The organism is Streptomyces sp. NPDC059080 (genome assembly GCF_042739975.1).
Taxonomy (GTDB): Bacteria; Actinomycetota; Actinomycetes; order Streptomycetales; family Streptomycetaceae; genus Streptomyces; species Streptomyces benahoarensis.
In genome coordinates this window covers 106144-161278 of sequence record NZ_JBHYGX010000012.1, presented here as the reverse complement: position 1 = coordinate 161278, position 55135 = coordinate 106144, and the positions used below count along the sequence as shown (strand labels likewise).

The 55135-nt window shown below is 73.2% G+C and carries 54 protein-coding genes and 1 pseudogene (1 of these 55 cut by a window edge); 34 read left to right on the top strand and 21 right to left on the bottom strand.

The features are described from left to right. Positions 1–1333, top strand: partial view of a DUF4157 domain-containing protein gene (locus ACFWWQ_RS13220; protein ID WP_384594809.1) — the 3' portion only. It extends 344 nt beyond the left edge of the window; the window shows 1333 of its 1677 coding nt (coding positions 345–1677); its start codon lies off the left edge, out of view; the stop codon is at positions 1331–1333. 965 nt (positions 1334–2298) lie between these two features. Here the strand turns inward: ACFWWQ_RS13220 and ACFWWQ_RS13215 are convergent. The 3 genes and pseudogenes from ACFWWQ_RS13215 to ACFWWQ_RS13205 form a co-directional block, all read right to left on the bottom strand. Next, a pseudogene (locus ACFWWQ_RS13215) lies at positions 2299–2427 on the bottom strand (flavin reductase family protein); the annotation flags it as partial. Between the two features lie 188 nt (positions 2428–2615). Next, on the bottom strand, positions 2616–3614 hold the full coding sequence (locus ACFWWQ_RS13210; RefSeq protein ID WP_384594806.1) for a recombinase family protein: 999 nt from the start codon (positions 3612–3614) through the stop codon (positions 2616–2618). Continuing rightward, positions 3590–4183 carry a recombinase family protein gene (locus ACFWWQ_RS13205; RefSeq protein ID WP_384594803.1) on the bottom strand — a complete coding sequence of 198 codons (594 nt, stop codon included), beginning with the start codon at positions 4181–4183 and terminating at the stop codon, positions 3590–3592. Before ACFWWQ_RS13205 ends, ACFWWQ_RS13210 begins: the two co-directional genes overlap by 25 nt. Positions 4184–4432: 249 nt before the next feature. Here ACFWWQ_RS13205 and purB point away from each other — a divergent pair, with 249 nt between their 5' ends. The 3 genes from purB (at position 4433) to ACFWWQ_RS13190 (ending at position 7722) form a co-directional block, all read left to right on the top strand. Beyond that, positions 4433–5866 (top strand): adenylosuccinate lyase, encoded by a 1434-nt coding sequence (gene purB / locus ACFWWQ_RS13200; protein ID WP_384594841.1) that lies wholly within the window; start codon positions 4433–4435, stop codon positions 5864–5866. Between the two features lie 23 nt (positions 5867–5889). Next, positions 5890–6453 carry a G/U mismatch-specific DNA glycosylase gene (mug, locus tag ACFWWQ_RS13195; protein ID WP_384594800.1) on the top strand — a complete coding sequence of 188 codons (564 nt, stop codon included), beginning with the start codon at positions 5890–5892 and terminating at the stop codon, positions 6451–6453. Between the two features lie 111 nt (positions 6454–6564). Continuing rightward, entirely contained in the window at positions 6565–7722 is a 1158-nt protein-coding gene (locus ACFWWQ_RS13190) for an ROK family transcriptional regulator (RefSeq protein ID WP_384594797.1), read from the top strand. A 300-nt stretch (positions 7723–8022) separates the two neighbouring features. Here the strand turns inward: ACFWWQ_RS13190 and ACFWWQ_RS13185 are convergent, their stop codons facing one another. Further along, positions 8023–8769 carry a GntR family transcriptional regulator gene (locus ACFWWQ_RS13185; RefSeq protein ID WP_384594794.1) on the bottom strand — a complete coding sequence of 249 codons (747 nt, stop codon included), beginning with the start codon at positions 8767–8769 and terminating at the stop codon, positions 8023–8025. 502 nt (positions 8770–9271) lie between these two features. Here ACFWWQ_RS13185 and ACFWWQ_RS13180 point away from each other — a divergent pair. Both ACFWWQ_RS13180 and ACFWWQ_RS13175 read left to right on the top strand, forming a co-directional pair. Continuing rightward, a complete protein-coding gene (locus ACFWWQ_RS13180; RefSeq protein WP_384594791.1) occupies positions 9272–10885 on the top strand; it encodes an alkaline phosphatase D family protein in 1614 nt (537 codons plus the stop codon). Positions 10886–11005: 120 nt separating this feature from the next. After that, complete coding sequence (locus ACFWWQ_RS13175; protein WP_384594788.1) at positions 11006–12403, top strand: GNAT family N-acetyltransferase; 1398 nt, start codon at positions 11006–11008, stop codon at positions 12401–12403. Between the two features lie 78 nt (positions 12404–12481). On the opposite strand, the gene ACFWWQ_RS13170 is transcribed toward ACFWWQ_RS13175, so the two are convergent. Then, positions 12482–13057, bottom strand: a complete 576-nt coding sequence (locus ACFWWQ_RS13170) for a TetR/AcrR family transcriptional regulator (RefSeq protein ID WP_384594785.1) — start codon at positions 13055–13057, stop codon at positions 12482–12484. Between the two features lie 352 nt (positions 13058–13409). Between ACFWWQ_RS13170 and ACFWWQ_RS13165 the strand changes: the two genes are divergently transcribed. Genes ACFWWQ_RS13165 through ACFWWQ_RS13155 form a run of 3 tightly spaced genes read left to right on the top strand, consistent with a single transcriptional unit; the run spans position 13410 to position 17148 of the window. Further along, a complete protein-coding gene (locus ACFWWQ_RS13165) occupies positions 13410–14015 on the top strand; it encodes a 2Fe-2S iron-sulfur cluster-binding protein (RefSeq protein WP_384594782.1) in 606 nt (201 codons plus the stop codon). Continuing rightward, positions 14012–15004, top strand: a complete 993-nt coding sequence (locus tag ACFWWQ_RS13160) for an FAD binding domain-containing protein (RefSeq protein WP_384594779.1) — start codon at positions 14012–14014, stop codon at positions 15002–15004. Before ACFWWQ_RS13165 ends, ACFWWQ_RS13160 begins: the two co-directional genes overlap by 4 nt. Then, complete coding sequence (locus tag ACFWWQ_RS13155; protein ID WP_384594776.1) at positions 15001–17148, top strand: xanthine dehydrogenase family protein molybdopterin-binding subunit; 2148 nt, start codon at positions 15001–15003, stop codon at positions 17146–17148. The genes ACFWWQ_RS13160 and ACFWWQ_RS13155 overlap by 4 nt, the downstream gene beginning before the upstream one ends. A gap of 188 nt (positions 17149–17336) precedes the next feature. Here the strand turns inward: ACFWWQ_RS13155 and ACFWWQ_RS13150 are convergent, their stop codons facing one another. The 10 genes from ACFWWQ_RS13150 to ACFWWQ_RS13105 all read right to left on the bottom strand — a co-directional run bounded on the left by ACFWWQ_RS13150 (position 17337) and on the right by ACFWWQ_RS13105 (position 26668). Further along, a complete protein-coding gene (locus tag ACFWWQ_RS13150; RefSeq protein WP_384594773.1) occupies positions 17337–17930 on the bottom strand; it encodes a DinB family protein in 594 nt (197 codons plus the stop codon). A gap of 72 nt (positions 17931–18002) precedes the next feature. Then, a complete protein-coding gene (locus ACFWWQ_RS13145; protein ID WP_384594770.1) occupies positions 18003–18413 on the bottom strand; it encodes a VOC family protein in 411 nt (136 codons plus the stop codon). Between the two features lie 170 nt (positions 18414–18583). After that, positions 18584–19396, bottom strand: coding sequence for a carbon-nitrogen hydrolase family protein (locus ACFWWQ_RS13140; protein WP_384594767.1), 813 nt, complete (start codon positions 19394–19396; stop codon positions 18584–18586). Positions 19397–19706: 310 nt separating this feature from the next. Continuing rightward, positions 19707–20636, bottom strand: coding sequence for a LysR substrate-binding domain-containing protein (locus tag ACFWWQ_RS13135; protein WP_384594763.1), 930 nt, complete (start codon positions 20634–20636; stop codon positions 19707–19709). Between the two features lie 22 nt (positions 20637–20658). Continuing rightward, positions 20659–21900, bottom strand: a complete 1242-nt coding sequence (locus ACFWWQ_RS13130) for a glycine C-acetyltransferase (protein WP_384594760.1) — start codon at positions 21898–21900, stop codon at positions 20659–20661. Positions 21901–22058: 158 nt separating this feature from the next. Further along, the gene (gene tdh, locus ACFWWQ_RS13125) at positions 22059–23087 is read right to left on the bottom strand and encodes an L-threonine 3-dehydrogenase (RefSeq protein WP_384594757.1); all 1029 of its coding nucleotides are present in this window, start codon (positions 23085–23087) and stop codon (positions 22059–22061) included. Positions 23088–23250: 163 nt separating this feature from the next. Further along, on the bottom strand, positions 23251–23490 hold the full coding sequence (locus ACFWWQ_RS13120; RefSeq protein WP_384594754.1) for a hypothetical protein: 240 nt from the start codon (positions 23488–23490) through the stop codon (positions 23251–23253). A gap of 115 nt (positions 23491–23605) precedes the next feature. Next, on the bottom strand, positions 23606–25048 hold the full coding sequence (locus tag ACFWWQ_RS13115; RefSeq protein ID WP_384594751.1) for a hypothetical protein: 1443 nt from the start codon (positions 25046–25048) through the stop codon (positions 23606–23608). A 329-nt stretch (positions 25049–25377) separates the two neighbouring features. Then, positions 25378–26079 carry a ribonuclease H gene (locus ACFWWQ_RS13110; protein WP_384594748.1) on the bottom strand — a complete coding sequence of 234 codons (702 nt, stop codon included), beginning with the start codon at positions 26077–26079 and terminating at the stop codon, positions 25378–25380. A gap of 232 nt (positions 26080–26311) precedes the next feature. Then, positions 26312–26668, bottom strand: a complete 357-nt coding sequence (locus ACFWWQ_RS13105) for an MmcQ/YjbR family DNA-binding protein (protein ID WP_384594745.1) — start codon at positions 26666–26668, stop codon at positions 26312–26314. A 163-nt stretch (positions 26669–26831) separates the two neighbouring features. Here ACFWWQ_RS13105 and ACFWWQ_RS13100 point away from each other — a divergent pair, with 163 nt between their 5' ends. The 5 genes from ACFWWQ_RS13100 (at position 26832) to ACFWWQ_RS13080 (ending at position 32679) form a co-directional block, all read left to right on the top strand. Then, complete coding sequence (locus tag ACFWWQ_RS13100) at positions 26832–28229, top strand: pyridoxal phosphate-dependent decarboxylase family protein (protein ID WP_384594742.1); 1398 nt, start codon at positions 26832–26834, stop codon at positions 28227–28229. Positions 28230–28522: 293 nt separating this feature from the next. Beyond that, positions 28523–29074: a MarR family winged helix-turn-helix transcriptional regulator gene (locus ACFWWQ_RS13095; RefSeq protein WP_384594739.1), complete on the top strand. Its 552-nt coding sequence runs from the start codon at positions 28523–28525 to the stop codon at positions 29072–29074. Next, positions 29071–31635: an MFS transporter gene (locus tag ACFWWQ_RS13090; RefSeq protein ID WP_384594736.1), complete on the top strand. Its 2565-nt coding sequence runs from the start codon at positions 29071–29073 to the stop codon at positions 31633–31635. Before ACFWWQ_RS13095 ends, ACFWWQ_RS13090 begins: the two co-directional genes overlap by 4 nt. A gap of 317 nt (positions 31636–31952) precedes the next feature. After that, positions 31953–32156: a cold-shock protein gene (locus ACFWWQ_RS13085; protein ID WP_384594733.1), complete on the top strand. Its 204-nt coding sequence runs from the start codon at positions 31953–31955 to the stop codon at positions 32154–32156. Between the two features lie 133 nt (positions 32157–32289). After that, positions 32290–32679: a hypothetical protein gene (locus ACFWWQ_RS13080; RefSeq protein WP_384594730.1), complete on the top strand. Its 390-nt coding sequence runs from the start codon at positions 32290–32292 to the stop codon at positions 32677–32679. A 32-nt stretch (positions 32680–32711) separates the two neighbouring features. On the opposite strand, the gene ACFWWQ_RS13075 is transcribed toward ACFWWQ_RS13080, so the two are convergent. After that, positions 32712–33170 (bottom strand): hypothetical protein, encoded by a 459-nt coding sequence (locus ACFWWQ_RS13075; RefSeq protein WP_384594727.1) that lies wholly within the window; start codon positions 33168–33170, stop codon positions 32712–32714. A 173-nt stretch (positions 33171–33343) separates the two neighbouring features. On the opposite strand from ACFWWQ_RS13075, the gene ACFWWQ_RS13070 reads away from it, so the two are divergent. From ACFWWQ_RS13070 to ACFWWQ_RS13060, 3 genes are all read left to right on the top strand, one after another. Continuing rightward, positions 33344–33634 carry a hypothetical protein gene (locus ACFWWQ_RS13070; protein WP_384594724.1) on the top strand — a complete coding sequence of 97 codons (291 nt, stop codon included), beginning with the start codon at positions 33344–33346 and terminating at the stop codon, positions 33632–33634. 189 nt (positions 33635–33823) lie between these two features. After that, the gene (locus ACFWWQ_RS13065) at positions 33824–34201 is read left to right on the top strand and encodes a VOC family protein (protein ID WP_384594721.1); all 378 of its coding nucleotides are present in this window, start codon (positions 33824–33826) and stop codon (positions 34199–34201) included. A 187-nt stretch (positions 34202–34388) separates the two neighbouring features. Next, the gene (locus ACFWWQ_RS13060; RefSeq protein ID WP_384594718.1) at positions 34389–34925 is read left to right on the top strand and encodes a GMC oxidoreductase; all 537 of its coding nucleotides are present in this window, start codon (positions 34389–34391) and stop codon (positions 34923–34925) included. A gap of 158 nt (positions 34926–35083) precedes the next feature. Here the strand turns inward: ACFWWQ_RS13060 and paaK are convergent, their stop codons facing one another. Together paaK and paaI are read right to left on the bottom strand one after the other, a co-directional pair. After that, complete coding sequence (gene paaK / locus ACFWWQ_RS13055) at positions 35084–36436, bottom strand: phenylacetate--CoA ligase PaaK (protein ID WP_384594715.1); 1353 nt, start codon at positions 36434–36436, stop codon at positions 35084–35086. Beyond that, positions 36433–36888 carry a hydroxyphenylacetyl-CoA thioesterase PaaI gene (paaI, locus tag ACFWWQ_RS13050; protein ID WP_384594712.1) on the bottom strand — a complete coding sequence of 152 codons (456 nt, stop codon included), beginning with the start codon at positions 36886–36888 and terminating at the stop codon, positions 36433–36435. Before paaI ends, paaK begins: the two co-directional genes overlap by 4 nt. Positions 36889–37111: 223 nt before the next feature. Here paaI and ACFWWQ_RS13045 point away from each other — a divergent pair, with 223 nt between their 5' ends. The 9 genes from ACFWWQ_RS13045 (at position 37112) to ACFWWQ_RS13005 (ending at position 45015) form a co-directional block, all read left to right on the top strand. Next, positions 37112–38335: a thiolase family protein gene (locus ACFWWQ_RS13045; RefSeq protein WP_384594709.1), complete on the top strand. Its 1224-nt coding sequence runs from the start codon at positions 37112–37114 to the stop codon at positions 38333–38335. Positions 38336–38444: 109 nt separating this feature from the next. Beyond that, positions 38445–39317: a 3-hydroxyacyl-CoA dehydrogenase family protein gene (locus tag ACFWWQ_RS13040; RefSeq protein WP_384594706.1), complete on the top strand. Its 873-nt coding sequence runs from the start codon at positions 38445–38447 to the stop codon at positions 39315–39317. 212 nt (positions 39318–39529) lie between these two features. Further along, positions 39530–40534, top strand: a complete 1005-nt coding sequence (gene paaA / locus ACFWWQ_RS13035) for a 1,2-phenylacetyl-CoA epoxidase subunit PaaA (protein ID WP_384594703.1) — start codon at positions 39530–39532, stop codon at positions 40532–40534. Further along, positions 40531–40833 carry a 1,2-phenylacetyl-CoA epoxidase subunit PaaB gene (gene paaB, locus ACFWWQ_RS13030; RefSeq protein WP_143944113.1) on the top strand — a complete coding sequence of 101 codons (303 nt, stop codon included), beginning with the start codon at positions 40531–40533 and terminating at the stop codon, positions 40831–40833. The genes paaA and paaB overlap by 4 nt, the downstream gene beginning before the upstream one ends. Before the next feature lie 19 nt (positions 40834–40852). Further along, positions 40853–41719, top strand: coding sequence for a 1,2-phenylacetyl-CoA epoxidase subunit PaaC (gene paaC / locus ACFWWQ_RS13025; RefSeq protein ID WP_384594699.1), 867 nt, complete (start codon positions 40853–40855; stop codon positions 41717–41719). A gap of 2 nt (positions 41720–41721) precedes the next feature. Beyond that, on the top strand, positions 41722–42240 hold the full coding sequence (gene paaD, locus ACFWWQ_RS13020; protein ID WP_384594838.1) for a 1,2-phenylacetyl-CoA epoxidase subunit PaaD: 519 nt from the start codon (positions 41722–41724) through the stop codon (positions 42238–42240). Beyond that, the gene (gene paaE, locus ACFWWQ_RS13015) at positions 42240–43373 is read left to right on the top strand and encodes a 1,2-phenylacetyl-CoA epoxidase subunit PaaE (protein WP_384594696.1); all 1134 of its coding nucleotides are present in this window, start codon (positions 42240–42242) and stop codon (positions 43371–43373) included. Before paaD ends, paaE begins: the two co-directional genes overlap by 1 nt. 312 nt (positions 43374–43685) lie before the next feature. Further along, positions 43686–44657, top strand: coding sequence for a universal stress protein (locus ACFWWQ_RS13010; RefSeq protein WP_384594693.1), 972 nt, complete (start codon positions 43686–43688; stop codon positions 44655–44657). 58 nt (positions 44658–44715) lie between these two features. Continuing rightward, positions 44716–45015: a DUF1876 domain-containing protein gene (locus tag ACFWWQ_RS13005; RefSeq protein WP_143944110.1), complete on the top strand. Its 300-nt coding sequence runs from the start codon at positions 44716–44718 to the stop codon at positions 45013–45015. A 225-nt stretch (positions 45016–45240) separates the two neighbouring features. Here the strand turns inward: ACFWWQ_RS13005 and ACFWWQ_RS13000 are convergent, their stop codons facing one another. After that, complete coding sequence (locus ACFWWQ_RS13000) at positions 45241–45954, bottom strand: class F sortase (RefSeq protein ID WP_384594690.1); 714 nt, start codon at positions 45952–45954, stop codon at positions 45241–45243. Positions 45955–46164: 210 nt separating this feature from the next. After that, positions 46165–46293: a hypothetical protein gene (locus ACFWWQ_RS12995; RefSeq protein ID WP_285229399.1), complete on the bottom strand. Its 129-nt coding sequence runs from the start codon at positions 46291–46293 to the stop codon at positions 46165–46167. Here ACFWWQ_RS12995 and ACFWWQ_RS12990 point away from each other — a divergent pair. After that, a complete protein-coding gene (locus tag ACFWWQ_RS12990; RefSeq protein WP_384594687.1) occupies positions 46288–47739 on the top strand; it encodes a hypothetical protein in 1452 nt (483 codons plus the stop codon). The genes ACFWWQ_RS12995 and ACFWWQ_RS12990 overlap by 6 nt on opposite strands. A gap of 135 nt (positions 47740–47874) precedes the next feature. On the opposite strand, the gene ACFWWQ_RS12985 is transcribed toward ACFWWQ_RS12990, so the two are convergent. After that, positions 47875–49509 carry an FAD-dependent oxidoreductase gene (locus ACFWWQ_RS12985; RefSeq protein WP_384594684.1) on the bottom strand — a complete coding sequence of 545 codons (1635 nt, stop codon included), beginning with the start codon at positions 49507–49509 and terminating at the stop codon, positions 47875–47877. A gap of 239 nt (positions 49510–49748) precedes the next feature. Here ACFWWQ_RS12985 and ACFWWQ_RS12980 point away from each other — a divergent pair, with 239 nt between their 5' ends. From ACFWWQ_RS12980 to ACFWWQ_RS12950, 7 genes are all read left to right on the top strand, one after another. Next, on the top strand, positions 49749–50867 hold the full coding sequence (locus tag ACFWWQ_RS12980) for a SchA/CurD-like domain-containing protein (RefSeq protein ID WP_384594681.1): 1119 nt from the start codon (positions 49749–49751) through the stop codon (positions 50865–50867). A gap of 78 nt (positions 50868–50945) precedes the next feature. Further along, positions 50946–51389 carry a cupin domain-containing protein gene (locus ACFWWQ_RS12975; RefSeq protein ID WP_384594678.1) on the top strand — a complete coding sequence of 148 codons (444 nt, stop codon included), beginning with the start codon at positions 50946–50948 and terminating at the stop codon, positions 51387–51389. Next, complete coding sequence (locus ACFWWQ_RS12970) at positions 51386–52654, top strand: beta-ketoacyl-[acyl-carrier-protein] synthase family protein (RefSeq protein ID WP_384594675.1); 1269 nt, start codon at positions 51386–51388, stop codon at positions 52652–52654. The genes ACFWWQ_RS12975 and ACFWWQ_RS12970 overlap by 4 nt, the downstream gene beginning before the upstream one ends. Further along, positions 52651–53898 carry a beta-ketoacyl synthase N-terminal-like domain-containing protein gene (locus tag ACFWWQ_RS12965; RefSeq protein ID WP_384594673.1) on the top strand — a complete coding sequence of 416 codons (1248 nt, stop codon included), beginning with the start codon at positions 52651–52653 and terminating at the stop codon, positions 53896–53898. The genes ACFWWQ_RS12970 and ACFWWQ_RS12965 overlap by 4 nt, the downstream gene beginning before the upstream one ends. Before the next feature lie 14 nt (positions 53899–53912). Beyond that, on the top strand, positions 53913–54170 hold the full coding sequence (locus ACFWWQ_RS12960; protein ID WP_384594670.1) for a phosphopantetheine-binding protein: 258 nt from the start codon (positions 53913–53915) through the stop codon (positions 54168–54170). A 1-nt stretch (position 54171) separates the two neighbouring features. Then, positions 54172–54651, top strand: coding sequence for an SRPBCC family protein (locus ACFWWQ_RS12955; protein WP_384594667.1), 480 nt, complete (start codon positions 54172–54174; stop codon positions 54649–54651). 60 nt (positions 54652–54711) lie between these two features. Continuing rightward, positions 54712–55044: a TcmI family type II polyketide cyclase gene (locus ACFWWQ_RS12950; protein ID WP_384594664.1), complete on the top strand. Its 333-nt coding sequence runs from the start codon at positions 54712–54714 to the stop codon at positions 55042–55044. The last annotated feature ends 91 nt before the right edge of the window (positions 55045–55135 follow it).

Below are 55135 nucleotides of genomic sequence, written 5' to 3'. Positions count from 1 at the left end.
CCACGAACTCACCCACGTCATCCAGCAGCGCCAGGGCCCCGTCGCGGGCACCGACAACGGAACCGGGCTGCGGGTGTCCGACCCCTCGGACCGCTTCGAGCGCGCGGCGGAGGCCAACGCGGCGCGGGCGCTGGCGACACCACCGCCGCAGTCCGGGCACACGGACCACCCGGAACGTCCCGGTGAGCACCGGGCGGACACCGTGGTCCAGCGGGCTCCGCACAAGAGCCTCCGGCAACTCGATCACCGGCCGGTCCCCGCCGCCCCGCAGGGCAAGATGCTGGACGAACTGCTCACGGAGCTCAAGAACCACGGTGCTGCGTTCGGCCACTGGATCGATGACTACGACGACAGCTTCGACGAGATCAGGCGGGTCCTGCCGGGTTTCCAGGCCACGTCCGACGAAGAACGCACCGCTTACCTCGAACTGTCCACGGCATACACCATGGCAACCACTGGTGTGTCCGACCGGAAGAACCCCGTCCAGGCCATCATCGACTACCTTCTGGACGGTGGCACCGCAGCACCCGGACTCGGCGGTTTCGGCACCCTGCGCGTCAACGACGCAGAGCTGGAAGGCAGACCGAGCTTCGCCAGGGACCTGCAGAAGGCCCTGCCGCTGAAGCCGACGCAGCACCGGCGGCACATCACCGCCTGGCACAACATCCGCGGCCTTCTCAACCGCGCGTACGCCACGGAAGGTGACGACCTGATCACCTACCTGACCGGAAAACTCGGCGCCGGGGTGCACGAGGGGATGAGCGACGAGGCAGAGGGTTTCCTCACGCGGATGCCCCCCGCCCAGTTGGGGAACGAGAACCGCATTCCCCGTGACCACGCGCAGGTGCTCATGAAAGCGGCGTACCTGATGAACAGTTCCGCCGAAAACCTGTGGGCGGGCGGCGGAGCAGAGAACTCCGAGATCAACACGGTGAGCATCGCCCTCCAGAACGGTTGCCGGGAGATCGTGTCGACGCCCACACCAGAGGTGCTGACCGCCTGGTGGAACCGGCTCAGCAAATCCACGGCATCGACCCCCAAGGCCAAGAACGCAGTGGACGCGGTAGTCACGGCGATCGGCACGGCGTTGCAGCACATGACGGACACTCCGGCGGACCGGAAGATCATCGCGGAACAACTGAAGGACGATGTCACCGAGCACGTGATCAGGCACCTGGAGGTCGACGCGCCCGATGCGGCGAACCAGCGCACGACGACACCTCAGGCACTCGACGTGGCGAACAAGACGTTCGACCTGCTGTTCCTGAGCACCACGGCCCAGGTCACCCGCGACCAGGCCACAGCCGCCATCGACTTCCTCTGGACCCCCTGACACCCGGCTGGACCCCCTGTCGCCCGGCTGCAGTACGCAGCGCACGCCATCAGCGCCCCCTTCGGCGACCGCCGTCGCGAACTCGCCCATCTCGGCGAACGGCCTGCCAGCCTGCTTCCGTGATCTCGCGACCTGTGGAGGGATGGGCATTCGTGCCCTGATCATCGAAGGGCATGGGTGCCTTCCTCCTGATGAAAGTGAGCCACCCGGCAACTGACCTCGGCTGCACAGACGGCCCAGTCTCCAGCGGCGCGGCGAGGCTACCGGGCCGCGGCAGAACCCGAAGCGGAAACAGCAGCAGTCAGCCCTGCAGGCCGTGACACCTCACCAGCGGCACCGCGCGCACCCGGAGAGGAGCCGCCCGCCCCAGCACGCAGGACAGGTCCCACCTCCGTATAACAGGCCCGTCCGTACGCACACTGCCGTACCCATCACATGACGGAGCCCTGCCGGATCGCATCGGCAGGGCTCCGCCACCTAGCAAGCTCTCACGCAGATATCACGGACGGGGCTGCGTCCTATCGGATTCCCAGCTCCGACCAGGCACAAAGCCCCCACCCTGGACCTGCCGGACGCCTCTGGACACCCTTCGCCAGCATGTGCCATGTAGGACCGCTGAGAGCTCCGCCACTGGCGCCCCATTCCAAGATCCGGACCAGGTGCGGACCAACTTGGCTGCGCATCGGCGATTCCACCCGTTACTGCAGGTCAGGAGCAGGTAGCGCTGCGTACCACCAGCAGACGAAGAACCTGCTGGTACCCAAAGACACCAGTAACCGCCTGCCACTGCCCCAAAGGGCGTCTCACCAGACGGTGATGGACAGCGTCAACGAGGCGGAAGGCACATGAACGCCACGCAGGCCGCGCAGCACCGCCTACCCCCACTCCCCCGCCCCTTGCACCACCCCGCCGACCAGGACTAACGTCCGCCTCAACCGATACCGCTTCCCTCACAACTACGCAGATGCAAGGTTGAGCATCCCGTCGGCGGTGACCGTAGACACCCAGGCGATGGGCCGGGGCACAGCAGTAGCGGTCAGCAGCCGGTAGAAGTCGGTGCGGGGGACCTCAGCGGGGTCGAAGTCAACTCGCATAGTGATCGGTATCCATCAGCGGGACCGAGGGCCTGCGGGGCCCCAGGGCACGGGGCAGTCGCGGATTCGACGGAAGTGCCCGGAATCAGGGCCATCTGGTAGCAGTCACCTCTCACGCCTCCTGCGACGTGACGCAACCGGGAGCCGACCGCCGCAGCGCCGCCAGGTTGACACTCACCGCTCCGGCATCATGCTGCTGGCTCCCCGTTGTCTGCCGGAAGCGCCGTCCCCTCGTTGGCAGCCCACTCCACCGCCACACGGGATTCACCATTCCAGCGTGCTCCCTGGTACGGGGCCTTACGCACGGTCACGCGGTCGATGGCGAGGCGCAGGAGGCTGCGCCTCATGTCCAACTCTGCCGCTTCCCACGTTTCCCGCAACAGTTGGCCGTCGTCCACGATGCTCGTGTCGATGACAGCGCGCGGGGCCACGGCGTCCAAGTGCTTCTGTGCGGCATCCACGGCGTCGATCGCATCACGATGCAACGGAGTGAAATATCGGGCAGCCGGACCGTCGTACAACCCTGCCTGCCTGTCCACCATGAGACGCCCCAGGGACGATTCTGCAGCGTCGAGGGCTTCCCGTGCCCCCCCCCCCCCCCGCACCTCTTCGGTCTCCTCGGGGAGCGTCAGAGCCGCCCAGCGCTCTGCGATCTTGACCGCCAGGGCGTTGGCCGGTTCCAGCGCCGTGACGACGTTGAGCCAGCGGCCGACAACCTCCCTTTCGAGTGCGCCGGCGTACGCGGACGCCGGGGCCGGGCAGATGCCGCACGCCCGCTCCTTCTCGCACTTGTACGAGATCCCACGGAAGGTCATCGCGCGCTTGCACCCGTCACAGCGCAGCAGGTCCGTGAGGAGATGAGACGCCTTGCCAGGGCCCGGCGTTCCGTCACCGGCCAGCGGACGGACCTTGCCTGCCGCTACGCCCTGTGCCTGCCGCTGCCCGGCCTCATCCACCAGCTCAGTGCCCAGGCTGACGCGCTCCCCTGCCTCGTTCCGGTAGGCGACGAGCCGCCGCCCTTCCTTGATCACCTGCCATCCCGCATAGGCAGGGTGCGAGATGGTCCGGCTGATCGCTGCGTGCCGCCACGCACCTCCAGAAGGACCCGGAATGCCTCGCGCGTTCAGGTCACCGGAGATCGTCCGCGCAGATTCGCCAGCGCTCACCCGCCGGAAGATCTCCTGCACGACATGGCCCGGTCAGGGTCAGGCACGAGCCGACGGCGCTTGCCGACGATCTCTACGCGATAGCCGTACGGGGGCTGAGCCGTAACCCACTGCCCATCTTCCCGCTGCTGCTGCTTGGTCTCCCTCGTACGCGCGGAAAGCTGATCGCTGGATTCCTTGGCATCCATCGCCCGGTTCAAGATCCAGCGCTTGTCCCGCTCGTTCGCGGAGTCAAGGTTGTCGTACTCAAAGATCAGGCGGCCGGGCTCGGTGCCGTCTACCGGGTCGATCACGTCGAGGACAGCACGCGCACCCCGTCGGGAGAACCGGTCCACCATGTAGCACCACAGCGCCGAGGTTTCACGGTTCCGTAGCGCTGCCAGCGCCTTGTCGAAGTCGGGACGCTTGGCATCCGCCTTGTAGCCGGACGCCAGGTCCACCCACACATGGCGGACGGTGTAGCCGTTACGGTCGGCCCAGCGACGCCCGGATGCCTCCTGTGTGTCGGTGGACTGCTCTCGGCGATGGTCGTCCTCCCGCAAGTTCTTGCTCTTGCGCAGATAGAGGTCTATGAGAGGCTTCACGGCCATCAGGGGTGGTGCTCCTTGGTGCTCGGATTGCGCCGCCCCCTTGCCGTACGCGCCCTCTACCCTACGTGCAAGGTTCCTGGGCGGGTGTCGCACCGTCCGGGGACGGCCGCCCCGCCAAGCGGCCCGCGCTGCTGCCGTACGACGGCTGAACGCCCGGCGGCCACCGGCGGCGGCCCTGGAGGAACGTACAGCCGGGACCGGGGCGCTGGCCTGCGGAAAGCGACAGTAGACTCTGGTCATGTGACTGCTGTGACTGCGAAGCCCCGCATCCCCAATGTCCTGGCCGGCCGCTACGCCTCCACCGAGCTGGCCGTGCTGTGGTCCCCCGAGTACAAGGTCAAGCTGGAGCGGAAGCTGTGGCTCGCCGTTCTGCGCGCGCAGAAGGACCTGGGCGTGGAGGTCCCGGACGAGGCGTTGGCGGACTACGAGCGGGTCCTCGACACCGTCGACCTCGCCTCCATCGCGGAGCGCGAGAAGGTCACCCGGCACGACGTCAAGGCCCGGATCGAGGAGTTCAACGCCCTCGCCGGGCACGAGCAGGTCCACAAGGGGATGACCTCCCGCGACCTGACGGAGAACGTCGAGCAGCTGCAGGTGCGGCTGTCGCTGGAGCTGATGCGCGACCGCACGGTGGCCGTGCTGGCCCGTCTCGGGTCGCTCGCCGCCCAGCACGCCGAGCTGGTCATGGCCGGGCGCTCGCACAACGTCGCGGCGCAGGCCACCACCCTCGGCAAGCGGTGCGCGACCGCGGCGGACGAGCTGCTGGTGGCGTACGGGCGGCTGGAGGAGCTGCTGGCGCGCTACCCGCTGCGCGGCATCAAGGGTCCGGTCGGCACCGCACAGGACATGCTCGACCTGCTGGGCGGGGACACCGCGAAGCTCGCCGAGCTGGAGCAGCGGATCGCCGCCCACCTGGGCTTCGGCCGCGCCTTCACCTCCGTCGGCCAGGTCTACCCGCGCTCGCTCGACTACGACGTCGTGACCTCGCTGGTGCAGCTGGCCGCCGCGCCGTCCTCGCTCGCCAAGACGATCCGGCTGATGGCCGGTCACGAGCTGGTGACCGAGGGCTTCAAGCCCGGTCAGGTCGGCTCGTCGGCGATGCCGCACAAGATGAACACCCGCTCCTGCGAGCGCGTCAACGGCCTGATGGTGATCCTGCGCGGCTACGCCTCCATGACCGGTGAGCTGTCGGGCGACCAGTGGAACGAGGGCGATGTGTCCTGCTCCGTGGTCCGCCGGGTGGCGCTGCCCGACGCGTTCTTCGCGCTGGACGGTCTGCTGGAGACGTTCCTGACGGTGCTCGACGAGTTCGGTGCCTTCCCCGCCGTCGTCGCCCGTGAGCTGGACCGTTACCTGCCGTTCCTCGCCACCACCAAGGTGCTGATGGGCGCGGTGCGGGCCGGGGTGGGCCGCGAGGTGGCGCACGAGGCGATCAAGGAGAACGCGGTGGCGTCGGCGCTGGCCATGCGCGAGCAGGGCGTGGAGCGCAACGAACTCCTCGACAAGCTGGCCGCCGACTCCCGTATCCCGCTGGACCGTGCGCAGCTCGACGCGCTGATGGCCGACAAGCTGTCGTTCACCGGCGCCGCCGCCGACCAGGTCGCGTCGGTGGTGGAGCGGATCGGGAAGGTCGCCGGGGAGCACCCGGAGGCCGCGGCGTACACGCCCGGCGCGATCCTCTGACCGGGATCCGGAACCGTACCGCCGTGGGTTTCACCCCTGAGGAGCTGCAGGCCGCGCGCGGCCGTCATGTCCCCGACGTGACGGCGCCCGGCCTGCGGATCCTGTTCTGCGGTATCAACCCGTCCCTGATGACGGCGGTGACCGGGCACCACTTCGCCCGGCCCGGGAACCGCTTCTGGCCGGTGCTGCACGCGGCGGGTTTCACGCCGCGGCTGCTGGCCCCCGCCGAGCAGGGTGAGCTGCCCTCGTTCGGGGTGGGCATCACCAACGTCGTGGCGCGGGCGACCGCCCGGGCCGACGAGCTGACGGCGGAGGAGTTCCGCGAGGGCGGCCGCCTGCTGGCGGAGAAGGTGGCGCGGCTGCGCCCGCACTGGCTGGCCGTCGCGGGCGTCACCGCCTACCGCACCGCCTTCGGCGACCGCCACGCGGCCATCGGCCCGCAGGACCGCACCCTGGGCGCCACCCGCATCTGGGCGCTGCCCAACCCGAGCGGCCTCAACGCCCGGTGGACGGTGGCGGCGATGGCCGAGGAGTACGGACGGCTGCGCGAGGCGGCGTTCGGCGAGGAGGCCGTACCCACGGCCTGAGCCCGGCCGCGTACGACGTCCCGCGACAGTCTCCTCGGCGGGCCTTCGGGGCTCGCCGGGACCGCGCTCACCGGCTACGATCCGCCACACACCGAGGCGAGGAGACGGACGTTGGGGCGGCTCACCGGCGGGGACCCCTCCCTGCTGCGACGGATCAACTCGGCGGTGGTGCTGCACGCCCTGCGCGCCGCCGACTCCCCCACGCTCACCGATCTCGTGCAGGTGACGGGGTTGTCCCGGCCGACGGTCGAGGGCGTGGTCGAAGGGCTCATCGAGACCGGGCTGGTGGCCGAGGCGGCCGCCGAGGAGGGTGAGGCGCGCCGTCAGGGGCGGCCCGCGCGCCGGTTCCGGTTCCGGGCCGAGGCCGGGCATCTGCTGGGCATCGAGATCGGCCCGCACCGCGTCTCCGTCCTCCTGTCCGACCTCGGCGGACGCGTCATCGACTCCACGCAGCGGACGGTCGGCGAACGGGCCGGGGCCGACGAGCGGTTGGAGCGGGTGCGCACCGCCGTCGCCGAGCTGCTGCGCCGCGCCGGGGTACCGCGCCGCTCCCTGCGGGCCGTCGGTGTGGGCAGCCCCGGGATCGTGGAGGCGGACGGCACGGTACGGCTGGGCACCGCGCTGCCCGGCTGGACGGGACTGCGGCTCGGCGAACGGCTGCGCCGCTCGTTCCGCTGCCCGGTGCTGGTGGAGAACGACGCCAACGCGGCGGCCGTGGCCGAACACTGGAGCGGCGCGGCGACCGGCAGCGACGACATCGTCTTCGTCCTCGCGGGGCTGAGCCCGGGGGCCGGTGCGCTGATCGGCGGGCGGCTGCACCGGGGATTCGGCGGGGCGGCCGGGGAGCTCGGCGCGCTCCATCTGCTCGGGCGGGAGGCGACACCGGAGAAGCTGCTGTCGACGACCGGGAAGCCGCTGCATCCGCTCGACGAGACGCAGGTCGCCGAGGTGTTCGCGCTGGCCCACGAGGGCGACGCCCGGGCGCGCGAGGCGAGGGACCGGTTCCTGCAACGGCTGGTGCACCATGTGGCGGCGCTGGTGCTGGCGCTCGACCCGGAGCTGGTGGTGATCGGCGGCTGGGCGACCGGGCTCGCCGACGTCCTCGACCCGCTCCGCGACGAGCTGGCGCGTTACTGCCTGCGGCCCCCGCAGGTGGCACTGTCGGAGCTGGGCGAAACGGCGGTCGCCACCGGCGCACTGCGGCTGGCGCTCGATCATGTGGAGGGTGAACTCTTCGCCGTGGAAAGCACGGTGACGGGTCGTCGGTAGCGGCGCCCCCGCTGCACCGACCAGGAGTACGAGTGAGCCCCTGCCCGGCTGCGGGCAGGGGCGATGTCTCGTCCTGGCTCTCACGGCCTGTTACGTAGGGCCGCCACGTTCGATCATCTCGGCCTTTTCTTCGGCCTTTTCTTCGGCGTCCAGGACCCGGAATGTGGCGCGTGACCCCAGAATCAGGCGAATCCGGTACTGATCGCCCCCGTCACACGCCGACCCGTCGTGGCGGGTCCGCCCCCGGACACACCTCGGGCCCGTCCGCCGTGCGGTACGGGCCCGGGGGTGCGTCGTCGGTCAGCCGGCGAGCAGGGAGACCGCTTCGCTCTCGCCGAAGGTGAGGCGGCAGGTGTCGGCACGGTAGGTGGAGACCGCGACGGCGGCGGGGCGGCCACCGGAGACGTAGCGGGTGGTGACGACGAGGACGGGCGCGCCGGGCAGCCGGTCGAGCGCCTTGGCGTCCTCGGCGCTGGCCGATCCCAGTTCGACGGTGCGGTCCTGGCCCTCCAGCTCGTGGGCGGCCAGGGCATCCAGCACCGCGCGGGCCCGGGCCGGGGCGCTGACCGCGGCGATCTCCGCGCAGCCGGGGACCACCGCCGCCGGGATGTACAGCAGCTCGGCGGCTACGGGGCGCCCGGCGGTGACGCGGTTGCGGCGGACGACATGCACGGGCGCCCCCGCCTCGGCCTCCAGCAGGCGGGCGACGGGCGCCGGGACGGTGTCGGTGCTACCGGCGTCGGCGGGCTCCCAGTCGTCCCCGGCGGCGCCGGGCCAGGTGTGGCGGGCCGGGTCGACGGCGACGCCGACGCGCGGCGGGGCGACGGTGGTGCCCACGCCCCGGCGGCGCTGCAGTCGGCCCTCCAGCTCCAGCTGCTCCAGCGCCTGACGCAGCGTGGCGCGGGCGACGCCGAACCGGGCCGCGAGGTCACGTTCGTTGGGGAGGATCTCGCCGACGGAGAACTCCGAGTCCAGCGCCTCGCTGAGTACGGTCTTGAGGTGCCAGTACTTCGGCTCCGGCACCGTTTCGAGCTGCGTGGTCCCCACCCTGTCCTCCGCCTCGGCCGTTGCCCCGCAGGGCCGCTCTCCGCACCCGCTGTCCATGGGCGGACCGGTTATGAGCGCTTCTTTATTAAAGGTTGTTGCAGTATCGCCGACGATAGGCCGGGCCCCATCCTTGGTCAAGACCAATGGGCCAGGAGTGGAGGAATCGACGGGCGGGGCGCGATGACTCATCGCGCGGCCGGCGCGACGGCGTGCCGCGCGACGGGCTCCCGCCCCGCGCCGTACCGCCCGAACTCCCCGGCCCGGCGGCCGCATCCGCCGTACGAAGACCCCGGGCGGTCCGGATTCCGGTCGTCCCGGTCCGTGTAGCGGAGCCGTCAAGGTCGCCGCCGGTGGGTGGTCTTGGGTGCGGAGGCTTTGTCACCATGGCCCGGTGCGCGGTGGTGGCGGTCGGCCGGAGTTCACCGGGAGTTGGCCGACCGGGCACCGAGGCGCTGTACGAACGGGACGTCACCGAATGGGTGCGACTTCACGGAGGTATCTGATGGCACCGGGATCCGGCGGCGGATTCGGACGGCGGTCCCTGCTGCGCGGCGCCGCGGTGGGTTCCGCCGCGCTGGGCTCCGCCGCGCTGGCGCTGCCCATCTTGTCCTGCGCCGCGCCCGCGCAGGCCCGCAGCGGACGGCCCGTGGCCCGGTGGGGCACCCAGGTCGGCGAGGTGACGGCGACCTCGGGCCTGGTGTGGGTGCGCTCCGACCGCCCGGCCCGGATGATCGTCGAGACGGCGGCCACCGAGGCGTTCCGGAACGCCCGGACCTGGACCGGCCCGGTGGTCGGCGCCGGGACGGACTTCACCGGCGTCACCGCGGTGCACGGTCTGCCGCCGGGCGAGCAGATCCACTACCGGGTGCGGCTCGCCGACCCGGGCGATCCGCGGCGCTCCGGGGAGCCGGTGACCGGCACGTTCCGGACCGCTCCGGCGCACCGCCGCGACGGGGTGCGCTTCCTCTGGTCGGGCGATCTGGCCGGGCAGGGCTGGGGCATCAACCCCGACCGGGGCGGCTACCGCATCTACGCGGACATGCGCCGCCGCGATCCGGACTTCTTCCTGTGCAGCGGCGACAACATCTACGCCGACAACCCGATCGAGGCACAGGTCACGCTGCCCGACGGCCGGATCTGGCGGAACGTGACGACCGAGGAGAAGGCGAAGGTCGCCGAGACCACCGCCGAGTTCCGCGGCGCGTTCCGCTACAACCTCCAGGACCACAACCTGCGGGCGTTCAACGCCCAGGTGCCCACGATCACGCAGTGGGACGACCACGAGGTGCACAACAACTGGTACCCGGGACAGCTGCTGGACGACGACCGGTACACCGTCAAGGACGCCGATGTGCTGGCGGCGCGGTCGCTGCGGGCGTTCAGCGAGTACTTCCCGATCCGTACGCTGCGGCCCGGACACGAGGGGCGGGTGTACCGCGTGGTGCGGCACGGCCCGCTGCTGGACGTGTTCGTGCTGGACATGCGCCGCTACCGCGACGCCAACTCGCCGGGGCGGCAGACCGACGACCCGCAGGGCATCCTCGGCGCGGAGCAGCTGCGCTGGCTCAAGCGGGAGCTGTCGCGCTCGCGCGCGGTGTGGAAGGTCATCGCGTCGGACATGCCGCTGGGGCTGGTCGTGCCGGACGGCAAGGAGAACGTCGAGGCGGTGGCGCAGGGCGATCCGGGCGCGCCACTCGGCCGGGAGCTGCAACTGGCCGAACTGCTGCGGCACATCAAGCACCGGCGGATCACCGGCACGGTGTGGCTGACGACCGATGTGCACTACACCTCGGCGCAGCACTACGCGCCCGAGCGGGCGGCCTTCAAGGACTTCGAACCGTTCTGGGAGTTCGTGTCGGGGCCGCTGCACGCGGGCGGTTTCCCGGCGGTGAAGCTGGACGGCACGTTCGGCCCCCGGCAGGCTTTCGTGCAGGCGCCGGACCGCGCCAACACCTCGCCCGCGGAGTCGCCGCAGTACTTCGGCGAGATCGACATCGACGGCGGCAGCGGCGAGATGACCGTCCGGCTGCGGCGGGACAGTGGTCCGGGCGACGGACGGGAGGGCGATGACGTGCTCTTCAGCAAGGTGCTGCAACCGGGACGAGTAGGACAGTAAAGACCAATGCCGCGAATGCTCCCCTTGTCGCCCTTGCCTCCCTTGCCCCCCTTACCGGTTTTTACCCGTCGGACACAAGACGTTGGCGGCCAGGCAACACCGGGCGGCGAGGCTGGCGCCATGACCGACACCACCTCCGACACCTCCACCCGGCGGGGCCACCGGCGCCGGGACGCCGTCGCCCTGGCGGCGCCGTGCACCGCTGTCGCGGCCACGGCGACCGCCGCCGGGACCCTGCTCCACGGCCCGGCGGTGCCGCTGCTGCTCTGCGCCGTCGGGCTCGCCGCCACCTGGCCGGCCGTGGCCGGGCTGCGCTCCCGGCGGCCACGCCGCCACGATCCCGTGCCACCGCCGTCCGATACCGGCGCCGCGGCGCCGCTCGCCGCCCCGGGTGCCACGGCGCCCGCGGCGGAGACGGCGCTGTGGCGGATGCGCACCACCGTCCAGGACGCCCCGGGCAGCCTGGCCGCACTGTGCACGGCGCTGGCCGGGCACCGCGTGGACATCCTCAGCCTGCAGACCCATCCGCTCTCGGCGGGCACGGCCGATGAGTTCCTGCTCCGCGCCCCGGGGACGCTCACCCCGCAGGAGCTGACCGGCGCGGTGTCCGGTGCGGGCGGCACACACACCTGGCTGGAGCGGGCCGACGCACACGATCTGGTGGACGCGCCGGCCCGCATGCTGGGCCTGGCCACCCGTACGGCACTGGACTCCGCGGAACTGCCGCTGGCACTACGGCAGTTGCTGGGCCGGTGCACGATCCGTTCGGTACCGGCACGTCCGCTGCACGGGCGGCCCGCCGAGCCGCCGCCCGCCGAGGGCGTGCTGGAGGACCACCTCATGAAGTTCCGGGACGCCTCCGGGGGTTCCCTGATGGTCGAGAGGCCGCAGTTGCCGTTTACGCCCACCGAGTTCGCGCGGGTGCACGCACTGGTCGAGCTGGACCGCCGGCTGGGTCAGCGGATGCCGCCGCGCCGTGAGGTGCTGACGCTGCCCGAGGGCAACGATCTGACGATCCGCCGGGCCGGGCCGGACGACCTGGCGGCGGCCGTGGCGATGCACCGCCGCTGCTCACCGGCGACGCTGGCCCGGCGCTACCACGGTCCGGTCGGCGACGCGGACGCCTACCTGCGGCATCTGCTCGGCCCGCACCATGGCCGCACCCTCGCCGTGGAGACCGCGTCGGGCCGTCTGGTGGCGCTCGGGCATCTGCTGTGGGACGGCGACGAGACCGAGGTGGCGCTGCTGGTCGAGGACGCCTGGCAGCGCCGCGGCATCGGCGCGGACCTGCTGCGGCGTCTGGTGGCGATGGCCGGTGAGGCGGGCTGCGAAAGCGTCTACGCGATCACGCAGGCGTCCCACAGCGGGATGGTCGCGGCGATGCGGGGCCTGGGCCTGCCGCTCGACTACCAGATCGAGGAGGGCACCTTGGTGATCACCACCCGCCCGCAGGGCGAACCGGCCCTCCGCACCACCCGCCCGGCGACCACCTCCGGCGAGTCCCCGGGCCTGGGCTGACGGCCTCTTCCGGCAGGAGCCGGGCACGGCGGTCCCGCGGTGGCACCGGGACGCCACCATGCCTTCCCTGACGCGGGTTCAGGGTCCGGGCGCGCCCGTGCGCAGGCCGTCCATGACGAGGTCCAGCAGCCGGGCCGCGCGGGCCTGCCAGTCGCCGTGGGGGTCGAGCTGCCAGAGACCGGCGATGGCGAGGAGGAAGTCGTCGGGGGTGACGCCGGGGCGAATGGTCCCGGCGCGGGCGTTGGCGTCCAGGAGGAGCGCGACGGCGGCGGTGACCGGGGCGCGGCCGACTGCGGCGAGGCTGCCGGGGGCGCTGGCCTTGCGGATCGCCTCGGCGAGCCCCGCCTTCGCCATGGCGTGCCGGGCGAGGCGGTCCATCCATTCGCGGAGCGCCGCGTCGGGGGCGCGGGTCCGCAGGAGGTGGGCGGCGAGAGTGGCGACCCGGCCGACCTCATGGCGGTAGACCTCCAGCACCAGGCACTCCCGGTTGGGGAAGTTGCGGTAGAAGGTGGCCTGGCCGACACCGGCCCGCCGGGCGATGGCGCTGAGCGGGGTGCCGGCGTCGCGGGTGAGTTCGGTGAGTGCGGCGTCGAGGATGCGGTCGCGGTTGCGCCGGGCGTCCGAACGCAGAGCGGGTTCTCGCTTGTTGTCCACCCGTCCTCCTCCGGGAACGGCCGGCGGGACCTTGCTGCGCGCACAGCCGTCCGCTAGGTTTCCCCGATGTGGACAACTGTCCGCTCAGGTCCACCGTAGCGGCTGACGCGAGCGGTGTGGATGGGCAGGTCCGCCGGTGCGGCGGCCAGTTCCTGCCGCCCGGCGTCCCGGCCTCGTCCTTTCGCCCACGCCGACGCCCGTCCCAGCGGTGCACTCCCCTCCTGTGGGCCCGCCGTCCCGGCGCGGGAGCCCCGGCGGGCGGGAGAGCTTGACTTCCGGTCGACCACGCCGTCCTCCGGGCTTCCGGGCCCGGTCGCGGCCGCGCCTCACTCACGCGAAAGAAGGCTGACTCATGCCCCCATCGACGCCCTCGGAGTCGTCGGCGCCGTCCCCCACGTACAGCGACGTCTCCCTGCGCGTCAACGGGGAGACGTACGCCCTCCCCGTCGACCACCGCACCACGCTGCTCGACGCGCTGCGTGAGCGGCTCGACCTGACGGGCACCAAGAAGGGCTGTGACCACGGCCAGTGCGGTGCCTGCACGGTGCTGGTGGACGGGCGGCGGTCGCTGGCGTGTCTGCAGTTCGCGGTGGCCGCGCAGGGCCGGGAGGTCACCACCATCGAAGGGGTGGCCGACGGCGACCGGCTCCACCCCGTGCAGCAGGCGTTCCTCGATCTCGACGGCTACCAGTGCGGCTACTGCACGCCGGGCCAGATCTGTTCGGCGCTCGGGGTGATCGAGGAGCACGCGGCGGGCTGGCCCAGCGCGGTCACCGCCGACCTCCGCCCGGAGGCCGGTCCGGCGCCGCTGGACGCCGACGAGATCCGCGAGCGGATGAGCGGCAACCTCTGCCGCTGCGGCGCGTACGCGTCGATCGTCGAGGCGGTGGCCCGGGCCGCCGCGCCGGACGCGGGCGGTCCGCGTGCCGGTGCCTGCGGTACGGAGGTGACGGCGTGAGGGAGTTCGCCTACGAGCGGGCGGCCGATGTGGCCGGTGCGGTGACGCTGCTGGGGTCCGCCCCCGGGGCGCGGGCGCTGGGCGGCGGCACCAACCTCGTCGACCTGATGAAGGCCGGGGTGGAGCGGCCGCAGCTCCTCGTCGACGTACGGGAGTTGCCGCTCGACCGGATCGAGGGGGACGGGAACGGCGGGCTGCGGATCGGCGCGACCGTCACCAACAGCGAGCTGGCCGCCCATCCCGAGGTGCGGCGGCGGTATCCGGCGCTGGCGCAGGCGGTGCTGGCCGGAGCGTCGGGGCAGCTGCGCAACATGGCGACGGTCGGCGGGAACCTCCTCCAGCGCACCCGCTGCGGCTACTTCACCGACACCACCAAGGCGTGCAACCGGCGCTCCCCCGGCAGCGGCTGCCCGGCCGTCGCGGGCGAGCACCGCAACGGCGCGATCCTGGGCGCCTCGGAGCACTGCGTGGCCGTGCACCCGTCGGACATGGGGGTGGCGCTGGCCGCCTTCGACGCGGTGGTGGAGTACGAGACGGCTGAGGGTCCGGGCACGCTGCCGCTGGACGCGCTGTACCCGCCGGTGGGCGACGCCCCGCACCGGGAGACGGCGCTGCCGGAGGGTGCGCTGATCACCGGTCTGACGCTGCCGGACGCGCCGGTGGCGGCGCACTCGCGCTACCGCAAGGTGCGCGAACGGGCGTCGTACGCCTTCGCGATCGGCTCGCTGGCGGCGGCGCTCGACGTCCGCGACGGCGTGGTGCGCGACGTCCGGCTGGCGTTCGGCGCGGTCGCCTCCCGGCCGTGGCGGGCGCGGCAGGCCGAGGAGGCGCTGCGCGGCGGACCGGCCGACGCGGACGCGTTCGCCGCCGCGGCGGACGCGGAACTTGCGGCGGCGCGGGCGCTGCCCGGCAACGGATACAAGCTGACGTTGATGCGCAACCTCGTCGTGGCGGTCCTCGGCGAGCTGACCGAGGAGGCGGGCCGATGACGGTCGCGACGGGCACGGTGACGGGAAACCGCGCGGCAGGCGGCGCGGTGGGCACCGCGCACACCCGGTTGGAGGGCCGGGCGAAGGTCACCGGGGCCGCGCGGTACGCCGGGGAGGTGCCGTTCGCGGAACTGGCCCACGGACAGCTGGTGTTGTCGACCGTCGCGCGCGGCCGGATCACGGCGGTGGAGACGGACGCGGTACTGGCGATGCCCGGGGTCCTCAAGGTCCTGCACCACGGCAACGCGCCACGGCTGCAGGGCGATTACGTCGGCGGCCTCGGGAAGGCCGACCCGCTGCTCCAGGTCTTCCAGCACGAGCGGGTGCCGCATGTCGGGTGGCCGGTGGCGCTGGTCGTCGCCGAGACGCCGGAGCAGGCGCGGGAGGCCGCCGACGCGCTGGTCGTGCGGTACGCCACGGAGCCGCACGACGTGGCGTTCTCCGAGGCGCATCCGGCCGCGTACGGCACCGGCGCGGAGACGGGCGGCACGGCGGAGACCGAGAAGGCGCTCGATGCGTCCGAGGTCGTCGTGGACGCGCGGTACACCACGCCGGAGGAGCACCACCATCCGATGGAGCCGCATGCGGCGATGGCCCGCTGGGACGGCGGGCGGCTGGAGGTGGTGGACTCCAACCAGGGCAGCGCCTTCGTCGCGGACGAGCTGGCGAAGCTGTTCTCGCTCGACCCCGCGTCGGTGCGGGTGCGGTCGGAGCACGTCGGCGGGGCGTTCGGCGCGAAGGCGACGCGGCCGCATGTGGTGCTCGCCGCGATGGCCGCTACGGTGCTGCACCGGCCGGTACGGGTGGTGCTGACACGCCGCCAGCTGTTCTCGCTGGTGGGGTACCGCAGCCCGACGGTGCAGCGGGTGCGGCTGGGCGCGGACGCCGACGGGCGGCTGCGGGCCCTGGACCACCAGGCGTACTGCACCTCGTCGTCGTTCCGGGAGTTCATCGAGCGCAGCGCCGACTTCGGCCGGGTGATGTACGGGCCGGACGCCTACCGGTCGCAGAACCACGTGGTGCCGCTGGATGTGCCGACGCCCAGCTTCATGCGGGCGCCGGGCGAGGCGCCGGGGTCGTTCGCGCTGGAGTGCGCGATCGACGAGCTGGCCGAGAAGTGCGGTCTCGACCCGATCGCGCTGCGCTCTCGCAACGAACCCGAGGTGGGGGTGGTCTCCGGACTGCCGTTCAGCAGCCGCAATCTGCTGGCCTGCTTCGAGGAGGGCGCCCGGCGGTTCGGCTGGCCGGAGCGCGATCCGCGCCCCGGGGTGCGCCGCGAGGGGCGTTGGCTGCTGGGCAGCGGGACGGCCGCGGCGCGGTTCCCATCGGGGGCGGCGCCGTCGACGGCGGCGGTGACGGCGGAGGCGGACGGGACGTTCACGGTCCGGATCACCGCCGCGGACGTCGGGACGGGCGCGCGCACCGCGCTGGCCCTGATCGCGGCAGACGCCCTGGAGGTGGCGCCGGAGCGGATCCGGATCCGGATCGCGGACAGCGATTTCGGTCCGGCGATGGTGGCCGGCGGTTCGATGGGCACCCGTTCCTGGGCGTGGGCGATCGTCGAGGCGGTGCGGGCGCTGCGCGAGAAGCTGGCGCTGGGCGGCACCGTCCCGCCGCAGGGCCTCACCGCCCGGGCGGACACGGGTGCGTCGATCAGCGCGCTGTCCAAGAAGGAGCGGCACTCCTTCGGGGCGCAGTTCGCCGAGGTGGCGGTGGATGTCACCACCGGTGAGGTGCGGGTGCGGCGGATGCTGGGGATGTTCGCCGCCGGGCAGATCGTCAACCCGCTGACGGCACGCAGCCAGTTCCTCGGCGGGATGATCTGGGGCCTGTCGATGGCGCTGCACGAGGAGGCGGTACGGGACGGGGCGACCGGCGGGCACGTCGGCGCGGACCTCGCCGGATACCACATCGCCGCGCACGCCGACATCCCGCCGCTGGAGGCCGGTTGGGTCGATGATGTGGACGAGGACGACCCCGTCGGCATCAAGGGCATCGGGGAGATCGGCATCGTCGGCGCCGCGGCGGCCATCGCCAACGCGGTCTGGCACGCCACGGGCGTACGCCACCGCGACCTGCCGATCCGCCCGGACCGGGTGCTGGCGGCGGGGGCGGCGGAGCGGTCGGAGGGCGCGGGCGCCTGAGCCGTGACGTCCGAGCGTCGGGGCCCCGCGGGGGTGGCCCGGCCCCCCGCGGCCCCCCCGCCCGCGCGCCCCCGCCCCCGGGGGGGGGGGGGCGCCCCGGCGCCGCGGGGGGGGGGGGCGGGCGGGGCCCCCCCCCCCCCCCCCCCCCGGGGCCCCCCCCCCCCCCGCGCCCGGCCCCCGGGGCTTCCTCACCCCCGCCCGGCGGCCTCCCGGGCCACGCGCTCCAGCCTGTCCCGGTACTCCTCCCACCACGCCCCTTCTTCCGACGGCAGGTTGGTGTTGCCGTCGCGCATCCCGGCGGCGCCGTCGATCAGCTCGCGGACGATGTCCGCGTGACCGGCGTGCCGGTGGGTCTCGGCGGTCATGTGGAGCAGGACCTGGTGCAGCGTCACCTCGCGGCGCTCCTGCGGCCACCACGGCACCTGGCCGGTGGCGTCGAGCGGGAGCGCCGCGATGGTCGCGTCGGAGTGCTGCCACGCCCGCCGGTACAGCGCCACGATCTGCTCACGCTTCTCGTCCGCGGTGGCCCACATGCCGTCGTTCGGATCGGCGCCGTCCTCGATCCAGGGCATCGGCTCACCGGACGGACGGCCGAACGTCACGCCGAAATAACCGATTTCCCCGCTGGCGAGATGCTTGACCAGGCCCAGCAGATTGGTGCCGGTGGGCGTCAGGGGGCGGCGGATGTCGTACTCGTCCAGCCCGTCGAGCTTCCAGAGCAGGGCGTCGCGGGCGGCCTGCAGATAACGCAGGAGATCTGCCTTCGGCTTCGATGCGTCCATGCCGGGAAGTCTGCCACCCGGCACTGACAACGGCCCCGGAGCGCGCTCCCGGCCGCCCCGGCGCGGGTCCGTTCAGGAGGCCCGGCAGACGCAGAACGGCTGGCCGGACGGGTCCAGGAGGACGGTCCAACGGCCCTTTCCGGGCTGGTGGCCGGGCCGGGTGGCCCCGAGGGCGAGCAGGCGTTCCTCGGCGGCGGCGGGGTCCTCGAAGGCGAGGTCGAGGTGGAAGGGGAGTTCGTCCTGCGGCCAGGCGGGGGCGCGGAACGTGCGGGCGGTGTAGAAGACCAGGGTGCGGACGCCGTCGCCGATGAGGTGGGCGGCCGGGTTGCCGTCCTCGTCGTGGAAGGTGTGGCGGGTCTCCCAGCCGAGAGCGGCGGCGTAGAAGTCGGCGAGGGCCGCGCCGTCGGGGGCCCAGATTCCGGAGCCCATCAGGTTGCCGGTCGGGGTCGCCGGGGCGGAGGTGGCGGCGGTCGTCTGCGTCATGGGTGCGGTCCTTCGGGGCGGCACGGCGGCGCGGGAGACCTCGCACGGCGGCGGTGTCCCCGGCGCCCGGACACGTCGAGGATGCCTGCCCTTCAGGACGGTTTCTGTCCTGAAGGGCAGGGTACGGGCCCCGTTCCGACGGCTCGGGCCCGTACCCTGCCGGCCGGCCGCTACGCGATGCCGCCGTCCCGCAGACGCCGGTTGTCCAGGACCGCGACGGCGCGGCGGACCCGGATGGTCTCCGCCGCGTCGACCGTGGCGGTGACCGTGCCCGGTTCCGCACCGAGGCGGGCGCGGACGGTGCCGTCGGGGGCCACGAGCATGCTGTGCCCGATGCCGGTGGGCGCCTTGGTGGGGTGCTCGGAGTCGGCCGCCGGGTCCGGGGCGGACTGGCCGACGGCGGCGAGCCAGACGGTGGCGTCCAGCGCCCGGGCGCGGACGAGGAGTTCCCACTGGTCGCGTTTGCCGGGTCCGGCGCCCCAGGAGGCGGGGAGCACGCTGACGGTGGCCCCGGCGTCCGCATGCGCCCGGAACAGTTCGGGGAACCGCAGGTCGTAGCAGGTGGCGAGGCCGACGCGGACGTCGTCGACGTCGATGGTCACCACCCGGTCCCCGGCGGCGACGGTCTCGGACTCGCGGAAGCCGAACGCGTCGTAGAGGTGGATCTTGTCGTAGGAGTCGGCCACCCCGGGGCCGGTGGCCAGCAGGGTGTTGGCGACCCGGCCGCCGGGGGCGGGGGTGAACATCCCGGCGACGACGGTGATGCCGGCCGTCTGCGCGGCGCCGCGGACGCCGTCCGCCCACGGGCCGTCGAGCGGTTGGGCGACCGGACCGAGCGGGACGCCGAAGCGGCACATGGCCGCCTCGGGCAGGACGGCCAGCCGGGCGCCGTCGTCGGCGGCGCGGCGGACGTGCTCGGTGAGCAGGACGAGGTTCTGCCACGGGTTGTCCGTCGACGTCATCTGGCAGAGGGCGATACGCATGGGGCTCCGTTTCCTGGGCTCTGGTGCGGCACGTCCGGGGCGCGCGGGGCGCGGGGCGTGCCCGCAGCAGCATGGTGCCTCGCCGGGGCGGGGAACGGCAGCGGGGCCCTGGCCGAAAGGAGGCGACGGTCGCCGTCCGCCCGGGTCCGGCGCGGACCGCGACCGGCTCCGGCCCGGCCGCGCGCCCCGGAGCCACGCGAGCCCCCGGCGGCCCGCCACCTCACCGCCCCCTGTGGTGGCCGGGGCCGGCCGGAGACCGGCGCCTTGCCGAGCGAGGTGGCGTGCCAGGCGGTGCGGTCGCCGGGGACCGTCAGGCGGCCACCGGGTCGCCCGGCGGGACCGCCGCGGCCGCCGCGCTCAGCGCGTCGAGGACCGGCCGGAACAGCGGGTGGTCCTCGGCGCCGCGGCGGACGGCGGCGAAGACCCGGCGGGTCGCCGCGACACCGTCGACGGGCCGCACCGCGACCTGCGTGAGATCGGTGTCGCGCAGCGCCGAACGCGGCACCAGCGCCACCCCCGCCCCGGCACCGGCGAGCGTGACGACGGCCCGGAAGTCGTCGGACGAGTGCGCCAGCTCCGGGCGGAAACCCGCGTATTCGCAGGCCAGGACCATCACGTCATGGCAGGGGTTGCCCGGGTACGGGCCGATCCACGGGTCCTCGGCGAGCGCCGCCACCGGTACCGCCGCGGCGTGCGCGAGACGGTGGTCGCGCGGCAGCACCGCGTCGAACGGCTCGGCGTACAGCGGGACGCGCACCAGCCGCCGGTCCGCCGCGCTCGGCGCGCCGCGGTACTCGACGGCGACGGCGACATCGGCGCGCCCGTCGAGCACCATCGGCAGACTCTCGTCGCCCTCCGCGTCCCGCACCCGTACGACGATGCCCGGCGCGGCGGCGCGCAGCGTGGTGATGGCCGGGGCCACCACCACGCCGATGCCGGTGGCGAACGCGGCGACCGTGACCTCGCCCGCCGCGCCGCTGGTGTACGCCGCGACCTCCGCCTCGGCGCGCTCCAGCTCCGCGAGGACCGCCCCGGCGTGCCGCAGCAGGATCGCGCCGACCGGGGTGAGGCGTGCCCCCCGGTGGTCGCGGGCGAGGACCTTGTGGCCGGTCTCCTGCTCCAGCGCCGCGATCTGCTGGGAGACTGCGGAGGGCGTCAGGTACAGCGCCGCGGCTGCCGCGGTCACCGTGCGGTGGTCGGCCACCGCCTGGAGGGTGCGCAGCCGTCGTGCATCGATCACGGCACCGATTCTGCCAGGCGGGTCACTCCGCCGGAGCGGCCAGGGCCTCGCGGGCCTCGACGAAGGCGTCCACCGCGCGGTGCACGTCCGCGGTCGAGTGCGCGGCGGAGAGCTGGACGCGGATCCGGGCGGCGCCGTGCGGCACCACCGGGTACGAGAAACCGATGACGTAGACGCCGCGCTCCAGGAGGAGTTCGGCCATCCGGGCCGCCTCGGCCGCATCGCCGATCATGACGGGGGCGATGGGGTGGTCGCCCGGCAGCAGGTCGAAGCCCTCCTCGGTCATCCGGGAGCGGAACAGCGCGGTGTTCGCGGCGAGCTTCTCGCGCAGGTCACCGGCGGACTCCAGCAGGTCGAGGACCTTGAGGGAGGCGGCGGCGATGACCGGCGCCAGGCTGTTGGAGAACAGGTAGGGCCGGGAGCGCTGGCGCAGCAGGGCGACGATCTCGGCGCGGGCGGCGACATAGCCGCCGGAGGCGCCGCCGAGGGCCTTGCCGAGGGTCCCGGTGAGGATGTCGACGCGGTCCAGGACACCGTGCAGCTCCGGGGTGCCGCGGCCACCGTCGCCGACGAAGCCGACGGCGTGCGAGTCGTCGACCATCACCATCGCGTCGTAGCGGTCGGCGAGGTCGCAGATCTCCCGCAGCGGCGCGACATGGCCGTCCATGGAGAAGACGCCGTCGGTGACGACGAGGCGGCGGCGGGCGCCCGCGGCTTCCTTCAGCTGCGTCTCCAGTTCGGCGAGGTCGCGGTTGGCGTAGCGGAAGCGGCGGGCCTTCGACAGGCGGATGCCGTCGATGATGGAGGCGTGGTTGAGGGCGTCGGAGATGACCGCGTCCTCCGGGCCGAGGAGCGTTTCGAAGACGCCGCCGTTGGCGTCGAAGCAGGACGAGTAGAGGATCGTGTCCTCCTGGCCGAGGAACGCCGACAGTCGCGCCTCCAGCTCCTTGTGCACCTCCTGCGTCCCGCAGATGAAGCGGACGGAGGCCATGCCGTAGCCCCAGCGGTCCAGGGCGTCGCGGGCGGCGGCGATCACCTCGGGGTGGTCGGCGAGGCCGAGGTAGTTGTTGGCGCAGAAGTTGAGCACATCGCCGGGGCGGCCTTCCCCAAGCTCTCGGCTTCGCGCGAGCAGGGGAGACCCCACTGCGGTGACCTGCACGCTCGCGGACTGCGGGGTGGAGATGACGCGCTCGGGCTTGTGCAGTCCGGCGCTGCGGATCTCGTCGAGGTCGGCGCGCAGGCCGTCGCGTACGGAGTCGAACATGTCCAGTCCTTCGGGGTCGGGTACCGGGGCACGGAGGGGACGGTGGGGGCGGGGCCCGCCCGGCGGACGGCCGGGCCGCTCGGCGGGAGAACGGGAGGTCAGGCGGGAGAACCGGAGGTCAGACGGGAGAACCGGAGGTCAGGCGGGAGAACCGGAGGTCAGGCGGTCCAGTCGAGGATGACCTTGCCGCCGCGGCCGCTCGCCGCATCGGCGAACGCCGCCTCGTGGTCACGGTGGCCGTACCGGCCGGTGATCACGGGCGCGAGGTCGAGGCCGCCTTCGAGCAGCACCGACATCGCGTACCAGGTCTCGAACATCTCGCGGCCGTAGATGCCCTTGAGGGTGATCATCGAGGTGACGATGCGGGCCCAGTCGACGGGGAACTCGTCGGCGGGCAGACCGAGCATGGCGATGCGGCCGCCGTTGGTCATGTTGGCGATCATGTCGCGCAGCGCCTCGGGGCGGCCGGACATCTCCAGGCCGATGTCGAAGCCCTCGCGCAGCCCGACCTCCCGCTGGCCGTCGGCGACCGTCGCGCCCGCCACGTTCAGCGCGAGGCTGACGCCGATCTTCCGGGCCAGCTCCAGGCGTTCCTCGCTGACGTCGGTGATCACGACGTTGCGGGCACCGGCGTGCCGGGCGACGGCCGCCGCCATCAGCCCGATCGGCCCGGCGCCGGTGATCAACACGTCCTCGCCGACCAGCGGGAACGACAGCGCGGTGTGCACGGCGTTGCCGAACGGGTCGAAGATCGCGGCGACATCGAGGTCGACGGGCACCCGGTGCACCCACACGTTGGAGGCGGGCAGCGCGACGTACTCGGCGAACGCGCCGTCCCGTCCGACGCCGAGACCGACGGTGGCGCGGCACAGGTGGCGGCGCCCGGCCAGGCAGTTGCGGCACTTCCCGCACACCAGGTGGCCCTCGCCGCTGACCCGGTCACCGACGGCGATGTCGGCGACGTCCCGGCCGGTCTCCACGACCTCGCCGACGAACTCGTGGCCGACGATCAGCGGCGCGGCAACGGCCTGCTGCGCCCAGCCGTCCCAGTCGCGGATGTGCAGGTCGGTGCCGCAGATGCCGGTGCGCAACACCTTGATCAGCACATCGCCCGGCCCGACGGCCGGCTCCGGGACGTCCCGCAGCCGCAGCCCGGGCTCAGCCTTCTCCTTGACCAGCGCTTTCACCGAGGCGCCTCCTGTGCCGGTGACGGGCCCGGGCGCACCGTGAAGCGGCGGATCCGGGCAGGAAAAACCGGCACACGGCGGCGAACGCGGAGACCCGCGGCCGCTCGTGGCCGGACGCCTCACAATCTGCCGTCCGGTGGGCGCCGCGTCCATCGATCATTTCTTAAGCCGGGCAACAGAAGCGCTTCATCCGCCCCACCCGGCACACGGGTCCCGCGTCAGCGGGGCACTCCGGCGCGGCATCCTCGTCGGGCAGCGGACGCAGCGCCCCCACGACCGCGCCGATGCACACCTCGCGGGGTTCGGTACGGGTGCAGCTCTCCTCGGTGAGCCGGTCGACGCAGAGCACCTGGACGAAGCGGGGAACGGCTGCGCGCCTGAGCCGGGAGACGGGACGGGGCACCCGGCGAGGGCGGTCCTGCGCCGGGCAACGGGAAGCGGGGCCGGTACCCGCGTCCGGTGGCGGGGACCGGCGCCCTCGTCAGGAAGCCGGTCCGGCGTGCGGGTCGCCTCTCGCGTCAGCCGGCCAGGGCCTCGCCGTCGCCCTCCGGTGACCGGGACGGTTCGCGGCCGCTGCCCGGCTCCGCGTTCGGCCGGCCATCCGTACCGTCCGGGCCGCGCCGGTGCCGCGCGCCGCCTCCGGCCGCCTCCCCCGGGTCCGGCGCCGAACGGTCATCGAGAACGATGGTCAGCGGGGACCCGTCGGACGCGAGGACGGTCAGGGCCTGTTCGATGCGGAGGTAGAGCGTGGTGGCGAGCGGCAGGTCCCCGTCGCCGTCGTCATCGGCGGTCCGGATCCGGAAGAGGCTGATCAGCATCGCGATCAGGGAACGCCCCGACACCACGGCCGAGACCCGCCCCGCCCCCTCGTCGATGACCTCCGGCGGCATCCGGAAATGCCGGTGCCGCCCGGCGGTGGCGGAGACGAACTCCCATACGTCGCGGTGGCAGAAGAGCACCGTCGACGACACCCGCGCCGCCTGGAGCAGCAGGCGACGATGGGCCGTGCCGTCGGCGGGGGCGACAGCGGTGGACTCGGGGGCGGCGAGCGGGGTCACGGTCGCGTCCGGGGCGCTCTCGGGAGCCGCTTCCCCCTCCCCCGCCGTACGCTCGGCGATGCCGACCACGACCTCGCGCAGGGACGCCATCTCCTTCGCCAACTCACCGTATTTCACGGCGAGTTCACTCTCCTCCTGGCGCTCCCGCCGTTCCTCACGCGCGCGGGCGAGCTCGTCCTGCAAGGGCGCCACCGCCTCCTTCAGCACATCGGCGAGGGCGGCCCGCGGGGACGGGATCAGGGAGGCTTCCTGAGTGATGACGGCGGGCGCGGCGGGGACGGCGCCTGGGGTGGACGGTCCCGGAATCCCCCCGCAGACGGCCTCCGTCCCGGGAGCCGCTACGGATACGCGCGCCCTCTCACCGGGGCGATCGGCGGTCCCGTCATCGCCGCCCGGGTGCCCGGTACCGGCGTCGGCATCAGCCTCGGCACGCCCGCCACCTCCCGCAGACGAATCGGCCGCCCCCGCCTCGGCACTCGCCTGGCGATTCGCCTTCATGGACGGCCCCGGCTCGGCCGTCCGCAGCTTCACCAGCTCCTCATGAAGATCACCGAGCAGCCCCGTCAAGCTCTTCACGTCCTCCCCCAACGAACCGAGGGCGGCCGTCACTTCCCCCTGCACATCCACCGTCGAGGACGGGCCCGCCTCCTCGGCCTTCGCCTTCAGGGAGCCGACGTTCCGCCCGACGGCACGCAGCTCCTCACGCACACCGGACAGCGCCTTCAGTGTGGCCTCCCCTTGCGCCACGCCGTCCAGCTTCGCCAGCACCTCCTTGTGCGCCAGCTCCCGTCCGGTCGCCAGTCGCTCCACCCCCTTGCCCAGGGTGTCCCGTACGTCGTTCCCGGTGTGCACGACCGTGGTGTGCAGCATGGTCAACGCCTGGGTGATGTCTCCGCCCCTCAAGGCCAAGCCCTCCTCGCCTTTTCTTACGTTGCGTATGCGGCCAATCTCCCTCCGTACTCTCCTGTACGGCCGCCCGAGGCGAGGGCGGATCGGGGCAACTGCGCTGGTCAACGACATGATCGCGCCCCGATTGGCGTGATCGGCACCGGCGCGGGGGGCGCACACGGACGGATCGCGGGGACGGGCGGGCGCCTGAGACGGACGCGGGCGGGGGCCGCGGCGCACGGGCCCCTCCACGGCGGCAGGCGGGGTACGGGCCCGACGGCGGACCGGACGGCGTACGGCGGACCGGACGGTGTACGGCGGGCTCCGGCCCTCGGTGGAGTCCGTTACGCCGCCCCGCTCGCGGAGGTGCGGCAGTCCGGGTGGCCCCAGCCGTCCGGGTTCTTGGCGATGGTTTCGCCCGCGGCGTACGAGCGGCCGCAGCGGCAGCGGCCGGGGAACTTCGCCTTCAGCGTCCGGGACGCGCCGCCCCCGGAGCCGCGCGTGCGGGTGGCGCCGCCGCTGCGGCGGACCGGCTTGGTGCGGGCAGCGGCGGGCGAGGACGGTGGCGGTTCCGGGGATCCCTGCGCGCTGCCCGCGGGCTCCTGGTCGGTCGCGGCGCGGCTCGCGGCGCGGTCGGCGAAGTCGTTGAGCCGGTCGCCGTCCACCTGGTGCGCGGGGACGTAGCGGAACGTGACGGAGCGGTCGGTCAGCAGCACGTCGATGCGCACCACCAGCTCCTGGTTGGCGACCGGCTTGCCCGCGGCGGTCTTCCAGCCCTTGCGCTTCCAGCCGGGCAGCCAGGTCGTGACCGCCTTCATCGCGTACTGCGAGTCCATCCGGATTTCGAGCGGGACCTCCGGGTCGGCGTGGGTCAGCAGCCGCTCCAGGGCGGTCAGCTCGGCGACGTTGTTGGTCGCCGTGCCCAGCGGTCCGGCCTCCCATACGGCCGGGTCGCCGGCTTCGTCGGCGATGACCCAGGCCCAGCCCGCCGGTCCCGGATTTCCTTTCGACGCCCCGTCACACGCGGCGATAACGCGTTCAGCCATGCCCCGATCATCCCAGGCCGACGGGATGCCGGACGCCACGCCCCCGCCCGCGGCCCGCACCGTGACTCAGCGCGCCGGGCCGGTGGCAGGACGCCAGGGCCAGCCGTGGCGCGCGTCCTGTCCATGGGACCGTGGCGTCCGCCCGTACCGTTCGGCGGCGTGGCGGGCGCCGTCCGGGACGCCCGGTCATACCGGTACGGCACCGGGCCGGGCCCGCCGGGAAGGGCGCCCCCTACGGGTGGAAGGTCTCCGACAGGCGGGGCGGCGCGGCCTGTTGCCAGGAGTCGGCCAGGATGTCCCGGAGTTCGCTCTCGTCCTCCAGGGCGGCGAGCCGGACCCGTACCCAGTGGGAGCCGGCCTCGTGCGGCGGGACCCAGAACTTCTCCGGCTCCGCCGCGATCAGCTCCGCGCGCTCGTGCATCGGGCAGCGGACGGCGAACGACGTCTCGTCGTCCGGCACGGTGACGAACATCTTCCCGGCGACCCGGAAGGTCGGCATCCCCCACGCCAGCCGCTCCTCCGTCCCGGGGAACGAGAGCGCGATACGGCGTACGTCGTCGGAGTCGGGCTGGCCCTGGGCGTCGGTCATGCCCCGAGGTTACGAGGGCGGCGCGGGCGCGCGCACGACGGGAGGCCGGCGCCCGCGCGGGTGGCGTACGGGCCCCGGAACGGGTCCAGTTGTCCGCAGGTGGACCGGGCCGCGGCCGCGCGCACCGGCCTAGCGTGACGGTGAACCGAAGAATGGAGCCCTGATGCACCCTCGTCTCGCCGACGACCTGTCCGACCTTCCCGCCCTGCTGGAGGCCGCGCGGGAACGCGCCGTGGCCTTCTTGGACGGGCTGCCCGAGCGCCCGGTGGTCCCGGTCTGGCAGGCGCCGCCGGAGGCACCGCTGCCGGAGTACGGGACGGGGCTGCGGGACGCGCTGGCCGAGTTCGGGGACCACTGGGAGCCGGGGCTGTCGGCGAGCGCGGGGCCGCGGTACCTCGGGTTCGTGACGGGCGGGGCGACGCCCGCGGCGCTGGCCGGTGACTGGCTGACCGCCACCGCCGACCAGAACTCCAACACCTCGTTGGACGGCGCGGGCCAGCTGTTGGAGCGGCGCACCGTGGGCTGGCTGCGGGAGCTGTTCGGCCTGTCGGACGCGCACACGGGGACGTTCGTGAGCGGGGCGACGATGTCGAACACCGTCGGCCTCGCGGTGGCCCGCGAATGGCTCGGGGAACGGCGCGGCGTCTCCCCGGCGCGCAGCGGTGCGGCGGCGCTCGGCCCCGTACGGGTGCTGTCGGGGGCCGCGCACTCGAGCGCGGCCAAGGGACTGTCCATGCTGGGGCTCGGGCGGGACGCGCTGGTGCCGGTGGCGACGCTGCCGGGGCGGGAGGCCGTCGATGTCGGTGCGCTGGAGCGGGAGTTGGCACGGCAGGACGGGCCGTGTGTCGTCGTGGCGAACGCCGGGACCGTCAACACCGTCGACTTCGACGATCTGACGGCCGTCGCCGCGCTGCGCGACCGCTACGGCTTCTGGCTGCACGTCGACGCCGCGTTCGGTGCCTTCGCCGCCCTCTCCCCCGCGTCGGCGCATCTGGTGGCCGGGCTGGATCTGGCGGACTCGGTCTGCGTGGACCTGCACAAGTGGCTCAATGTGCCGTATGACAGCGCGGTGCAGTTCACCCGGCGGCCGGATCTGCAGGCAGAGGTGTTCCGCAACGCCGCGGCGTACCTGGGGCCGCTGGGCGCGGAGCCGGACCTCGTCCATCTGACGCCGGAGAACTCGCACCGCCTGCGGGCGCTCGCCACGTGGTTCACCCTGCGGGCCTACGGGCGGGACGGGTACCGGGAGATCGTCGAACGGTGCGTGGCCGGGGCCCGGACGCTGGGGCGGGCGGTGGACGCGGCGCCGGGGCTGCGGCTGCTGGCGCCGGTGCGGCTGAACGTCGTCTGCTTCACGCTGACCGGCGAACCGACGGCCCAGCGGCTGCGGACGCTCGCGGACGCGGTCTCCCCCGAGGTCTTCGTGACGCCGACGGTGTACGACGGAACCCCCGCGCTGCGGGCCGCCTTCAGCAACTGGCGCACCGGCGAGGCGGATGTGACCCGCATCGCGGCCGCACTGGAGGCGGCGGCCCGAAAGCTCTCGGACCAGGAGGCATAACCACACTGCCCTCCGGCGGAGGTACGCGCCTCGTCGGCGCCACACCCCGGAGAGGGCCCGCACCCCGGCCCGGCGGCGCACCCCGCCGGGCCGGCGGCGTGCCTGGAGCGTGGCGTCGAGGGCGGCATCGGTGGTCATGCTTCCGACCGTAGCGCCCGGGTCTGACAACGTTGTTCGGCCCGGGACGGCGGCCGGGCGGTGATCGGTGGGCGCCGCGAGAGGCTAGACTTGCTGGATACAAGCAATATGCCGGGTCGGCCGATGTGCGCCGACGCACTTCGCAAGGATTCATCATGAGCAAGGGGACGGTCCCCCCTGACGGCCGCACGGACGAGCGGGTCACGGCCTCCTCCGGACTGGACGTGGCAGCCGCCGGACTGGGATCGGAAATCGTGCGGTTCACGCGCCTCATCGCGGCGTGGAAGCAGCGCGCGAAGAACGACGCGAGCGCCGCCGACCGCGTGCTGCTGGCCCGGCTGGTGCTCGGTGGCGACCGACGGGCGACCGATCTGGCCGCCGATGCGTTCCTGGACCTGTCGACGGTCAGCCGTCAGGTACGGGCGCTGGTCGACCGGGGACTCGTCGAACGGCGGCCGGACCCGGACGACCGGCGGGGCACGCTGCTGAGCGCCACCCCGTCCGGCCGGGACACCTTCGAGCACTACCGGCGTCAGCGCGACGCCGAACTGGCCAGGCTGCTGGAGCCATGGACGCCGCAGGACCGGGCGGACCTGATCCGGCTGCTGGGCCGCCTCAACAACGACTTGGTGGAACACCAACACGCGCGACCGTGCTCCGGGGGAGACCAGGGCAGCGCCGCGCAACAGGGAGAGCACAGCGCATGAGCACATCCACCTCCCCACCCACGGCGGGGGCCATGGAGATACCGGGGACAGGTGTCCTCACCCACCGTCAGATCCTGACCATCCTCAGCGGACTCATGCTGGGGATGTTCCTGGCGGCGCTCGACCAGACCATCGTCAGTACGTCCATCCGGACCATCGCCGACGACCTGCACGGACTGAGCCAGCAGGCGTGGGCGACCACCGCGTACCTCATCACCTCGACGATCTCCACACCGCTCTACGGCAAGCTGTCCGACCTGCACGGCCGTAAGCCGTACTACCTGACGGCGATCAGCGTCTTCGTCGCCGGTTCGGTGGCGTGCACGTTCTCCACCTCGATGACCGAACTCGCGGCGTTCCGCGCGGTGCAGGGCCTGGGCGCGGGCGGTCTGATGTCGCTGGCGCTGGCCATCATCGGCGACGTCGTACCGCCCCGCGAACGGGCCCGCTACCAGGGCTACATGCTGGGTACCTTCGCCACCTCCAGCGTGGCGGGCCCGCTGATCGGCGGCGCGCTGGCCGGGCAGGAGCACCTGCTGGGCATCACCGGCTGGCGCTGGGTGTTCCTGGTGAACGTGCCGATCGGCATCATCGCGCTGTTCGTCGTCGCGAAGGTCCTCAACATCCCGCACACGCGGCGCGACCACCGCATCGACTGGTGGGGCGCGCTGACCATCGCGGTCGGCGTCGTCCCGCTGCTGCTCGTCGCCGAACAGGGCCGTGAGTGGGGCTGGGGCTCGAACACCTCGATCGCCTGCTATGTCATCGGCGGCGTCGGCATCATCGCGTGGATCTTCGTCGAGCGGTGGATCGGGGACGATGCGCTGATCCCGATGCGGCTCTTCCGCAACAGCACGTTCAGCATGACGAGCCTGCTGTCCGTGCTGATCGGTATGGGGATGTTCGGCGGGATGCTGATGATCCCGCAGTACCTCCAGATCGTGAAGGGCGCGAGCCCCACCCGCTCGGGCCTGGAGATGCTGCCGCTGATGGCGGGCATGCTGATCGCTTCCGTCGCGTCCGGCCAGATCACCTCGAAGACCGGCCGCTACAAGATCTTCCCGATCATCGGTACGGCGCTGATGGTCGCGGCGATGCTGCTGTTCCACTTCCAGGTGCAGTGGGACACCGCGCTGTGGGAGACGATGCTCTACATGCTCGTCTTCGGCCTGGGGCTGGGCGGTTGCATGCAGACGCTGGTGCTGGCGGTGCAGAACGCCGTGCCGCCGCGGGACATGGGCGTGGCGACCGCGTCGTCGACGTTCTTCCGGCAGATGGGCGCCACCGCCGGTACCGCGATCTTCCTGTCGGTGCTGTTCAGCACCGTCGGCGACAAGATCGCGGACGCGTTCGGCTCGGCCGTGCGGAGCGAGCAGTTCCAGGCGGCGCTGCACGACCCGGCCGTCCTCCGGGACCCGGCCAACAAGCCGGTCCTCGACATGCTCAAGGCGCCCGGTGGCGGCGGGAACTCCTCCGGTGTGCTCAGCGACTCGTCGTTCATCCAGCATCTGGACCCGCGGCTGGCCGAGCCGTTCAAGCGCGGCTTCGCCGACTCGATGCACACGGTCTTCCTGATGGGCGCGATCGTCGTCGCGGTGGCGTTCCTGCTGGTGCTGTTCATCAAGGAGGTGCCGCTGCGGCAGATCTCCGGTCTGCAGGCGCGCGCCCAGGCCGACGCGGAGGCCGCCGGAACCGCCGGCGAGGCCGGATCGGGCAAGGGCGCCGACGGCAGCACGGAAGCCGAGGCCACCGCCGCGCAGGCGCCGCCCGTCGAGTCCGCGCCCGTGGACGTGTCGGGCCCCTGTGTCGAGGGCACCGTGCACGACGGCGGCGGCGCCCCGGTGGCGCAGGCCGTGGTCACGCTGATCGATGTCGGTGGGCGGCAGTTGGGCCGTACCGCCACCGGGGACGACGGCCGCTACGTGCTGGCCGTGCCGGGCGCCGGGACGTATGTCCTGATCGGCTCGGCGGGCGCCCGGCAGCCGCAGGCGGCGACGGTCGTGGTGACGGACGAGCCGGTGCGGTTCGATCTGGCGCTCGGCGGCACGGCCGGACTCTCCGGAGAGGTCGTCGCGGATCTGGACAGCGCTCCGCTGCCGGGCGCGCTGGTGGTCGCCACGGATGTCCGCGGTGAGGTCGTGGCGTCCGGTATCGCCGGTGCGGACGGCGGCTTCGCCTTCGGGGAGCTGGCGCAGGGCGGCTACACCCTCGCGGTCAGCGCCGAGGGGCACCGCCCGGCCGCCCTCCCGGTGGAGGTCACGCCCGGCGGCCGCAACCGCTACGAGATCCGGCTGTCGCCCGGCGCCCGCATCCGGGGCACGGTGCGGTCCACGCACCACGGCCCGCTGGGCGACGCCCGGGTGACGCTGCTGGACCCCGCGGGCAATGTCGTGGGGACGGCGACGACCGGCGGTGACGGCGCGTACGCCTTCACCGACCTCGACCAGGGCACCTACACGGTGATCGCCAGCGGTTATCCGCCGGTCGCCGCGCCGCTGCGGGTGGACACCGACGGGCGCACCGAGTTGGACATCGACCTCGGTCACGACGCGGTCGGCTGACCGGCCGCCGACGGGACTCCGGGCCCGGCTCCTCCTGAAGGGGCCGGGCCCTTTCCTGTCCACGGCCCTGCGCCCCCCGAACCGCGACGCGCGGCGACACCCCTCACCCTCCGCATTCCTCCATCGACACGCAAACCACACGAAACTCACCCCAAACGCGCACTCTTTGTGGCCATCAAATCACTCTCTGTGTAACGTCGAAGGGTGGCCGCGGAGTTCCGGATCCGGCGCGGCCGGTCACCACTTGTCAGTCATCCGTCGTCTGTCGCGGCCTCCCGCACGGTGCGGGAGGTCTGACGAGTTCCCGTGGAGGGCATATGAAGAGCGGCATCGTGAAGTGGTTCAACGCGGAGAAGGGGTACGGCTTCATCCAGCAGGACGGCGGCGGCCCCGACGTCTTCGCCCACTACTCCCACATCAACGCCACCGGGTTCCGGGAGCTGCGGGAGGGACAGGCCGTCACCTTCGATGTCACCGAGGGCCACAAGGGCCCGCAGGCCGAGAACATCGTCGTCGCCTGAACCACCACCCGGTCCCCTTTCCCCGGTCCCGTCGCCGCCCGTTCCCCGTACGGCCCCGCCCGCGTCCGCGCGATCATCCGGTGCCGTCCGATGGAAGAATGCGACTCCACGGCCCCGGGGAAAGGTGAACAGGGTGGAATCTCCAGTTCCGAGCGTGCTGTGCGATGTCGGCGCGCTCGCCGCGGATGCCTCGGGCGGCGCCGCGGTGCGGTGGAAGCTTGCCGAGTCCGGGCGCCAGCTCGACGCCAATGTCGTCCACCTGACGGCCGGGCAGCGCGTGGCCGCGCACACCGAACCGGACCTGGACGTTCTCCTCCTCGTCCTCGCCGGGGGCGGCACCCTGGAATCCGCCGGGCCGGACGAGGCGCTGGCCGCGGACGGTCTGGTGTGGCTGCCGCACGGCTCCCGCCGCGCCCTCGTCGCGGGCGCGGCGGGCCTGTCGTATCTCACCGTGCACCGCCGCCGCCCCGGCATGCGGATCGGCAGCCGTCCACCGGGCGCGGCGGGACCGGCCGTCGGCTGACGCCGCGCGCCGGGCCGTCGGCGGCCGCTCCGTCAGGGCGCGGCGGTGTGGTCGGGGTGGCCGTGGGTGCGGCGGGTTTCCTTGAGTTCCGCTTCGTGGACGTGTTCGCGGCCCGCGACGAGTACGTCGCGCACCCGCTCCTCGACGGCGGTGAAGGGCCGGTAGTAGGTGGCGTTGTACTCCTCGACCACCTGGAACGTCCACCGGCCCGGAAGGACGTTCCGCCCGACGATCTCCCGCTCGACCAGCTCGGCCAGATCGAGGTGTCCGGCCGCCCGCAGCTGGTGGACGCTCTCCCCCACCGTGCGGTCGGCGCCGCCGGTGAGCTGGTGGAAGGCGTAGAGGTGGCCGCGGGCCCGTTCGACGGTCTCCAGGGCTTCCGAGAGGGTTCCCAACGCCCGGACCGTGGCGTCGCTGACCCCCTCGGGCCTGCGGTGGGCGGGGTCCGGGCCGGGCCGGTCGGCGTCGTGCGGTACGGAGTGACTGCTCATGCCCCTCCTCTGCCCCGGATCCCGGCGACTGTCCGCACCGGTGCGGCCACCGGAGTGAACGCCGCCGTCCCCTGGGCCCACGGGGCCGCCCTGCGGCGACCGGCCGCCGGTGCCAGACTTGAGGAACTGCGCCCGGCCGCCGGCCGGTGCCCCCGTCACCCGAGGGGGAATTCATGACTTGGGCTTCCTGGACCACCGTCGGCATCCACGCGCGGCCGGGCACCGTCCGCACCGTGGAGGCGGGTGTGCTCGACGGTGATGTGACCATCCATACGACCTGGTCGGAGGAGCAGGCGCATGTGGCGGTGCAGTACACCGGTGCCACGGACTGGTTCACGATGATCGGCAGTCCCGTCCCCTGCTTCTCCGAGGAGGACAGCCGCAGCTTCCACCAGGCGGTGGTGGAGGCGGTACGCGGCGGCGAGGACGCGGAACGGAAGCTGCAGAGGCTTTTCGAGCGGTAGGAGCGCAGGTCAGCTGCTCTGTCGCGCGCTCCACGGCCCTGCCCGGCGGCCGGGCGGGGGCCGGTTCCGATATTCCGTCGCTCGTGTGCGCCTCGCGCGGTACGGTCGCGGCGTCCGCCCGCCGCCGGGAGTCCGTGGATCCGTCCGCGGCCGCCCCGGCGGTTCCCCTGCCGAGAGGTGGTTTCGTCGATGGCCTGCCGTATCAGTGAGCTGGTGCTCAGTTGCCGCGACCCGGAGGCACTGGCGCGGTTCTGGTGCGAGGTCCTGGACTTCGTCGTACTCGACCGCGACGGGGACGCCCTGGAGATCGGGCCGCGCGAGGGGTTCGGCGGCGCGCAGCCGACGATCATCCTCCTCCGCACCGACGAACCGCCGAAGGGACAGCTCCGGCTGCACATCGACGTCAACGCCACCGACCGCGATCAGGACGCCGAGCTGGCACGCCTCCTGGCCGCCGGGGCCGTACGCGTCGACATCGGTCAGCCCGAGGAGGCGTCCTGGCACGTCCTCGCCGACCCCGAAGGCAATGAGTTCTGCCTGCTCAAGGCACGCCTCAACCCGCTCTGACACCCTTGCTCGGCAGGAGAACCGCCCCCGCCGCCCACAGCTCGTACGGCCCTCGCCCCTCCGTGCCGCGTGCGCTCCCGGTCGTCCTCGGCGATCCGGGCCCGTGGGCGGCGCGTGGCCTCTACCGTCCCTGGGGAGCGACGGCTTCGGGCCCGCCGGGCCGGTCGCGGGACGAGAGAGGGATGCCATGCCGCGGACGCGTACGGAGCACGACTTCCTTGTGGTGGGGGCCGGTTCGGCCGGGAGTGTGCTGATCCGGAGACTGCTGGACCAGGGGTACTCCGTGCAGGTGCTGGAGGCCGGGCCACCGGACGACGACGCGCGGGTGCACAGCCCGCAGGGTGGCCCGCGCTGCTCGGGTCCGCGCTGGACTGGGCGGCCGCTGGTCGACGCGGTGGAGCTGAGCCGGGAGATCGGCGGGCAGCGGGCGTTCGACGCCTGGCGCAAGGCGGAGGTGGCGCCGGGTCCGGAGGCCCGTACCCGGGACGATCTGCGGGCGTATGTGCGGCGGGCGGTGGGGACGTACCACCACCAGGTGGGCACCTGCCGTATGGGGCGGGGCGCGGAGGCGGTGGTCGATCCGTCGCTGCGGGTGTACGGCGTGGCGGGGCTGCGGGTGGCGGACGCGTCGGTGATGCCGTCGGTGCCGTCCGGGAACACCAACGCCCCGACGATCATGATCGGGGAGAAGGCGGCGGAGAGGGTCCTCGCGGACGCGGGCTGAGGAGGCGAGCTGAGGAGGCGAGCCGGGGCCGTGCGGTACGGCCCCGTCGGGGCACGCGGGCGCGCTCCGCTCCGCCCGGCTCCGCGCTGCCCGGCTCCGCTCCGCCCGGCGCCGCTCCGCCCGGCGCCGCGCTGCCACGGTGCCGGGCGGGGCGGCACTCAGTGGTCCCGGTCCCGGAGGTCCTTGATGCGGCGGATCTTGCCCACCGAGCGCTCCAGGGTCTCCGGTTCGACGATCGTCACCTCGACCGTGACGCCCACGCCGTCCTTGACGCCCTTGGCGATCTGCGCGGCCGCGGCCGTGCGCGCCTCGGGGGCGGCGCCCTGCCGTGCCTCGACGAGGACGGCCATATGGTCCATGCGGTCGCGGCGGCTCAGCCGTATCTGGAAGTGCGGGGCGACGCCGGGGGCGGCCAGGACGATTTCCTCGATCTGACTGGGGAAGACGTTCACCCCGCGCAGGATGATCATGTCGTCGCAGCGGCCGGTGATCTTCTCGATCCGGCGGAAGGCGGGGCGGGCGGTGCCGGGCAGCAGGCGGGTCAGGTCGTGCGTGCGGTAGCGGATGACTGGCAGCGCCTCCTTGGTCAGGGAGGTGAAGGTCAGCTCGCCGCGCCCGCCGTCGGGCACGGACTCGCCGGTGAGCGGGTCGACGATCTCGGGGTAGAAGTGGTCCTCCCAGACGTGCAGACCGTCCTTGGTGTCGACGCACTCCTGGGCGACGCCGGGGCCGCAGACCTCGGAGAGGCCGTAGATGTCGACGGCGTGGAGATCCATCCGCTCCTCGATCTCGCGCCGGATGCCCTCCGTCCACGGCTCGGCGCCGAAAACCCCGATCCGCAGGGAGGTGGTGCGCGGATCGATGCCCTGCCGCTCGAACTCGTCGAGGAGGGTGAGCATGTAGGACGGGGTGACCATGATGATCTCGGGGCGGAAGTCCTGGATGATCTGCACCTGGCGCGCGGTCATCCCGCCGGACGCCGGGATGACCGTACAGCCGGCCCGCTCGGCGCCGTAGTGGGCGCCGAGACCGCCGGTGAACAGGCCGTATCCGTAGGAGATGTGCACCTTGTCCCCGGGGCGGGCGCCCGCGGCGCGCAGCGAGCGGGCGACGACGTCGGCCCACATGGACAGGTCGTTGTCGGTGTAGCCCACCACGGTGGGGCGGCCGGTGGTCCCGCTGGAGGCGTGGACGCGGCGCACCTCGGACATCGGCACGGCGAACATCCCGAAGGGGTAGGTGTCCCGCAGGTCCGCCTTGGTGGTGAACGGGAAGCGTGCGAGGTCCTCCAGGGTGCGGCAGTCCTCGGGCCGGACCCCGGCGCGGTCGAACTTGGTGCGGTACAGCTCGACGTGGTCGTACGCGTGGCGCAGCGTCGCGCGCAGCCGGTGGAGCTGGACGGCGCGCAGCTCCTCGCGGGTCATCCGCTCGCCGGCGTCCAGCAGGGCGTCCGGCAGGGGCTCCCCGAGACGGGGGGCTCCAGTGGCCCGGGCCGTCGGTTCGCTGCTCATCGCGGCTCCTTCGTCGTCGTTCTGCGGATGCTGCGGCTGCGGCCGCGGAATTCCGCGATCACCTCGTCGGCACGGCGGATGGTCACGTCGTAGAGGCCGCTGCGGCCGAAGCGGGTGCGCTCCACCGCGGTCGCGTGCAGGACGTCGCCTTCGTGCGCGGGGGCGACGAAGTCGATGTCGGCGGCGGCCGCGACGGTGACCGGACCGTGACTGTTGCAGGCGCAGGCGAACGCGGTGTCGGCCAGCAGGAAGAGGCAGCCGCCGTGCGCGGTGCCGTGACCGTTGACCATCGACGCGGTCACCGTCATCCGCAGCAGGGCGTGTCCTTCGCCGTGCGTCAGCAACTCGATGCCCATGGCGCGGGACGCCTGGTCCGCGGCGAGCATGCGCTCGACCGGGCCGGGGGTGGCGTCAGCGGTGTGCCTCACCTTGTCCACAGCTCCTCTCCGCATCTTGTGTACCGACCGAACATTCGGTTAGCGTGCGGCTCAGTCAAGTAATCAAGCATCAGCACTGCCTGTCAAGAGGTGGAACGCATGCCCCAGTACGCCCCGGGAAGCCCCGGCTCCCCCGCCCGCCGACGGCCGCCGCGGGCCTCGGCCGTGACCGCCGCGCACCGCGTGCCGGGGGCAGCGTTCCTTCCGGGTGGCGCCCGTCCCTCCAGGGAGGCCCACCGTGGCTGACGAGGTCTATCTCATCGACGGCGCCCGCACCCCGCAGGGCCGCTTCGGCGGCGCGCTGGCCTCCGTACGGCCCGACGATCTCGCGGCCCTGGTGGTCGGGGAGGCGGTGCGGCGCGCGGGGATCCCGGGCGAGGCGGTGGACGAGGTGATCCTCGGCGCGGCCAATCAGGCGGGTGAGGACAACCGCAATGTGGCGCGGATGGCCGTGCTGCTGGCGGGCCTGCCGCACACGGTGCCCGGCCACACGGTCAACCGGCTGTGCGCCTCGGGGCTGACGGCGGTGGCCTCCGCGGCCCAGGCGGTGCGGGCGGGCGAGGCCGAGCTGATCGTGGCGGGCGGGGTGGAGTCGATGACCCGCGCCCCGTGGGTCATGGAGAAGCCGGGTACGCCGTGGGCGAAGCCCGGCGAGATACGGGACACCTCCCTGGGCTGGCGGTTCACCAATCCGCGCTTCGCGACGGCCGATCGCGCGGTGGCGGCGGACGCAGGGCCCGAGGAGGTGCGGGTGACGCTGTCGATGGGCGAGACGGCCGAGGAGGTCGCGGCGCTCGACTCCGTCGACCGCGCCGCATCGGACGCGTTCGCGCTGCGCAGCCACCGGCGGGCGGTCGCCGCCCAGGAGGCGGGCCGGTTCGACCGCGAGATCGTGCCGGTGGAGACGGCGGACGGCGTGGTGACACGGGACGAGGGGCCGCGGCCGTCGACGACGGCGGAGAAGCTGGGTGCGCTGCGTCCGCTCTTCCGGCCCGGGGGCGTGGTGACCGCCGGTTCCGCCTCGCCGCTCTCGGACGGCGCGGCCGCACTGGTCGTGGCGGGTGCCGCCGCCGTCGAGCGGTACGGGCTGACGCCACGCGCCCGGATCGTCACCTCGGCGGCGGCCGGGGTGGCACCGCAGCTGATGGGGCTGGGCCCGGTGCCCGCCACCGAGAAGGCGCTGGCCCGCGCCGGCTGGCAGGCGGCGGAGCTGGACGCGGTCGAGCTGAACGAGGCGTTCGCCGCACAGGCACTGGCGGTGATCCGGCGGCTGGAGCTGGACGAGGCGCGGGTCAACGCGGACGGCGGGGCGCTGGCGCTGGGCCATCCCCTGGGGTGTTCGGGCGCCCGGATCCTGCTGACGCTGCTGGGGCGGCTGGAGCGGGAGGACGCCCGGCGCGGGCTCGCCACGCTGTGCGTGGGCGTCGGCCAGGGCGTGGCGATGCTCGTGGAGCGGGTGTGAGCCGCGTACGGACAAGGGCCTGTCGTCGCGCGGCAGGCGGGAGTGTGACGCCAGGACCAGGGCCCGGGCAGATCCGGGCGACACAGGGTGCGGAGCAGAGGAGACGAGCATGACCAGCGCATCTGCCGAGCCGTCGGCGCCGGACGTCGTCGGGGTGATCGGCGGCGGCCGGATGGGCGCGGGTATCGCGCAGTCCTTCGCGGCCGCCGGGGCGTCGGTGACGGTCGTGGAGAGCGACGGACGGGCGGCTGCCGCCGCCGTCGAGCGGGTCGCGACGGGGCTGCGGCGCGCCGCCGAGCGCGGCAAGCTCGCGGAAGCGGTCGAGGAGGTACTCGCCCGGGTGGCCACCGTGGAGTCGGTCGGGGCACTGCCGCCGGAGGCCGCGCTGGTGGTCGAGGCGGTGCCGGAGGACGCGGGGCTCAAGGCCGAGGTGCTGGCCGCCGCGGAGCGGGCGGTCTGCGAGGGGACGGTGCTGGCGACCAACACCAGCTCCCTGCCGGTCACCGAGCTGGCGGCGGCGCTCGACCGTCCCGGCCGCTTCCTGGGCATGCACTTCTTCAACCCCGTACCGGCCTCCGCGCTCGTGGAGATCGTCGTCGGACCGGCCACCGACGACGCGACGGTCGAGCGGGCGCTCGGCTGGACGCGGGCGCTGGGCAAGAAGGACGTCGTGGTCAAGGACTCCCCCGGGTTCGCCAGCAGCCGCCTCGGGGTGGCGCTGGGCCTGGAGGCGATCCGGATGGTGGAGGAGGGCGTCGCCGCGCCGGAAGCCATCGATGGCGCGATGACCCTCGGCTACCGCCATCCGATGGGACCGCTGCGCCTGACGGATCTGGTGGGGCTGGATGTCCGGCTGGCCATCGCCGAGCATCTGCACGCCACGCTCGGTGACCGCTTCGCCCCGCCGGAGCTGCTGCGCGCCAAGGTGGCGCGGGGCGAGCTGGGGCGGAAGACGGGGCGGGGGTTCTACCGCTGGGAGTGAGGGGGCGGGCGGCGCCGGGAGGGGCTGCTCCGTGCGGCGGCGGGCGCTGATCCCTGGGGATGCGGGCCGGCCTGCGCCGCCGTACGACGCGGGGTGCCGGAGAGGTCCGGCGCCCGCCCCGGCCACCTCGCCCGCCGAAAGGGGCTTGCCCGCACCGCGGAAACTCGTCAGAATATGAACCGAACGAATGGTCGGTAGGGAAGTTGGTATCGATGACCACGACAGACTCCGCCCCGTCGGCCACCGGCGGCGCCGAGCAGGAGCTGCAGGAGCGGTTCGACACCTCGATCGCCAAGGACCGGCGCATCGAACCGCGTGACTGGATGCCCGATGGCTACCGCAAGACCCTGGTCCGGCAGATCGCGCAGCACGCGCACTCCGAGATCATCGGGATGCAGCCCGAGGGCGCGTGGATCACCCGGGCGCCCTCGCTGCGCCGTAAGGCGATCCTCTTGGCCAAGGTCCAGGACGAGGCGGGGCACGGCCTGTATCTGTACTCCGCGGCCGAGACGCTGGGCGCCGAGCGCACCGAGCTGACCGAGCGGCTGATCGCGGGCCGCCAGAAGTACTCCTCGATCTTCAACTACCCCACGCCGACCTTCGCCGACGTCGGTGTCATCGGCTGGTTCGTGGACGGCGCCGCGATCTGCAACCAGGTGCCGCTGTGCCGGAGTTCGTACGGCCCGTACGCCCGCGCGATGGTGCGGATCTGCAAGGAGGAGTCGTTCCACCAGCGGCAGGGCTACGAGCTGCTGATGACGATGATGCGCGGCACCGAGGCGCAGCGGGAGATGGTCCAGGACGCGGTGAACCGCTGGTGGTGGCCGTCGCTGATGATGTTCGGCCCGCCCGACGGCGACTCCCCCAACTCCGCGGCGTCGATGGCGTGGAAGATCAAGCGGCACACCAACGACGAGCTGCGCAGCCGGTTCGTCGACATGACCGTCCCCCAGGCGGAGCGGCTCGGCGTGACTCTGCCCGACCCCGAGCTGCGCTGGAACCCCGAGCGCGGACGTCACGACTTCGGGACGCCCGACTGGTCCGAGCTCCAGCGCGTCATCAAGGGCGACGGGCCCTGCAACACCGAGCGGATGGCGCGCCGCCGGACGGCACACGAGGACGGCGCCTGGGTGCGCGAGGCGGCCACCGCCCACGCGGCCAAGCAGGCGGCCCACGGCCCGCGCGGGCCCCACACGGAGGAAGGAACGGCGGCATGAGCGACACCGACGACCCGAAGGCCGGCTGGCCGCTGTACGAGGTGTTCATCCGCGGCAAGCGCGGTCTCAACCACGTCCACGTCGGCTCGCTGCACGCCGCCGACGACCGGATGGCCCTCACCCACGCCCGCGATCTGTACACCCGCCGCAACGAGGGCGTCAGCATCTGGGTGGTCCTCTCGTCCCACATAGCGGCCTCCACCCGCGACGAGAAGGACCCGTTCTTCGCGCCCAGCGCCGACAAGATCTACCGCCATCCCACCTTCTACGACATACCCGACGACGTCCCGCACATCTGAGGCCGGAGAGGAGCAGGACATGGCCGACACCGAAGACGATCACATCTACCTGTCCCTGGCCGAGGAGCACGGCGAGAGCGACGCCCGCTGGGCGTTCGGCACCGGCTTCGAGGACCCGCTGCACGGCGTGGAGACGGCCGTGCCCGCCGGGGTGGACGCGGCGCGGCTCGCCGCCGACTGTGCAGCGCTGGCCGATGACGCGCTGGTCGGCGCGCAGCGGCTGGCCCAGTGGTGCACTTGCGCCCCGGAGCTGGAGGAGGAGGTGGCACTCGCCAACATCGGCCTCGACCTGCTGGGCCAGGCCCGGCTGCTGTACACCCGCGCAGGTCAGGCCGACGGCTCCGGCCGGGACGAGGACGCCTTCGCCTACTTCCGCGGCGCCGATGCCTTCCGCAGCCTCCGGCTGGCCGAACTGCCCAACGGCGACTTCGCGTTCTCCGTCGTGCGGCTGCTGTGGCTGTCGAGCTGGCGGCTCGCGCTCTTCACCCGGCTCGCGCACGGCGCGCCGGATCCGGTGGTGGCCGCCGTCGCCGACAAGGGCGTCAAGGAGCTGACGTACCACCGTCAGTACGCCGCGGACTGGGCGGTGCGGCTGGGTGACGGCACCGAGGAGTCGCACCGCCGGATGGGCGCGGCGCTCGCCGAGGCCGCCCCGTACACCGGTGAGCTGTTCACCGGCGCCCTGGTGTGCGGGGTGGCTCCGGCGGACCTCCGGGAGGAGGTGGCCGGTGTGCTGCGGCAGGTCTGTGACGCGGCGGGGCTGGAGCTTCCGGACGCGCCGCCGCTGCCCGGCAGCGGCCGCGACGGGGACCGTACCGTCCATCTGGCGCCGCTGCTCGACGAGTTGCAGAGCGTGGCGCGGGCCCATCCGGAGGGGGTGTGGTGACCATGACGACCGTCACCGCTCTCACCGGCGCGCTGGCCCGGCGCGTCGCGGCGGAGGTGCCCGACCCGGAGCTGCCGATGCTCACCCTCGCCGATCTCGGGGTGCTGCGGGGCGTGGAGGTCGCCGCGGACGGCGCGGTCACGGCCACGCTCACGCCGACGTATTCGGGGTGCCCGGCGATGGCGGAGATGCGCGCCGCGGTCGCGGCGCGGCTGCGGAACGCCGGGTTCCCGCGGGTCACGATCCGTACGGCCCTGGAGCCGCCGTGGACCACCGACTGGATCACCGCCGAGGGCCGCCGCAAGCTCGCCGAGCACGGCATCGCCCCGCCCGGTCCCGCGCCGCGGCGCACCCCGGGGCCGGTTCCGCTGGAGCTGTCCGGCGTGCGGCGCGCGGTGCGGTGCCCGCGCTGCGGGTCGGCGGACACCCGGGAGACCTCCCGCTTCGGCGCCACCTCCTGCAAGTCCCTGTGGCGGTGCGGGAGTTGCCGCGAGCCTTTCGAGTACGTCAAGGAGATCTGATGGCCCCGACCTCGTCCGAGCTGACCGAGGCGACGCCGCCGGAAGAGCTGTCCGGCGCGCGCCCGCGGCGCCGCCGCCCCGTGTTCCACCGGCTGCGTGTCGCGGAGGTCGAGCCGCTGTGCGACGACGCCGCGGCGATCAGCTTCGAGGTGCCCGAGGAGCTGACGGCGGAGTTCGCGTTCCGTCCCGGTCAGTCGCTGACGCTGCGCCAGGAGGTCGAGGGGCGCGACGAGCGGAGGTCGTACTCGATCTGTGCGCCGGTGGGCTCCCGCCCGCGTATCGGGGTGCGGGTGGTGCCCGGCGGACTGTTCTCCTCCTGGCTGGTGCACGAGGTCCGTCCCGGGGACACCGTCGAGGTGATGGCGCCGACGGGCGCGTTCACCCCGGATCTGTCGCGTCCCGGCCATCATGTGCTGATCGCGGCGGGTTCCGGTATCACCCCGATGGTCTCGATCGCGGAGTCGGTGCTCGCCGCCGATTCCCGTTCGCAGGTCACCCTCTTCTACGGCAACCGCCGGACGGATTCGGTGATGTTCGCCGATGACCTGGCCGATCTGAAGGATCTCCATCCGGCACGGTTCCAGCTGGGTCATGTGCTCTCCCGGGAGCCCCGCGAGGCGGAGCTGCTGTCGGGGCGGCTGGACGCGGCGCGGCTCGCCGCGCTGATCGACGGGCTGGTGGACGTGGCGTCGGCCGACCACTGGTGGCTGTGCGGTCCACACGGCATGGTCCGCGACGCCCAGCGGGTGCTGGCGGAGCTGGGGGTGCCCGGGGAGCGGATCCATCAGGAGCTGTTCTTCGCCGACGACGAGCCGGTCCGTCCGGTACGCCACAAGGACGCGCCCGTCGAGGGTCCGGTCAGCCGGGTCACGCTGGTCCTGGACGGCCGGTCCACCACCGCCCCGCTCCCCCGCGACAGCACGATCCTGGACGGCGCCGCGCGCATACGCCCGGACACCCCGTTCGCCTGCAAGGGCGGGGTGTGCGGCACCTGCCGGGCGCTGGTCACCGAGGGCACGGCGGACATGCGCCGCAACTACGCGCTGGAGGACGCCGAGGTGTCCGCCGGGTACGTCCTGACCTGCCAGAGCTTCCCGGTGTCCGAGGAGTTGACCGTGGACTTCGACAGCTGAGTCACCCTGGGGCGGGGGCGTCGGGAGGACACTTCCCCGTCGGCGCGTGGCCCGGTACCTCTGTGGCCGCGGGCGGCCGCCGCCGGGCGCCGTTTCCGGCCTGTCCGTCCAGCTCGTTCGGCTCGTCCGGCTCGTCCGGCCCGTCCGGACCGCGGGCCTCCGGTGGGCACATGCCGGAAGCGCCGGATCCGGCCACCCTGGAAGGAGAGGGTGCGTCGCTCCGCCGGGCAGCCGCCGGGAGGAGCGCCGTCCGGAAGGGAGTGCCGTGATGCAGAGCCGTACAGGCGGTCCGAGGCTCCGGGGAGCGGCGCCGTGACGAGCGCGACCGCCGCGGCGGGCACCGTGACGGTGGGGCTGGACGGCAGCCCCGAGTCTCTGGCGGCCGTGCTGTGGGCGGCGGAGGAAGCCGAGACGCGGGGCGCGCGGCTGCACTTGCTGCACGCCTGGACGATGCTCGTACCGGAGCGGCCGGAGCCGGGCGCGGAACCGCAGGGGACGGAGCCGCCGGGACCGGAGCCACAACAGCCGGGCGGTGCGTCGCTACAGCGGATCCGGCCGGCGCGGAAGGCACGCGCGGCGGAGCAGAACCACTGGTCGCACCGGATCGTCGAGCAGGCACGCGCCGCCGTGCAGGCGCGCCACCCGGATCTCCCGGTGGACGAGGAGCTGGTGCCCGCCGACCCGCTGGAGGCGCTGTCCGAAGCGGCGGGCCGGTCGGATCTGCTGGTGCTCGGCTCCCGGAATCTGGGCCCGGTGGCCCGGTACGTGCTGGGCGATGTCGCGTTGCGGCTGGTGACCCGGGTGAACGTGCCCACGGTGCTGGTCCGGGCCCGGCAGGGCGCCACCGCGGACGGACGGGGCGATGTGGTGGTCGGGGTGAGCCTGCACGAACCGTGCATGGCGATGATGGACTTCGCGTTCGCGACCGCCGCCCGGCACGGGGTCCCCCTGCGCGCGGTCCACGGGCGGCATCTGCCCGCGCACGCCTACAACCGCGGCGGCGGGGTGGAGCCGTACGTGGCGGAGCAGACCGCGCACGACGCCCGGAAGGAACTGGCCGAGACGCTGCGGCCCTGGCGGTCGCGGTATCCCGACGTGCGGGTGGTGGAGCGGGTGGATCTGGAGAGCCCGGTGCAGGCGCTGCTGGAGGAGGCCGGGCAGGCCGGGCTGCTGGTCGTCGGGCGGCGCCATCGGCGTCCCCGGATCCCGTCGCGGATCGGCCATCTCGGACAGGCGGCGCTGCACCACGCGCCGTGCCCGGTGGCGGTCGTCCCGCACGAGTGACTGCGCCCCGCCGGACGCCCGGGCGACCGGCGGCTGACCTGTGAAGCGGAGGTACGACATGACGCGAACCACCGAGTGGACGGTGCGGATACTGCTCTTCGAGGAGGACGGGACGACGAAGGCGCGGGCGGTGCTCGACACCGGCTCGGCCACGCTCGCGGGCCGCGGCACGGCCCACTGCAACCCGGAGGACGTGGACATCCCCGAGATCGGCGACGAGCTGGCGTCCGGACGCGCCCTGAAGGACCTCGCCGGACGGCTGCTGCGGGTGGCCGACCGGGACCTGGCCGGTGTCGGTGCGGCACCGCCCCCGTCGCGCGGACCGGCGGTGCACGGGTGGGCGGATACGTTGGCCTGAGCGGCAGGGCGCGGGGGCGTTCCCCGGTCGCCGCGGTGCTGATCGCGGTGGGCGCCCCGGCCGTGGGCGTCGTGGCGGCGGCGACGCCTCCCGCCGACCACACCACCGTGCTCGGCTACACCACCCGCCCGGCCGCACCGAAGCCCCCGGCCGCACCGGAGGGAGGGAGGGCCACAAGGCCCGCCCTCCCTCCGCACCGCATGCTCTCGGGTCGGCTCGGTCAGCTCAGGACGCCTTCTTCGACGAGGTCAGATGGGCGAAGACCACGACGTTGTCCGTGTAGTCCTTGGCCGCCTTGTCGTAGGCACCGCCGCAGGTGATCACCCGGAGTTGCGGGTTGGGGGTGTCCTTGTACACCCGGTCGCTGGGGAATCCGGTCTTGCTGAAGGTTGCGACGTCGTCGACGGTGAAGGTCGCGACGGTCTTGTCGGTGCGGGTGATGTTGATGGTGCTGCCCTTCTTGAGCGCGTCGAGCTGGAGGAAGACTGCCGGGCCGGTCTTGGTGTCGACGTGTCCGGCGACGATGGCGGAGCCGCTCTCGCCGGGGGTGGCGCCGTTCTTGTACCAGCCTGCGAGGTTGCTGTTGTTCGGCGGCGGGGCGTTGAGCTGGCCGGTGGGGCCGAGGGAGAGCGGGGTGAACGGCGCGTCGACGCCGATCTGCGGGATGCGGATGCGGGTCGGAACGGAGCGGGGCAGCTCCGCGGAGGTCTTCGGTTCGGTCGTCGGCAGGGCGACGTTCGGCGCCACGGGTGCGAGGGCCGCGGGCGGGGTGGGCGGCTTGGAGTCCGCCGAGGTGTCGAGGGAGTTGAAGACGAGCAGGGCCCCCATGCCCACGGCCGCCGCCGGCCACATCAGGGCCCGGGCGAACGGGCGGGGAGCGGCGCCGGTCTGACGCGGATTCGACGGAGGCTGATGCCGGGGAGGAGTCGCGGGAGCCATCGAACGTGCCTTTCTTCCACACGAGGTGAGCTGTTCAGGGCCGTCCGCGTACGGATCGGGCGGGGCGGCGCGCCGGGACGGTGGTTCCGGTCGGCCGCGTCGTCCGCCGCGCGTACGGGGTGGCCGTAAGGGCGAAACGCAAGCGCCGCGGCCACCGCCGGTGAGGACGGTGGCCGCGACGGCTCAGCGATCTACGCCGGGCGGGAGGGGTCAGGCGGCCGCACCGGAGTTGCGGCGGCGCAGGACGTACGCACCGGCGCCGAGGCCACCGAGGAGCAGGACCGAACCGGCGGCGAGGCCGCTGCCGGAGAGGGCCATGGCGCCACCACCGGTGTGCATGCCGCCGCGCGGACCGTTGTCGCGGTCGTCGCGGTCGCCGTGCTCGCCACGACCACCGTGCTCACCGCGGCCACCGTGCTCACCGTGCTCACCACGACCACCGTGCTCACCGCGGTCGCCGTGCTCACCACGACCACCGTGCTCACCACGGTCGCCGTGCTCGCCACGGCCACCGTGCTCGCCCCGGTCGCCCCGGTCCCCACGGTCACCGCGGTCGCCCCGGTCCCCACGGTCACCGCGGTCGCCACGGTCCCCACGGTCGCCGCGGTCGCCACGGTCACCGCGGCCGCCCTCGTCGTCGCCCATCACCTTGGCGAGGAAGCCACCACCCGTGTGCATGCCACCGCGCGGACCGTTGTCACGGTCGCGGTCGTGGTCGCCGCGGCCACCACGGTCGCCGTGCTCACCGCGGCCACCGTGCTCACCGTGCTCACCGCGACCACCGTGCTCACCTCGGCCACCGTGCTCACCTCGGCCGCCGTGCTCACCGTGCTCACCTCGGCCACCGTGCTCACCGCGGTCGCCCCGGTCGCCCCGGTCGCCCCGGTCGCCCCGGTCCCCACGGTCGCCGCGGTCACCGCGGTCGCCCCGGTCACCGCGGTCACCGCGGTCGTTCTTGTCGCCCTTGTCGTGGCCGCGGCCGGAGCCCTCGTCGTCGCCCATCACCTTGGCGAGGAAGCCACCGCCCGTGTGCATGCCACCGCGCGGACCGTTGTCGCGGTCGCGGTCGCCGTGGTCGCGGTCGCCGTGGCCGTGGCCACGGTCGTGGTCACGGCCGTGGTCGCGGTCGCGGCCGTGGTCGCGGTCGCGGTCGCGGCCGTGGTCACGGTCACGGCCGTGGTCGCGGTCACGGTCCCGGTCGCGGTCCCGGTCACGGTCCCGGTCACGGTCACGGTCCCGGTCACGGTCGCGGTCGCCGCGGTCCCCACGGTCGCCGCGGTCGCCGCGGTCCCCACGGTCGCCGCGGTCGTGGTCGCCCTTGTCGTGGTCGTTGTCGCGGTGTTCGCTGCTGGAGTGAGAGGAGCCGTCGTTCCCGTCGCCCGCGACGGTGAACGCGTACGCGGCGGGAGTCGTGACGGCGAGGACCGCGCTGATGGCGGCCGAGGCGAACAGGGTGCGGGAAGTGCGCATGAAAACGTGTGTCCTTTCACGTACGGCACCGCGAAGGCTGACAGGTCGTCGGCGCATCGGATTCGCGGTGGCGACGTGATCACCGTCATCCGAAATCCGGGGGCGCACCACCGGAGAGATCCGCATTCGAGCGACACTGTGGGCTCTTCGAGTGGCCCGGGGCCCGTTCATCACCCGTTGGATGGCGTCGGGCGCCGCCGCACGTCACCGCACCGGGGGAATTCCGGCTCACCCCCGAGCAACGAGCCCCCGCACCGCGCTTCCGTTGCTGCCTCGTCACGCCTCGGAGCCCCGGAGCAGACATACCTGACGTAGCATCAAATGCTCCTCTGCAAAGGCACGTTGAGCGCTTCTCGGCAGGCGGACTCCCCTCCCCGCACGCGGCGGCGCCCGCCGCGGCCGGGTGGGCCGTGGCGGGCGCCGTCGGGTGTGGGCGCATGCGGGTCGCCGTCAGGTGCGGCGGAGGAGCTGCCCCAGAGCGTCGCGCAGCGTCGCCTCCGGATCGTCCACGGGGCCGGGGGCCCGCCACGCCACGAAGCCGTCCGGACGTACCAGGACGGCGCCGCCAGGTGTCGTGCCGTGGGTCTCGGCCCAGTCGGCGCCGTCCTCGGGGGCGAAGTCGTCCCCGGGGCCGTCGCCGACGCCATAGCACTCCAGGGGGAGCAACCAGGCGGCGGCGACCGCGGCGGCGGCGATGCGCCAGGCGGCGCCCGCGGAGCCGGTGAGCAGCACGAAGGAGCGCTCGTAGAGGTCGAGGGTGGAGCGGCGGGTGGCGCCGGAGCGCAGCCACAGGTGCGGGGCGCGGGTGCCGGGGGCGCCGGTGAGCCGCATGCGGTCGGGGACGACGGGCAGGTCCGGGGCGGCGTCCACCACGGCGCCGCGCGGATAGGCGTAGCCCAGGGCGACCGTCAGGACGCCCTTCTGGCGCGCTCCGGTGGCCGAGGGCGCCGGGTCGTAGCCGGGGTGGCTGTGTTCGGCGGAGCGGGCCGAGGCGCGGGCGCTGGTCTCCTGGGCGACGGGGCGGCGCTCCGCCTCGTAGCTCTCCAGCAGACCGGGTCCGGCCGAGCCGTCGAGGACGGCGGCGAGTTTCCAGGCGAGGTTGTGGGCGTCCTGGATGCCGGTGTTGGAGCCGAACGCGCCGGTGGGCGACATCTCGTGGGCGGAGTCCCCGGCGAGGAAGACGCGGCCGGAGCCGTAGCGTTCGGCGACGCGCTCGGCGGCGTGCCAGGGGGCCTTGCCGGTGATCTCGACGGCCAGGTCGCGGGCGCCCGTGGCGCGGCGGATGTGGTCGGCGCAGCGGGCATCGGTGAAGTCCTCCAGGGTTTCGCCGCTCTCGGGGTGCCAGGGGGCGTGGAAGACCCAGTGGGTGTGGTTGTCGACGGGCAGCAGGGCGCCGTCGGCGTCGGGGTGGGTGAGGTAGCAGGCGATGAAATGGCGGTCGCCGACGACCTCGGCCAGGCCCGGGGCGCGGAAGGTGATGCTGACGTTGTGGAAGAGGGCGCCGGGCCCGGCCATGGCGATGCCGAGGCGGTCGCGGGTGGGGCTGCGGGGGCCGTCGGCGGCGATGAGGTAGTCGGCGCGCACGGTCAGGTGCTCGCCGGTCCCGCTGCTCTTGACCAGGGCCGTCACTCCGTCGGGGTCCTGGTCGAAGGAGAGCATCTCGTGGGAGAAGCGCAGATCGCCGCCGAGTTCGCGGGCGGCGCGCACCAGGACCGGCTCCAGGTCGTTCTGGCTGCACAGGCACCAGCCGGCGGGACTGAAGCGGGCCAGTCCGCCACCCGGGTCCATCTCCCGGAACAGCCACTGCTGTTCCTCACCCGTCAGGGAGGGTGCCTGAAGGATGCCGTGGTTGTCGGCGAGGACGGATGCCGCCTCGCGGATGCGGTCCTCGACGCCGGCGGTGCGGTACAGCTCCATGGTGCGGACGTTGTTGCCCCGTCCTCGCGGATGACGCGAGGTGTCCGAGTGCCGTTCCACCAGGAGGTGTTCGACGCCCAGACGTCCCAGGAACAACGAGGCCGACAGACCCACCAGGGATCCGCCGACGACGAGTACCGGAACCCTGACGGATGCCGTTGATTTCATTGCGTGCTCCAGCTCCTACGGCGGTGCGTACGGGCTGGATTTCCCCTGATGACAGGCGATTCGATCATGCTTCACCCGCATGGGTCACAGATCTCGCGCGCCCCGTGGGACCCGTTCACGATCGACACGACGGCCACCCCAGGCGCGGGGCCGTCGGCGAGCGCTGGGCACCACGCCCCGGCGCACCGGGCCTGATGGCCCGTCACACGATCTGCCGCACGCAAGGAGTTGCGAAGCCGATGACCATGGTGTCGGAACGAATATCTCAGTCCGCCTTCGACGGCTCGCGCCTGCGGGTCGTTCTCCTCCTGGACCTTCACGACGGTGCCCAGCAGCGTTTCCTCGAAGCGTACGAACATCTCTGCAATCAGGTCGCCTCCGTCCCCGGTCACCTCTCCGACCAGCTGTGCCAGTCCATCGAGAACCCCTCACAGTGGCTGATCACCAGCGAATGGGAGAGCGCTCCGCCGTTCCTCGCCTGGGTCAACAGTGAGGAGCACGTCGAGATGGTGCAGCCGCTGCACGGCTGTGTCCGTGACACCCGTTCGCTGCGGTTCAGCGTGCTGCGGGAGACCGCCCACGGTGCGGATGCCACCCCCGAGCCCGTGAAGGGCCACTTCCCCTCCTCCCCCCGCGTCGGCGACGGCATCGTCCGGCACGCCCTGACGTTCACCGTCAAGCCGGGCAGCGAACCGCGGGTGGCGGAGATCCTCGCCGGCTACGCCTCGCCCGAGGCGCAGGTCGACGACACCACCCGACTGCTGCGCACCTCTCTCTTCCTGCACGGCAACCGCGTGGTGCGGGCCGTCGAGGTGCAGGGCGATCTGGTCGCCGCGCTGCGGTACATCGCCCGGCAGCCGGAGATCCAGCGGGTCGAGGAGGCGATCAACCCGTATCTGGAGCAGGACCGTGACCTGGCGGACCCGAACTCGGCCCGGATGTTCTTCACCCGCGCCGCGCTGCCCGCCGTGCACCATGTGGCGGCCGGTACCGCGGCGCCCTCCGACGTCTCCCGCCACGCGCTGTTCTACCCGGCCCAAGAGGGCTGCGGGATGGCGCTGGCGCGGCTGCTGGCGCAGCAGGACGAGGCGGCGGCCGACGATCCGGCGAGCCCCGTCGCCGCCAGCACCGTCTTCCAGCGCGACGACGTCGTCGTCCGCCTCGTCGACCTGACCGCTCCCCCGGAGCGCGATCCGGCGGCGGTGCTCGGGGTGCGCGGGCCCCGCAAGACCGATGTGCTGCGGCGGCTGCTGGACACCGGGGAGGCCGGTGAGCTGTCCGACGACCGCGCTCTGGCCCGGTTCCTCGCCCGCTGCGACATGCGGCTCCTCACTGATCGCCGGTCCCCGCGGCCCTGACCGCACCGGCTCGCCGCCCGCCGCCGCGCGGCCGGGGCGGCGCCCCACACCGTCCGCACCATCTGGAGGAAGACAGCCATGAGCACCCACCGCCCACGCATCGTGGACCTCGGCGAGACACAGCCCAACCGCCGCCGCGGAGGTGATCTGCGCGCGATGCTGACGCCCAGCGCGGTCGGCGCCACGAGCGGCTTCATGGGCATGGCCCTCGTCGAGCCGGGCGAGCGCATCGGCGAGCACTACCACCCCTACTCCGAGGAGTTCGTCTACGTCGTGGACGGCGCCCTGGAGGTCGACCTGGACGACGAGACGTTCCCGCTGGTGCCGGACCAGGCGCTGCTCATCCCCCTCGGGATGCGGCACCGCTTCCGCAACGTCGGGGACGTCCAGGCGCGGATGGTGTTCCATCTGGGCCCGCTGGCGCCGCGCCCGGAGCTCGGGCACGTGGACACAGAGGTCACGGAGGTGTCCGGAACCGCCGCGCAGGCGGGCCCACCCGAACGAACGGAGGCGGCTTCATGAGCCGCCGTGTCGCGGTCACCGGCATGGGGATCGTGGCGCCGGGCGGCGTGGGTGTCCCCGCCTTCTGGGACCTGCTGTCCGCCGGGCGCACGGCGACCCGGGCCATCTCTCTCTTCGACGCGACGGGGTTCCGTTCCCGGATCGCCGCCGAGTGCGACTTCGACCCGGTGGCCCACGGGCTGACCGGCGAGCAGATCGCCCGCTCGGACCGGTACGTCCAGTTCGCGCTGGTCGCGGCCGCCGAGGCGCTGCGCGACGCCGGTCTCGACATGGCGGCGCAGGACCCGTGGCGGGTCGCGGTGTCGCTGGGCACCGCGGTCGGCGGCACCACCCGGCTGGAGCACGACTACGTGGCGGTCAGCGCGTCCGGCTCCCGCTGGGACGTCGACCACCGGCCGTCCGGGCGGTACCTGGAGCGGGCGTTCGCGCCCAGTTCGCTGGCGTCCGCGGTGGCCGAGGAGGTGGGCGCCCACGGGCCGGTGCAGACCGTGTCGACGGGCTGCACCTCCGGTCTTGACGCGATCGGGTACGCGTTCCACACGATCGAGGAGGGCCGGGCCGATGTGTGCGTCGCGGGCGCGTCGGACTCCCCCATCTCCCCGATCACGGTGGCGTGCTTCGACGCGATCAAGGCGACGTCGGCCAACAACGACGACCCGGAGCACGCCTCCCGGCCGTTCGACGCGCACCGCGACGGGTTCGTGATGGGCGAGGGCGGCGCCGTCCTCGTCCTGGAGGAGCTGGAGCACGCCCGGGCCCGCGGCGCCACCGTGCACTGCGTCATCGGCGGCTACGCGACCTTCGGGAACGCGTACCACATGACGGGGCTGACGCAGGAGGGGCTGGAGATGGCCGAGGCGATCAACCACGCCCTCGACCACGCCCGGCTCGACGCCTCGGCGGTCGACTACGTCAACGCGCACGGGTCGGGCACCAAACAGAACGACCGGCATGAAACCGCCGCGGTCAAACGGTCTTTGGGGGCACACGCCCGCAAGGTGCCGATGAGTTCCATCAAGTCGATGGTGGGGCATTCGCTGGGCGCGATCGGCGCGATCGAGATCGTCGCGTCGGTACTGGCGCTGGCCCATCAGGTGGTGCCGCCCACCGCCAACTACGAGACGCCGGACCCGGAGTGCGACCTGGACTACGTCCCGCGCACCGCGCGGGAGGCCCGACTGCGGTCCGTGCTGTCGGTCGGCAGCGGATTCGGCGGCTTCCAGTCCGCCGTGGTCCTGACGGACCCGGGAGGGAGAGTGTCATGAGCGCAGGTGAGCGACGCCGCTGCGCCGTCACCGGCATCGGTGTGGTGGCCCCCAACGGCACCGGCACCGAACCGTTCTGGAAGGCGACCCGGGAGGGCATCAGCGTCCTGGACCGCGTCACCCGCGAAGGCTGCGGGCAGCTGCCGCTGAAGGTGGCGGGCGAGGTCCGGGACTTCGATCCCGGCGGGCTGGTGGAGGAGCGGTTCCTGGTCCAGACGGACCGCTTCACGCACTTCGCGATGGCGGCGGCGGACCTCGCCCTGGAGGACGCCGGGCTGGTGCCCGACGACGACCGCTCGCCGTACGCGGTGGGCGTGGTGACCGCCGCGGGCTCCGGCGGCGGCGCGTTCGGCCAGCGGGAGCTGCAGCACCTGTGGGGCCAGGGGCCGCGCCATGTCGGCCCGTACCAGTCGATCGCGTGGTTCTACGCGGCGAGCACCGGTCAGGTCTCCATCCGCGGCGGCTTCAAGGGGCCGTGCGGGGTGGTGGCGAGCGATGAGGCCGGTGGTCTGGACGCGCTGGCACACGCCGCCCGCACCCTCGCGCGCGGCACCGACGCCGTGGTGGTGGGTGCCGCGGAGGCGCCGCTGGCGCCGTACTCGATCGTCTGCCAGCTCGGGTACGAGGACCTCAGCCTGGTGCCCGACCCGAACCGCGCCTACCGGCCGTTCACCTCCCGGGCCTGCGGGTTCGTGCCCGCCGAGGGCGGCGCGATGCTCGTCGTCGAGGAGGAGCGGACGGCGCGGGAGCGGGGGGCTGCGGTGCGCGCGGTGGTGGCGGGGCACGGGGCGACGTTCACCGGCGCGTCCCGGTGGGCCCAGTCCCGGGCCGGGCTGGCGCGGGCCATCGAGGTCGCGCTGGCGGAGGCGGAGTGCGCCCCGGAGGAGATCGATGTGGTCTTCGCCGACGCGCTGGGCGTTCCGGCGGCCGACCGCGCCGAGGCCCTGGCGCTCGCCGACGCGCTCGGCGGGCACGCGGCGCGGGTTCCGGTGACCGCGCCGAAGACCGGGACGGGGCGGGCGTACTGCGGCGCCCCGGTCCTGGACACGGCGGCGGCGGTGCTGTCCCTGGAGCACGGGGTGGTGCCGCCGACGCCGAACGTCGTGGACGTCTGCCACGACCTGGACGTGGTGACCGGCTGGGCGCGCCCCGCCGAGCTGCGCACCGCGCTCGTCCTGAGCCGGGGGCTGATGGGTTCGAACGCGGCGCTGGTGCTGCGGCGGGCCGACGGCTCCCCCTCATGAGAAGGAGAACTGCCATGACCGACCGACTGACCTTCGACGAACTGTCCGCGCTGATGAAGTCGGCCGCGGGCGTGACCGTCGACCCGAAGCAGATGGCGGCCCATCCCGACGTGCCGTTCGCCGAGCTGGGTCTCGACTCGCTCGGCCTGCTCGGCATCGTGGGTGAGCTGGAGAACCGCTTCGAGCACCCCATGCCGGAGGACGCCGAACGCTGCCGCTCCCCCCGCGACTTCCTCGACCTCGTCAACGCCGCATCCCCGACAGGAGCCTGACATGCCCGGCCACACCGAGAACGCCATCACCATCGCCGCCCCGCTCGACCTGGTCTGGGAGGTGACCAACGACCTGGAGAACTGGCCGCAGCTCTTCAGCGAGTACGCGTCGGTCGAGATCCTCTCCCGGGAGGGCAACAGCACGACGTTCCGGCTGACGATGCATCCGGACGACAACGGCAAGGTCTGGAGCTGGGTGTCGGAGCGGACCGCCGACCGCGAGGCCCTGAGCGTGCGGGCGCGCCGCGTCGAGACCGGCCCGTTCGAGCACATGGACATCCACTGGACGTACACGCCGAACAAGACCGGCACGACCATGCACTGGACGCAGGACTTCGCGATGAAGCCGCAGGCGCCCGTCGACGACCAGGGCATGACCGACCACATCAACCGCAATTCCCGCATCCAGCTGGAGCTGATCCGCGACAAGATCGAACAGCGCGCCCGGGAGCTGCGCGGCGCCTCCGCCCCCGCCAACTGACGGGCCGCAGGCCCGCGTTCGCCACGCCGCCCCCGGGGCGGCGGGAAAGGTACCTGACCGATGCACCACGCACTGATCGTCGCCCGGATGGCTCCGGAGTCGGCGCCGAAGATCGCGGACGTGTTCGCGGCGTCCGACCGGACGGAGCTGCCGCAGCTGGTCGGCGTCACCCGGCGGACGCTGTTCCAGTTCGGCGACGTGTATCTGCACCTCATCGAGTCGGAGCAGCCGCCCGGACCGGAGATCGCCAAGGTGACCTCGCACCCGGAGTTCCGCTCCATCAGCGACCGGCTGTCGTCGTTCGTCAGCCCGTACGACCCCGAGACCTGGCGCGGGCCGAAGGATGCGATGGCCCACCAGTTCTACCGGTGGGAGCGCGAGGGCCTGGGCTGACCGGCCGCCGCGCGCACCGCAACGGGCCGCCCCCCGCGGGGCTGTACCCCGCCCGGCGGCCCCTGCCCTGGGCGCGGCGGGGCGCGGGGAG

What these genes read in the sequence shown, in the direction of transcription:
- ACFWWQ_RS13205 (WP_384594803.1), bottom strand. Translation starts at nt 4,183, where the DNA reads ATGGCCGTGAAGCCTCTCATAGACCTCTATCTGCGCAAGAGCAAGAAC.
- ACFWWQ_RS13180 (WP_384594791.1), top strand. Translation starts at nt 9,272, where the DNA reads ATGGCACCGGGATCCGGCGGCGGATTCGGACGGCGGTCCCTGCTGCGC.
- ACFWWQ_RS13175 (WP_384594788.1), top strand. Translation starts at nt 11,006, where the DNA reads ATGACCGACACCACCTCCGACACCTCCACCCGGCGGGGCCACCGGCGC.
- ACFWWQ_RS13165 (WP_384594782.1), top strand. Translation starts at nt 13,410, where the DNA reads ATGCCCCCATCGACGCCCTCGGAGTCGTCGGCGCCGTCCCCCACGTAC.
- ACFWWQ_RS13155 (WP_384594776.1), top strand. Translation starts at nt 15,001, where the DNA reads ATGACGGTCGCGACGGGCACGGTGACGGGAAACCGCGCGGCAGGCGGC.
- ACFWWQ_RS13150 (WP_384594773.1), bottom strand. Translation starts at nt 17,930, where the DNA reads ATGGACGCATCGAAGCCGAAGGCAGATCTCCTGCGTTATCTGCAGGCC.
- ACFWWQ_RS13145 (WP_384594770.1), bottom strand. Translation starts at nt 18,413, where the DNA reads ATGACGCAGACGACCGCCGCCACCTCCGCCCCGGCGACCCCGACCGGC.
- ACFWWQ_RS13140 (WP_384594767.1), bottom strand. Translation starts at nt 19,396, where the DNA reads ATGCGTATCGCCCTCTGCCAGATGACGTCGACGGACAACCCGTGGCAG.
- ACFWWQ_RS13130 (WP_384594760.1), bottom strand. Translation starts at nt 21,900, where the DNA reads ATGTTCGACTCCGTACGCGACGGCCTGCGCGCCGACCTCGACGAGATC.
- ACFWWQ_RS13110 (WP_384594748.1), bottom strand. Translation starts at nt 26,079, where the DNA reads ATGGCTGAACGCGTTATCGCCGCGTGTGACGGGGCGTCGAAAGGAAAT.
- ACFWWQ_RS13105 (WP_384594745.1), bottom strand. Translation starts at nt 26,668, where the DNA reads ATGACCGACGCCCAGGGCCAGCCCGACTCCGACGACGTACGCCGTATC.
- ACFWWQ_RS13100 (WP_384594742.1), top strand. Translation starts at nt 26,832, where the DNA reads ATGCACCCTCGTCTCGCCGACGACCTGTCCGACCTTCCCGCCCTGCTG.
- ACFWWQ_RS13095 (WP_384594739.1), top strand. Translation starts at nt 28,523, where the DNA reads ATGAGCAAGGGGACGGTCCCCCCTGACGGCCGCACGGACGAGCGGGTC.
- ACFWWQ_RS13090 (WP_384594736.1), top strand. Translation starts at nt 29,071, where the DNA reads ATGAGCACATCCACCTCCCCACCCACGGCGGGGGCCATGGAGATACCG.
- ACFWWQ_RS13085 (WP_384594733.1), top strand. Translation starts at nt 31,953, where the DNA reads ATGAAGAGCGGCATCGTGAAGTGGTTCAACGCGGAGAAGGGGTACGGC.
- ACFWWQ_RS13075 (WP_384594727.1), bottom strand. Translation starts at nt 33,170, where the DNA reads ATGAGCAGTCACTCCGTACCGCACGACGCCGACCGGCCCGGCCCGGAC.
- ACFWWQ_RS13070 (WP_384594724.1), top strand. Translation starts at nt 33,344, where the DNA reads ATGACTTGGGCTTCCTGGACCACCGTCGGCATCCACGCGCGGCCGGGC.
- ACFWWQ_RS13065 (WP_384594721.1), top strand. Translation starts at nt 33,824, where the DNA reads ATGGCCTGCCGTATCAGTGAGCTGGTGCTCAGTTGCCGCGACCCGGAG.
- ACFWWQ_RS13060 (WP_384594718.1), top strand. Translation starts at nt 34,389, where the DNA reads ATGCCGCGGACGCGTACGGAGCACGACTTCCTTGTGGTGGGGGCCGGT.
- paaK (WP_384594715.1), bottom strand. Translation starts at nt 36,436, where the DNA reads ATGAGCAGCGAACCGACGGCCCGGGCCACTGGAGCCCCCCGTCTCGGG.
- paaI (WP_384594712.1), bottom strand. Translation starts at nt 36,888, where the DNA reads ATGCGGAGAGGAGCTGTGGACAAGGTGAGGCACACCGCTGACGCCACC.
- ACFWWQ_RS13040 (WP_384594706.1), top strand. Translation starts at nt 38,445, where the DNA reads ATGACCAGCGCATCTGCCGAGCCGTCGGCGCCGGACGTCGTCGGGGTG.
- paaA (WP_384594703.1), top strand. Translation starts at nt 39,530, where the DNA reads ATGACCACGACAGACTCCGCCCCGTCGGCCACCGGCGGCGCCGAGCAG.
- paaB (WP_143944113.1), top strand. Translation starts at nt 40,531, where the DNA reads ATGAGCGACACCGACGACCCGAAGGCCGGCTGGCCGCTGTACGAGGTG.
- paaC (WP_384594699.1), top strand. Translation starts at nt 40,853, where the DNA reads ATGGCCGACACCGAAGACGATCACATCTACCTGTCCCTGGCCGAGGAG.
- paaD (WP_384594838.1), top strand. Translation starts at nt 41,722, where the DNA reads ATGACGACCGTCACCGCTCTCACCGGCGCGCTGGCCCGGCGCGTCGCG.
- paaE (WP_384594696.1), top strand. Translation starts at nt 42,240, where the DNA reads ATGGCCCCGACCTCGTCCGAGCTGACCGAGGCGACGCCGCCGGAAGAG.
- ACFWWQ_RS13005 (WP_143944110.1), top strand. Translation starts at nt 44,716, where the DNA reads ATGACGCGAACCACCGAGTGGACGGTGCGGATACTGCTCTTCGAGGAG.
- ACFWWQ_RS13000 (WP_384594690.1), bottom strand. Translation starts at nt 45,954, where the DNA reads ATGGCTCCCGCGACTCCTCCCCGGCATCAGCCTCCGTCGAATCCGCGT.
- ACFWWQ_RS12995 (WP_285229399.1), bottom strand. Translation starts at nt 46,293, where the DNA reads ATGCACACCGGTGGTGGCGCCATGGCCCTCTCCGGCAGCGGCCTCGCC.
- ACFWWQ_RS12985 (WP_384594684.1), bottom strand. Translation starts at nt 49,509, where the DNA reads ATGAAATCAACGGCATCCGTCAGGGTTCCGGTACTCGTCGTCGGCGGA.
- ACFWWQ_RS12980 (WP_384594681.1), top strand. Translation starts at nt 49,749, where the DNA reads ATGACCATGGTGTCGGAACGAATATCTCAGTCCGCCTTCGACGGCTCG.
- ACFWWQ_RS12975 (WP_384594678.1), top strand. Translation starts at nt 50,946, where the DNA reads ATGAGCACCCACCGCCCACGCATCGTGGACCTCGGCGAGACACAGCCC.
- ACFWWQ_RS12970 (WP_384594675.1), top strand. Translation starts at nt 51,386, where the DNA reads ATGAGCCGCCGTGTCGCGGTCACCGGCATGGGGATCGTGGCGCCGGGC.
- ACFWWQ_RS12965 (WP_384594673.1), top strand. Translation starts at nt 52,651, where the DNA reads ATGAGCGCAGGTGAGCGACGCCGCTGCGCCGTCACCGGCATCGGTGTG.
- ACFWWQ_RS12960 (WP_384594670.1), top strand. Translation starts at nt 53,913, where the DNA reads ATGACCGACCGACTGACCTTCGACGAACTGTCCGCGCTGATGAAGTCG.
- ACFWWQ_RS12955 (WP_384594667.1), top strand. Translation starts at nt 54,172, where the DNA reads ATGCCCGGCCACACCGAGAACGCCATCACCATCGCCGCCCCGCTCGAC.
- ACFWWQ_RS12950 (WP_384594664.1), top strand. Translation starts at nt 54,712, where the DNA reads ATGCACCACGCACTGATCGTCGCCCGGATGGCTCCGGAGTCGGCGCCG.